The organism is Ornatilinea apprima, from assembly GCF_001306115.1.
In the GTDB taxonomy this organism is placed as follows: Bacteria; Chloroflexota; Anaerolineae; order Anaerolineales; family Anaerolineaceae; genus Ornatilinea; species Ornatilinea apprima.
Genome location: NZ_LGCL01000016.1, coordinates 115,344 through 173,014, shown reverse-complemented (window position 1 = coordinate 173,014; position 57,671 = coordinate 115,344). Strand labels below are relative to the sequence as shown.

Below are 57,671 nucleotides of genomic sequence, written 5' to 3'. Positions count from 1 at the left end.
CGCAGCCCGCCCGCGTGGTCTCGTTGATCCTTTCGGATGTCATCGGCAACCCTTTGGATGTGATCGCCTCCGGGCCTACCGTTCCCGACCCCAGTTCGTTTTCCACCTGCCAGTCCATCCTTGAGAAATATGATCTCGTCGATGCCATTCCTGCTGCCATCCGCTTGCACCTGCAGAAGGGGCTGCGGGGGGAGATCGTAGATACTCCCTTTGAGGGTGACCCGCTCTTTGCGAACGTGTCCAACTGGGTTGTCGGTTCCAATTACAACGCCGCTCAGGCCGCGCTCGCGGAAGCCCGCCAATTGGGTTTTCAAAGCCTGCTGCTGACTACCTATTTGCGCGGCGAAGCCAGCCAGGCTGGGCTTACCCTGGCCAGTCTGCTGCGTCAGATTCACGCCAGCAGAGAGCCGCTCCCCCGCCCCTGCTGCCTGGTCTGCGGCGGAGAAACGACCGTTACCCTCGGCCGTGAGTACGGCAAGGGCGGTCGCAACCTCGAACTGGCGCTCGGGGCCGTGCAAGAGCTGGCCAATCTGCCGCGGGTGGCGCTCATTTCGCTGGCCACCGACGGTGAAGACGGCCCCACCGATGCCGCCGGCGCGGTAGTTACCGGGGGTACGCTGCAAGCCGGGTTGCGGGCAAAACCATCTATCAACGCCGCGCTTTCTTCTCACAACGCATATCCCTACTTCGAGCAAACTGGCGGACTGATCCGCATTGGTTCTACCGGCACCAACGTCAACGACCTTACCTTTTTGTTTGCATGGTAATGAAGCTTTCGGTTGAATAAAAGAAGAGCAGTCCTTTGCAGAACTGCTCTTCCTGTGAAATAAGCATCTTTTTTACCGGGCTGGAACAGAAATCTCCATTTCTTTGCCATCACGCAGGATATTCAAAGTGAACCCAGCATTGGCAGGCAGTTGAGCCAATAGATGACTCAGCTCCTGAATATTTTCCACGTCTTTGCCGTTGACCGCGGTGATCACATCCCCGCCAATCCGAACCCGTTGGCCATCGATCGTGGCAAGAGTGAAACTGCCCTGCAGACCAGCCTTGTCCGCCAGGCTGCCCACCTGCACCTGTTCAACCAGCACACCTTTTTGGTTGGCGTCCAGGTTCATGGCATCATTGACCGCTTTGGTCAGTGTCATCCCAACGATTCCCAGGCGCACGCCGCGCTCTTGTGAGAGTTCTTCCGCCTTTTCTTCTTGCGAAGACGGTCGAGGGGCCAGGGTAACATCAAAGGATTGTTGCTTGCCATCACGCAAAATATCCAGGGTAACCTTTTGACCAACGTTGGTGTTGGTGGCCAGGTAGGCAATCAAATCTTCCATCTTGGAAATCGGCTGACCGTCAATCGCGGTGATCACATCGCCGCCAACCGTAACTTCGACACCATCGATGGTAATTTGCTTTCCGCTGCCGCGCAAACCAGCCTCCTCGGCAGGGCTGTTGGGAAAGACATCGCGCACCAACACACCCCGTTGATCAGACGGCAGATCCATTGCTGAGGATAAGTCGGGGATTAATGTCGTTCCGCTGATACCCAACCATGCGTGGTTGTAAATGCCGTCCTGGATCAACTCCGGCACAACCTTGCTAACGATATTGGAGGGGATGGCAAATCCAATCCCCGCGTTGCTGTTCGTACTCGATTCGATGGCCGCAGTAACGCCAATCACATTTCCCTGAACATCCAAAAGAACGCCCCCCGAGTTGCCTGGATTAATCGGCGCATCCGTCTGAATAATATTGGGAATGGAATAGCTGGTTCCGCTGTTCTGGTTGGCAGGCAGCGAGCGGCCGATTGCGCTGACAATCCCGGTAGTCATTGTTCCTTCCAACCCATACGGATTCCCAATTGCGATTGCCAGCTGCCCGACCTTTACCGTGTCTGAATCAGCAATAGAAACCGGCTGCAGCAAATCAGGATCAGCGTCCACTTTTAGCACCGCCAGGTCGCTGTCGGGGTCAGCACCTACCAACGTAGCTGGTAAAATGGTGCCATCGCTGAAAATGACCTCAATCTCTTCCGCGCTATCGATCACATGGTTATTCGTAACAATATGTCCGTCCTTGTCCCACACAAAACCCGAACCAAGCGCGCTGCGGAACTGCTGCTGAGGTTCGCCATCCGGCATATTGAAGAACGGGAAACCAGGAATTTCAAAGGGCAAAGAATCACTCACTTCAACACTTTGCTTTACCTGGATATTCACCACCGAAGGGTTGACCCTGACATAAACTTGTTCCAGCGTGTTCTGAAAAGTGGTAACGAAATCTCCTTCGGCATTTTCAATCGCGGGCATAGAAACTGCCGGTTCAGATGGTGCTGGCTCTTGGGTTGGGCTGGATTTCGCCAACGGAGCTGCGTCTTCAGCCGTTTTCATAGTGATTTCAAACGGCAGCGACAAAGTCCCACAAGCCGAGAGTGTGATTAAAACAATCACAGAGAAAAGAGATAAAAGTAAGGTGTGTTTCTTCATGCTTACCTCCAAAGATATTGAGATTGAATTGATGGTTCTTTGAATTCAATCCATATCTTAAGCAAGAAAAGCAGAAACGTCCTTACAATAAGACTAAACAAACCTTATGATTACCTTAAGAAAAAAGGGATGCGCTTGTTCTTTTATGCGCTCTGAATGGGAATGCGAAGCATAAAGCAGCTCCCTTGACCCGGCGCGCTGGTCAGCTTAATCTCTCCCCCATGCGCCTGCACAATATCGCGGGCAATGCTTAAGCCCAACCCCATCCCCTCCACAACGCGGCGATTTTGCGCCCCATGGTAAAAAGGCTGGAAGATTTTTTCCTGCTCCTCCGCCGCAATCCCTGGGCCGCTGTCGGCAACTCCAATCTCAAGCCATCCTGAATTGACACTGGTTTCAACCCGAATTGCTCCCCCTGCGGGCGTGAATTTGATCGCGTTGCTTAATAAATTACCTACCGCTTGCGCCATCCGGTCAGGGTCCATCTCAACCGCAGGCAGGTCTGTCGGTACGCTCACCTGCCAACGCACACCCTTTGTGTCAGCTTCCGCCCTCCAGGGAGAAAGGACCGTTGCCAGCCAGTCCGCAATTTCCACAGGCTTGCGTTTTAAGTCCATCCGTCCAAGCGTCTGGTCATGCAAGCCCGCCAGGTCATTCAATAGCATTTGCAACCGTCCAATTTCACTATCCATGCCGGTCAGCAAATCCTTGGCAAGCTCAGCGTCTTTGTCTGCCCCCTTCAAGAGAGCCTGGCTGGCCGAGTGCAAAGCCCCTAATGGGCGGCCCAACTCATGCACCAGGTTCGAAAGCAGTTGCTGGCGCGTTTTTTCCAGATTTTGAAGGCGGTCCACCAGCAAGTTGACCTCTTGTGAAAGGGCTTGCAATTCTTCGGGCCCCTCAACCTCCAGATGAGTTTGCCAATTGCCATTTGCCAACTCGCGAATCGAACGGGAAACACGCTGGATCGGCTTGTTGATAGAAATAGCCAGATAAGAGCCAAACCCCACGCCTGCCAGCACACCCAACAACAGCACTCCCCCCAGGATATAACGCAGCTGGTAAACCTCATCAGTAACTGTAACTACCTGGGTTGTCATGCGAACAACGCCAATCATGCGGTTATTCAAGTCATACACGGGGGCAAACACTTCTGCCAGCGTTCCGCGCTTGAGCTGAATAGTCTGCCCTTGCCTGACTGCTTTCATGTCAGGTAATTCCACCACCTCCCCACTCAAATCGCCAGCCGGCGCCCGGCTGGTAGCCAGCAGATTACCATTGGTTGTAAGAATCGAAAGGCTTCCGCTCAAATAAGGGCTGACGCCGTCTACAAGCGCCTGGGCTGCCTCACCATATTGCCAGAAAACCGGCTGGTTGCGGGTGATTTCCGCCATCAGAGTAGCATCCTTCTCCAGATTCCGGTATACCATAGGGAGCAGCAGGCGTGTCTCCAGCACATATAGCATCGCCACCCCCAGTAAGGGAATGACAAGCAGTGCCGGGAGAATGTGACTAATGATCAGACGGGTATGTAAAGATCGAGCCATACAATTATTGTTCAGCCGCTTTGGGAATCAGCTTATAACCTACCCCCCGCACAGTAAGAATGCGCTGCGGGTGATCAGGATCCTCTTCCAGAGCTTCACGAAGCCAGCGGATGTGCACATAAACCACCTGTGGCTGGCCTTCAAATTCCGCGCCCCACACTTGAGATAACAGGTCTTCCGTCGAAATCACCTTCTCCGGCTGGGATGCCAGCGCCAGCAGCAAATCAAACAAGCGCGGAGATAGATCAACCGGACGATCCGAGCACAGTACGCTATGAGAATCGGGCGAGATTACCAGATCACCAATCGTCAATACGCTAACCTGTTTTTCCGTCGATAAAACTGGCGCGCCCACCCGCCGCAATACCGCTTTAATCCGCGCCAACACCACGTCCACATCAAAAGGCTTGGTTACGTAATCGTCAGCGCCCAGTTCCAGCCCAACCACCTCATCCAACTCTCTGCGCCGGGCAGTGATGAAGATCACCGGCACGTTGTGGCGGGTTTTCAACTCCCGCAGCGCATCCAGCCCATCCATACCTGGCAAGCCAATATCCAGCAGAACCAGGTCAGGACGATTCTGTGTCACCCAAATCAGTGCGTCTTCTGCGCTGGCCGCTGTATGCACCTGGTATCCGGCCTGCTCCAGATGAAAAGCCAGGCTGCGGCGCATCAATGCGTCATCGTCTACAAGTAAAATCTTCCTTGCCACGTCTTTAGTTTACTCCCAACGCCCATTTGGAGGCAACCTGCTGAACACTCCTTCCCATCCCAGATTCAGAATATAATTGTCCTATTACAGAACTTAACAGGAACCCATCATGAGCGACGCAAAACATTCCTCCAGATCTTTCCTATACGCCTTCATCACTATTTTTTCATTGGCCGCGCTGGCTTACCTGCCCAAAGTCCTTGAGCTGGGATTCTACCGCGACGACTGGTACCTGCTCTACACCGGCAACGTGCTGGGAGCGCAGCACTTCACCGATATTTTCATGTCCGATCGGCCTTTTCGCGCCGTGCTCATGCAGCTTGCCTTCCAATGGTTTGGCAACAATATCTTGCTCTACAATCTCGTGGACTATGCCCTGCGTGCATTGGCCGGTGTGGGAGCGTATTGGATAGTCCGCCAATTGTGGCCCAAACAGAATCTGGCCGCTTTATTGATGGGTTCGCTGTATGTGGTTTTCCCTGCCTTTGCCGACCAGCCCAATGCCCTGGACTACCAGGCCCACCATATTGCCATGACGGCCATGGTCTTTTCGATTGGCCTGACCATCTCGGCCATGAAAGACAGCCGCCTGGGCTTTAAGGTGCTTTTTCATCTGCTCAGCGCCGCATTGGCAGTTTTGTGCTACGCCACCATGGAATACTTCATCGGCATGGAAGGCCTGCGCTTCGCGATTATTTTCTACCGTTGCCAGCCCACTGGCCTAAAGAACCTGCTCAAACACGCCTGGAATACGATTCTTTCTGGTCTGCCCATTCTAGCCGCGGCTTCCGGATTCCTCGTCTGGCGCATTTTCTTCTTTCAAAACGTGCGCAACGCCACCCAGATCGACAGTATGTTTTCCAATTATCTGAGCTCACCCGCCCTGCGCCTGGCCAATACCTTTGCCAGCCTGGTAACCGACACCATTAATGTAACCCTCTTGGCCTGGGGGGTGCCTTTCAATAAACTGGCATCCAATTTGCGTCTGCGCGAGTGGATGATCGGGTTCATGCTTTCGTTGGCGGCGGTTGCCATTCTGTCGTACTTTTCTACCCAGGCCATCCGTATGGAAAAAAACAAAAGGGAGAACGATTCCTCTACCCATTGGGCGCAGGATGCTATCCTGATCGGCTTATTCGGCGTTGTGGTCAGCCTGATTCCCATCATTTTCGGTGAGCGCCGCGCGCTGCTGCCCAGCCGCTTCACCTGGCCGGGTTCCTTGAGCGCAGTGCTGATGCTGGTCGGCGTGTTTCAACGGTTTGTTACCCGCCGCCACCAGCGGATGATCCTCGCCTGCGTGCTGGCCTTTCTGGCGGTGATGACCCATTACGCCAACGCCCTGGCCTTTGCCGAAGACTGGAAAACCGCCCGCGAGATGTGGTGGCAGCTCAGCTGGCGCGCCCCGCAGATCCAACCCGGCACAGTGCTGGTCGGTAAGATCAACGGAATGGAGATCCCGGAAGATTATGTGCTGTGGGGACCAGCCAACCTGATTTATGCTCCCACCCCCACGGAAGGCGCGTTGCCCATCTCTGCCGAAGTCTTAAACCTGACCAGCTTCCAGATGATCATCACCGGCCGCGGAGACGATAAAGAAGTCCGCTCCATTCCTCTCAGCCGGGATTTCTCAAAAACACTGGTGCTATCACGCCCTTCTGAGCAGTCCTGCCTGCACACTCTAGACAGCCGTTTCCCCCTCTCCTCGGTGTACGCCGATGAGCGCCTGGTCGCTCTGCTGCCTTACTCACGCATTGACCAGATCGATCCCAACGCGCAACCGCAAACTCCGCCAGCCGCCATTTTCGGCGAAGAGCCGCAGCATACCTGGTGCTACTATTACCAGAAAGCCGACCTTGCCAGCCAGAAGCAAGACTGGGTGGAAGTTACCCGCCTGGGAAATGAAGTGCTTAAACTTGGCTACCGCCCCGATGATTGGGTGGAATGGATGCCATTCGTTCGCGGATTTGCTTACCTGGGCGACTACGAAAAAGTGGAAGAGCTCATCCCCGTGGTAAAAACCAGCACCCAACTGCGCGTGCAAGCCTGCGAGCTCTTTACTCAGGAATTGGAGATCGTTGGCGCCGATCTGCAGGAAGGCCAGGCGTACCTGGTGGACGCTTTCTGCAACCGCTAGCAAGAGAAAATGGCCAACCACGCGATGAAAAAAAACGGGCGTGACAAGCCATTGAGTTTGACATTTTCTCTATATAAATTTTTGATGGATGCCGCCCTGGCATCCATCATTCATTACTTTACCTGGTTTCTGGTGAACTATATCTGTTGGTTAAAGCAACGCGGTGACTGGCGATCAACAAATCTTATCCGGGTTCAAAATATTCTTTGGGTCAAACACATGCTTGATCCCGCGCATTAAGCCGATGGTCGTTTCGCCCAGCGATTCTGCCAGGTAGCTTTTTTTGGCGAAGCCAATGCCGTGTTCGCCCGATACCTGCCCGCCGTATTGCCGCGCGCGCTGGTACAACCGCTCAAACGCCTGGGCCAATATGCTCTGCCAGGTTTTTTCGTCCAGATCATCCCGCAATACATAGATATGCATATTGCCATCCCCTGCATGGCCAAAGCTTCGAATCCGAACTTTCAGCTCATTTTGCAGCTCACGGGTATATTCCACAAAGGCAGCAATGCGGTCTCTCGGCACCACCACATCACATTCATCCATTTCGGTCGTAGACGCCTTGATCGCCTCCAGAAAAGCGCCGCGCGCCGTCCAAATCGCGTCGCGCCGCTCCAGGGTGTCGGCAATAAACGCGTCAATCGCGCCTGCTGCCAGGCAGGTCTCGGCAGCTTCGGTATAAGCGGCCTCAATCGCTTCTTTCTGATTGCCGTCAAAGGTCAGCAGCAAAAAGGCATCCGCTGATTTATCGGGGAACTTCTTCCCTAAATACTCCTCGGCAGCAATGATTACCTGCTTTTCCATAAATTCAATGGAAGTGGGCATGGCTTTCAAGCGTGCCACTTCGGGCACAGCGCGAATAGCCGTGGAAAGGTCTGGAAACGGGACCAGCAAAGAGACCACTCGTGTGGGCAAGGGAATCAATTTCAAGATGGCTTTGGTTACAATCGCCAGGGTGCCCTCAGAACCGATTACTAGATCTTTCAAACTGTAGCCTGAACTGTTCTTGGCGTTTTTGCCATTTAACATCAGAATCGACCCATCCGCCAGAACGACTTCAAGGCCGCGCACATAATCGCGGGTTACGCCATATTTCACCGCGCGCATCCCTCCCGCGTTGGTGTTAATATTGCCGCCAATGGTCGCGCTCTTTTCACCAGGGTCTGCCGGGTAGAAAAGCCCCAATGGTTCAACATATTTGTAAATATCCATCAGCAGCACACCCGGTTCTACCGTCAGGGTCATGGTGGATGGATCAAGCTCCACAATCCGGTTCATGCGGCACAGGCTGAGCATGATCCCGCCGTTCACTGCCACGGACCCGCCCACAAGGCCGGTGCCTTGTCCGCGCGGTGTTACCGGGATGTTCTGTTGGTGGGCGTATCGCATAATGGCAGAGACCTGCTCCGTGTTCGCGGGTTCCACCAGCACCTCGGGAAACACGTGAATACCCGATAGTTCATCGTGGCTGAAGTCTTCATTAATTGCATCGCCCGCCTTCACATATTCACCACCGCAGATTTGCTGAAGAACCGCAACGTCCGCTGAATCAATTTTCTTGTAGACCATTAAGCCACCTCCCTTTGCGCAATTCCATTCTGAAGAGCGGGTAGCTCGCTGAGCAGCCGTGGGATGATTTCGTACACATCTCCAACAAGGCCATAATGAGCGCAATTAAAGATCGGCGCGTGCGGATCGCGGTTGATCGCGATGATTCTTTCAGCGCCCCGCATGCCAGCAGTGAATTGCACCGACCCCGATACTCCGCAGGTAATCAATAATTTTGGCTTTACGGTGCGTCCGCTCAACCCAATCTGCCGGCGCGGATCGACCCAGCCGGCTTCGATGATCGGTCTTGTTCCGGCAACCTGGCCGCCCAGCCGTTCTGCCAGGGTGTTAATCATTTCCATATCCTGCTCTCTCTTCAAACCGCGGCCCGCCACCACAATTACCTCAGCATCTTCCAGATGCTGGACAGCCGGTTTGGGCTTGATTTCCAGAACAGTGATCTTTGAGCGCAATTGTTCGTCATCCACCGGCATTAATGTAACCTTGCCAACAGGGTGTTCAAGACGGCCCGGCGCAGCAAAAATCTTGTACCGCACTGTCGCGAATTGCGGGCGGCTGTTCTGTGTGCGGATATGCGCCATAATATTGCCGCCAAAGGCAGGCCGGATCTGGTCGAGGTCTGTGTTGGGCTGCATATCCAGCTTGGTGCAATCCGCGGTGAGACCCGTCCGAAAGCGCGCGGCTACTCTCGGCGCCAGAGAACGGCCAACAGGGGTGCCGCCCACCAGAATGGCAGAGGGTTTCACCTGCTGAACGAAATCCTCAAAGACGGCCGCGTAAGGTTCAATACGGAAAAATTTCAAAGCCGGATGATCATACACAAAGATTTCGTCAACGCCGTAATCTCGTAAGCTTTCCGCATTCTCGCGTATCGCCGCGCCGGCAAACAAGGCGTACACTGGTTGATCAATCTTGCCTGCCAATTCGCGCGCCTTGCCAATCAATTCCAACGTTACCGGGTGAATATTTCCCTCTTGATGCTCAACGTAAACCGCGATGCCGCGCCATTGACTTTTATCGATCTGAGCCTGATCTTCAGCCACAAACTCAAAGACCCCTTGTGGGCCATTCTTCACGCACAGCTTGCACATCTTGCAGCCCGCGGTAATTTCCAGGCAATCGTTTTCAATGACAATCGCGCCAAACGGGCATAAATGAGTGAGGCTTTGTAAATCCCGCGCCTGTTCTTGATGAATGATAATTTTTGCCAATCACGCCTCCTCAACGAACTTCCAATCGATCAACGATTGGGCTAACTTTTTCGCCAGTTCATCTGGGCTGCCTTCCCAAAATTCATTAGCCTGATCTTTTTCGGGCGGGAATACGCGCACAACTCTGGTCGGAGACCCGGCCAGGCCATAATGCCGCTCATCTGAATCGGGCAGATCATCAAGACGATAAAACACAACTTTTTTCTGGCCGGTTGATCTCTTCAACCGGTATGATGGCAAGCGCGGCTGGTAGATATCTTTTTCCACGGAGATCAGCGCGGGCAAGCTCACCGCAGCGGTCTCCACCGTGCCGGGCAGGTCCGCTGAGACAGTCATGGTTTGTTCATTCAGGTCTTCAATGCGGAAAACATTGGTGATGTGTGGAATATCCAGAAATTCGGCAATTTCTGGGCCCACCTGCGCGGTATCGCCATCGGTGGTTTGTTTTCCGCAGATGATCAGATCTGGCAGTCCAATTTTGAGAACACATTGGGAAAGCGCGTAGGCGGTTGCAAGCACATCCGCGCCTGCCAATCGCCGGTCTGATAGAACATATCCCTCATCCGCGCCCATCATAAAGGCTTCGCGTATGATCTCCTCGGCTTGCGGCGGGCCCATCGTCAGGGCAATAATTTTAGCCTCGCGCGACTGTTTGATCTGCAGCGCGGTCTCAATGGCAAAAAGATCGTAGGGATTCATTTTGGCATCTATCCCACTGCGAATCAAAGAGCCAGTCTTTTCATCAATATTCACTTCTGAAGTGCTGGGAACCTGCTTGATACAGACGATGATATTCATTCATCACCCTATTTAATTCAATATCGATACAATCGACCAATGAGAGATTTCCAAAAACAGAACCGCGATGGCAGATTATGGTCTACGCGAGGGATCAATCAGCCAATCTTGCCTGAGCGCCGGGTGTTGCAAACGCCGTTTTTCCATCAATCATCACCAGTTGAACGCGCAGCGCTTCATCAAAAAACACCAGATCTGCCTGATATCCTGTTTTCACATGCCCGTAGCGATCATCCAAACCCAGAGCTTCCATTGGCGTTGTTGAAGCCATACGCACCGCTTCAGCGCGCGTGCAGCCGCTGAATTCAACCATGTTGCGAACGGCGTCATCCATGCGTAAAATACTGCCCGCAAGCTTTCCGTCGCGCAAGCGCGCGCTATTTTCATCAACTACAACGTCCTGCTCGCCAATCTGATACATGCCTGGAGGCATGCCCAACGCGCCCATGGCATCGCTGACCAGCATTATTCCCCTGGCGCCGCGGCATTTCCAAACCAGTTTGACCATCTCCGGGTGCACATGGATTCCATCCACAATCAATCCCAGCCGATACTCCTCACCGGTTAACATTGCCGCCACCATACCCGGCTCGCGGTGATTCAGCGGCGGCATGGCGTTAAATAAGTGCGTTGCGCAGCTCGCGCCCAGCCTGGCTGCCTGGGCAAGCTGCGGTAGATCGCACTGGCTGTGTCCAATCGAAACCACCACCCCACGCTCCACAAACCATTGGATCGCCTGCATTCCGTGCGGCAGCTCAGGGGCCAGCGTTACCATTTTCACTGCGTCCAGAGGCTGCAGGCGCGCCAATGCCTCTGGAACAGGATCGATCAATAATGAAGGCGGGTGCGCTCCCGGTTTTTCTCGGCTTAAAAAAGGCCCTTCCAGATGCACACCCAACACTCGGGCACCATCCCCTTCTCGCGCGGATTGCAGGATACGGATTTTTTTCGGGTAAGAATCAATTGGTTCAGAGATGAGCGTAGGGAGGAAAGCGGTTACTCCCATTTCCGGCAATCGGATGGCCACATCCCTCACCCGCGCCGGGTCATTTGAAAAATAATACCCATATCCGCCGTTCAACTGCAGGTCAACCAGCCCTGGCGCAGCCCACCACCCTGCCGCATCAACCTGAACAGCGCCTTCGCTGATCGACATACCGCCCATTTCCCCCGCGTAAGCGATGGAATTACCTTCAATGGCCAGTCCACAATGTGATAATTCCTGGCCGTCTTCATAGACATGGATATTCTTGAAAACAAGGTTAGGTGCTTGCATGGTCATCTCGTTGAAAAAAGCTCACCCGCCAGTTTGGTCGTCCACTCATGCCGCTCGTCCCTACAGGTAAATCAGCCTTCCCGCATAATGGTCCCAAATCTTTTGGTTGTGCTCATCACTGTTGTCGAGATTAGCGCTCTTTGTTACCGGCGGAACGATGCCGCGCTGCAGCAGGAGCTCAACAGCCTCACAAATGGCCGCGTTCATCAGCGTCGCGCCCACCACTGTAGAAGTGGCTCCACAGCGTTGATCAAACTGATCCAGCTTCACCACCGCGTCTCCGGGGATGCCGCAGTTGTCAATCACCAGGTCAGCAACATCCATTAAACGATACCCTTTGAGGTGGCGAGATTCAACGCTTTGGCTATGCGCAATACTGGTGAGCGCCACAACCCGCACACCGTTGTCCCGGGCAATTTCAGCCATCTCAATCGCCACCGTATTTCGCCCGGAATTGGAATGCACGATCAGCACATCGCCTGCTTTAACCCCGGCCGATTCAAAAACCAGCTTGGCCAGGCCGGGCAGCCGTTCCAATTGGGTCTCCAGAGTCAGAGGCCGGGTGTTTAAGGTTAACCCTGGCGCTAGAATGGCGTTGACAGGCACCAAACCCCCGGCCCGGTAACACATCTCTTCCGAAATAATTCCGGCATGCCCGGCGCCAAACACATAAATCAGATGGTCGTTGGCGATCGCATCCGCCATCCATTCGCCCAGCCTGCGCACATTCTCCGCCTGAGTTTTCATTGCCTTTTGCAGAATGGGCATGATCTCGTCAAAATACTTGAGTCCGGCCATGTTGATTCCTTTGCAGCCAGCACCAGAAGGGTATTTCTGATGCTGGCTGGCTGTTCGCTTTTCCTAATAACCACTTATGGTCTTATGGAATTTCTTGTATTCGTCATACACCTTCAGGTCATGATCCGGGTCGGTCACCACATTCGGAGAAGCGAAGGTTGGGCGATAAATCCCCTCATCCGATAAGATTTTCGCGGTCTCCGCAATCAAAGCCATCGAGATGGTAATTGCCATCACCGTCGAGGCAGCCGCTACCGGCTCTTCCCAGCCATTCACATAAATGATGGCGTCTTCAGGAGGAGCGCCGTTATCAATGGCAATATGAGCCACATCTGCCAGTTTCTGACCCGATGAATGCTTAGCCGGATTCTTGCGGTAATTCTGCATGGAAGTGACCGCGACCACCGTGGCACCGCATTCTTTTCCGATCATCGCCGCTTCAATCCCAGCCGCGTTCAAGCCGCCATGTGAGAAAACGATCAACGTGTCTTCCGGGGTAATCTCATAAGAGCGGAAAACATTCTTGACATACCCTTCAACGCGTTCCAGCCATAAGAGTTCCGGCGTCCCGCCTGGGCCTAAAACGTTGTTCCAGGTCAGGCGCGGGTCATGGATGGGTTGAATACCAACAAAAGTGCCATAGCGCGGAAAAACATCCAGGCAAGGCAGGGCAGAGTGGCCAGAGCCGTAATAGTACACAACACGCCCGGCCTTGATTGAGTTGGCCATCGCGCGGGCCGCTTTCTTGATTTCAATCATGCTGGTTTGATCAAGATCGCTGATGAGTTTTTGAATTTTCTGAAGGTACGATTCTGCAGACATTTTTCCTCTTTTCTATTGATCAATAATTTGTTTTAGACCATTCATGGTGTCAGATTCGACACCGAAAACCAGTCCCATATTCAACATCATTCAGTTTTGGGGGTACTCACCCATTCCAGATGGGACAGAACAACCCTTATTCTCCTTTGAGCGCGCCAGCCGTCAGCCCGGCGACAATATAACGCTGCAACAAAAAGGCCAGAATCAATGGGGGCAGGCTGCCAATCACGCCGCCGGTCGCCATCAGGCCAAAATCGACGCCAAATTGCGAGCTAAATTCGGTTACCACCACCGTGATCGTTTTGGTGCGCGCGCCGGTAAAAATCAATGCCATAAAAAACTCGTTCCAGGAAGACAAGAAGGTGAACGCAGACACGGCCACCAGCCCCGGACCCGAGAGGGGCAAAATTACGCGCATCAACGCGCTCAATCGCGAACAACCGTCGATCATGGCCGCTTCTTCCAGGCTTTCTGGAATCGACAAAAAGTAGCTGTGCATGATCCAGATCACCGTTGGAAGCATGAAGCCGGCATACAACACAATCAGTCCGGTCCAGGTATCGGCCAGGCTTCTTAGCAGAAGGTATAGCGGAATGATAATGACGATCACGGGAACCATCTGCGCGCTGAGGATTCCGACCAGAACACGCGGCTTTCCCGGGATCGGCAAGCGCGCCAGGGCGTAAGCTGCCATTGTCCCAGCCACAACACACACCGCAGTAGTGGATATGCTGACAATTAAACTGCTCAGCATTCCACGCAGAAACTTCTCGGTGGCAGCCGGAATGGCGGCGCCGCTTTGGCTGCCGAAGATCAGCGACCGGTAGCGCGCCAGCGTTGGATTGTTTGGAATCCAATGCGGAGGTTTAGCGGAAAGCTCCACCTGAGGTGAAATGGAAGAGATCACCATCCAGATAAATGGAGTCACAACCGCGAAAACCAACATGAAGACAAAAAAGTACGTGATCACTCTCTCAAGTTGTTTTCGGTGGGAACCACTCCGACCTCTGAAATCGCGGGGAGAAGCTGATCCAATTTGTTTGAAGAAATCTCCTGATATGGCCATATTGATCATTTCTCCCGTGTGAGTGCCCGTTGGTAAAGAACCACAACCAGCATAACGACAATGGTCATAATATAGGCTGCCGCGGCGCCTCTACCCAGGTCCAGCGAAACAAAGGATTTCATGTATGTGTAGAAACCGATGACATTCGTTCCATTGGAGGGACCGCCTGCCGTCAGGGTGTAAATCAAATCAAAACTCTTCAAAGCCCAAATGGTTCGTAAGGATAACGCTACAAACAAGGTCGGCCTGATCATTGGGATCGTTATTTGAAACAATTTTTGCAAAGCGTTCGCGCCATCCACTTCGGCCGCCTCATAAAGGTCCTGGGGAATGGTCTGCAAAGCAGCCAGGAAAAGCAGCATAATGAATGGTGTTTCTTTCCAAACATCCGCCAGGATGACCATCAACAATGCCAGAGTTGGGCTTCCCAACCAGACCACGTACTGATCAATAATTTTCAATGAGTACAACATACCATTCAAAGCGCCGTAGCTGGGATTCAAAATCCACTTCCACATAATGCCATTCACGACCGGCGGAATGGCCCAGGGCAACAGCGCCAGCATGCGCACAAAATTTTTCCCCACAAAATCCTTATTTAATAGCAGAGCCAGGAGCAGACCCAACACAATTTCGAGTGTAACCGCGCCAACCACAAATAGTGCGGTCACCCGTGCACATTGCCAAAAAATCGGATCTTTAAGCACATGCAAATAATTCTCAAATCCGATAAATGGATGGCCCAACTGCGGTTTGGTCAGATCCCATTTAAGCAGGCTAATCCATAAGGAACGCACTAATGGATACACCGTGACCCCAGCCATGATGAGAGCAGCGGGAGCGACCAGAAAGATCACAAGGAGGCGTTCCTCGCGTTGCCGCCTGCTGATATGTTTAAGTAGTGCCATTAACACAACTCCTGAAAGCGGGTTGCTGGTAAGGGTTAGCCTGTATGGAGGCTAAAGCCTCCATACAGGCGTACAGCATCAAGTACTATTGTTCGCGGATGCGGTTCGTCTCCGCGACAAGCCAGCTAATGGCATCTTCAGGCGATTTGCGATTTGCCATCACATCTTGCACCGCGGTAGCAGCCGAGCGCCGCCATTCCTCGAACCAGCCAAACTGTGGCGGAAATTCGCCGTAGGTCAATTGCTGCGCCAGCACATCAAAACCGCGCCACGCTGCCGCAATATCGGCATCTTCATACAGCGAAAGACGGGTGGGAAGGTTCGCGCCATTAATCGCGTGGTGCTTCTGCGCTTCTTCACTGGTCAAAAATACCAGGAATTCTTTGGCAACCTCTTTATTTTCAGAGGTTTTTAGCAGACCAAGGCCACCCGCATACAGATATCCAGCGCTGCGCACATCACCGTTGCCAGGGATCAGCATCAGATTGGCATCATCCATGACAGTGGAAAGATCGGCATTGTAAGCGGCTTGTGTCACCGACCAGGTCGAATTCAACATGAAGGCGATTTTGCCGGTGCCAAACGCAATCAAGGTTTCGTAGTCATCCAAAGCAATTCCAGCAGGATCAAACAGGCCTTCATCAATACCGGTTTTGATCATCTGTAAGCTTTTCACAGCCGCGTCATTGTCAGCAAAGATCGGGGCGCCTTCCTCATCAAAGAACTCGCTGCCGTTGGAGAGCACCATCGTGCCCCAGTTGTAGTAGAAATTGCCCGGATATTTTGCGCTGGGTGAGAAGCAGAATTCCGCCGCGCCGGTTTCTTTGATCTTTCGGCAAGCAGCCATGAAGTCATCCCAGGTAACAATCGAAGCCGGGTCGACACCCGCAGCTTCCAGCACGGCCGCGTTGTAAGCCATATGGGCACCGCCAGCGTACCAGGGCATCGCGATCAGGTCGCCGTCAATGGTGTACATATCCACTACCGATTCGAGCCATTCACCGCGATTAGCATCGGTAATCAGATCATTGATCGGCTCAAACCAACCGCCCGACGAGAATTCCACCACATTGGCTGAGGGGATGAAGATGATGTCATATCCGCCGCCGCCCGTCGCAAGGGTGGTGATGGTTTTATCATGGATCTCCGCCCAACTGGCAAAATCCACAACCACTTTATTGCCCGTCATTTCCTCGAATTTTGCTGCGTAGGTGGCAACGTTTTCACCTTCATCCGGGCGGATCAACGCGCGGATGGTAACAGGCGTTTCAGCGGGAGCAGCCGGTTCAGCGGGGGCGGTTGCCTCAGCGGGAGCAGCTTCTGCAGCCGTTGTTGGGGCTGCTGCTTCGGCAGCCGGTTCCGCAGCCGGAGGCTGCTGGCAACCTGCCAACAACATCGCAAGTACGATTACAATAGTTGAGACGAAATAAATCGAGCGCTTCATAAGTTTTTATCTCCTCTATCAAACCTTTTCTCAATCCAATTCGAGTTTTCTCAAGAACCTTCAGCCTGCGAGTAAAATACTTGTGATCCTCCTTTCATTACCCTTCTGCTCCGTTTCTTAATAAGACGCTATAGGCAGCCCCCACTAAACCCGCTTTCGCGCCTAAAGTTGAGAGAACCAGTTGCACAGATTTCCCGGCGATCGGTTGAGCCCAACTCTGAACCACTTGACGAATGCGCGGCAGCAACACACCACAATTACTGCCAACGCCACCACCCAGAATCACAACTTGCGGATCGACTAAACTGACAACGTTCGCAATGCCAATTCCAATTTCATCGGCAATTTGTTCGCAAAACTGTTGAGCCGCCGGATCTCCTTTTCCTGCAATCTCAAATACCTGCTGGGCTGTCAAACGATCCGGGGGCGAGACACTCGCCATCATCGAATTGGGGTGTTCTGCGGCAAATTGTTGCGCGCGCATAGAAATCGCAGGGCCGGCAATTCTTGCCTCCCAGAAACCAATCGAGCTTTCTCGCTGGCTCTGCATGCCGGCATTCAGCGTCAAGCCAAACCAGCCGGCTGCGCCTGCCAGGCGGTTCATCCCGCGGTATAACTTTCCATCCAACACCATTCCGCCGCCCAAACCAGTCCCAATGATGATGCTGACCATCGACTGATACGCTTTGCCAGCACCAATCCACCATTCTCCCAAGACAGCCGTATGTCCATCGTACTCAACGCAAACAGGGACTTTGAAGTGATCAATGAGCGCGCCTCTGAGATCGACGTTGCGCCAACCCGCTAAATTCGGACCCCAAATCACAAAATCGGTCTCTGGCTCCAGAACTGCCGGGATGCCGATCCCAATTCCCTGCACCTGATCAATGCCAATTCTGGTTTCGAACAGGACCTCTTCAATTAATCGTATGATTTGGGCAAAGCCATGCTGTGGGCCGTCCTGACAGGTTGGCGCCTGCTTCTGAAAATGAAGATAGCCTGAGGAATCCACCAATCCAACGGCTGTTTTCGTCCCGCCGATATCCACACCAACAAGGAAAGTTTGAGAAGTAGGTTTCATTGTCGCTTAAAAATGGATCAAACCAGCAGGCCGAGCCGCTGCCGGCCCATGTACAGGGAAATGGACTTGCCGTTATAAACGGTTCGCACCACTTCGACCATATCAAACGACTCTGTGAAGGTAACACCATCCACAACCAAAACGGGTTCATCCAGGCCAATTCCCAACAGATCCGCCTCTTCGGGTGTCGGGTTGCTGGCGCGAACTTCCGCTTCCGTCCAGGCCGGATGGATGAAATACCGGTCGCGTAAAACGCTGAAGAGAGAGCGGTTCTCAAGGTCTTCATTTTCCAAGCCCGGGCAGATACGGGAAGGCAAGTGCGTATATTGAATCGCGATCGGTTCCCCATCCGCAAGACGCAATCGCACCAGATGTAAAACCAACTCATCCGGGCCCATCTTCAATTTTTGGCGGCACTTTTCGTCCACCGGCACCAATTCTTGCTTGATCACCTTCGAACCCGGTTGATATCCACGCGAGCGGATATCCTCCGTGAAGGAGCTAAAACCCTGGATACCGTGCATTTTTGATTCAGCGACAAACGTTCCCCGCCCTTGTTCGCGGTATATCAATCCGCTTTTCAGCAAGGACTCAATCGCCTGGCGAGACGTGATGCGGCTCACATTGAGGCTTTCGGACAATTCCCTCTCAGAAGGGATTTTGTCGCCCGGCTTCAGCACGCCTGACTGAATTTGGCGGATTAACTGCCGCGCCAGCTGCAGATATAACGGGGTATGGCTGCCCTTATCCAGCGTATTTAATTCCATCATCACTCCGCAGGGTTCAGGATTAAATTCTATCTATCAATATATTGTTATGTTGTTATAACCATTTTATATATGATCCAAAGGTTTTGTCAATAGGTTTTTTTTAGAATTTACGCTTTATTCTTTCTGTTAGCTGAGACGATTTGTGATCCATAGCGTTGGACCCAACACAAAAAACAACGCCCATTTCTGGACGTTGTTAATCCATAAACAATGAGAATTGAAATCTAGCCAACCATTTTTTGCAAGTTTACGCTTCGATCCAACTGGTGCTGCCAGCGTTCATCAATCGCCGCGCTGATAATTGGGCGCCTCACGCGTGATGGTTACATCGTGCGGGTGACTTTCGATCAGCCCCGCGCCGGTGATACGCAGCAGGCGGGTTTTAGTGCGCAGCTCTTCCAGGTTTTTTGCTCCCGCGTAGCCCATCCCCGAGCGCAGACCGCCTACCAGCTGGTAAACAAAATCGGACAATGCGCCTTTGAACGCCACCATGCCTTCTACCCCTTCGGGCACCAGTTTTTTCGCGCCGCCCTGCCCGCTGCCGTAGCGGTCTCGGCCATAGCCCTGCATGGCACCCATGCTGCCCATGCCGCGGTAGGTTTTATACTTACGGCCTTCATACAGCACCGATTCACCCGGCGCTTCTTCCAACCCCGCCAGCAGGCTGCCCAGCATCACCGTGTCCGCGCCCGCGACAAGGGCTTTAACAATATCACCGCTGTATTTCACCCCACCGTCGGCAATCACGGGAATGCCGCGCGGGCGCGCCGCCTTAGCGACACGATAAACGGCTGTCAACTGGGGCATGCCCGCCCCAGAAATCACCCGTGTGGTGCAGATGGAGCCTGCCCCCACCCCCACTTTAATCGCGCTGGCGCCGGCATCCATCAACGCGATCGCGCCTTCTTCGGTTACCACATTGCCGGCGATAATGGGCAAATCGGGCAGCATGGCGTGGATGCGCTGGATGGACTTGACCACGCCCGCCGAATGGCCGTGGGCGGTATCGATCACCACCACATCCAGGCCTTTGGCTACCATCAAGGATATCCGTTCTTCAACATCCGCTCCCACGCCAACCGCCGCGCCGACCATCAATCGCCCGCGCGCGTCGGTGGCCGCGTTGGGATATTTCAGCTTCTTCTGAATATCCTTGACGGTGATCAAGCCTGCCAGGCGGCCACCTTCATCCACCAGAGGCAATTTTTCGATGCGATGTTTCTGTAGAATTGCTTTCGCCTGCTCCAGCGTAGTGCCAATCGGAGCGGTAACCAGCCGCCCGCTGGTCATAAACTCACTGACCGGTTTATAGTAATCTTCGGGTTCGGCAAAACGGATGTCGCGGTTCGTCAGGATTCCCACCAATTTACGCGATTCGGGATCGACAATCGGTATGCCGCTGATATGAAAGCGCGCCATAATATCTTCGGCGTCCTGCAGACTGGCCGTGGGAGAGAGCGTGATTGGGTCACTGATCATCCCTGACTCCGAGCGTTTTACGGTTTCCACCTCTTTGGCCTGCGCGTCTGGCGACAAATTACGGTGAATGATGCCTATTCCGCCTTCGCGCGCCAAGGCAATCGCCAAGCGCGCCTCGGTGACGGTATCCATCGCCGCGGAGAGCAGCGGAATATTCAGGCGGATAGTCGGCACCAATAGAGCAGAAACATCCGTTTCGCTGGGCAAAATTTCGCTGTAGCCCGGCTGGATCAACACGTCGTCAAACGTCAGCGCGTCTGCCCCTTCAAAAAGTTCTTCATTCATCAATTCAATTTCTCCAAACCATCATTCAAAGGATTAATGTCTGAAATGCCGTACGCCGGTGAAAACCATCGCAATACCCAGCCGGTCGGCTGCTTCAATCGACTCTAAATCGCGAATCGACCCGCCTGGCTGGATGATCGCGGTAATACCCGCCCGGCTGGCTTCTTCAATCGAATCAGCGAAGGGGAAGAAGGCATCTGAGGCCATGACGGCCCCGCGTGCCTTGTCTCCCGCGCGCTGCGCGGCGATGCGCACGCAATCCACCCGGTTTGGCTGTCCGCCGCCAATGCCCACCGTGGCTTCGCCCTGGCAAAACACAATCGCGTTCGACTTCACATGCTGGCAGGCTTTCCAGGCAAAACGCAGCGATTGCCATTCCTCCTGGCCTGGCTCGCGCTTGGTCGCCACTTTCCACTCCGTCTCCGCCGGGTCGCCAAAGTCCACCGATTGCTTGAGAATCCCGCGCGTGATCGAGCGCAGTTCATAATCCGGTTCAATACGCAGGTCAGGCATTTTCAGCAAGCGCAGGTTTTTCTTCTTTTCAAAAATTTCCCGCGCGCCGCCCGAAAAACTGGGCGCAATGACGCACTCCACAAAAATCTGGCTGATCTGCTCAGCAGTTTCCTCATCCACCTCGCGGTTGCAGGCCACCACCCCGCCAAAAGCCGAAACCGGGTCACTCTCCAGAGCGGCCAGGTAGGCATCCACCAAGTGTTCGGCGCTGGCAATTCCGCAGGGAGACAGATGCTTCACAATGCACACGCTTGGCCGGGTATAACTGACCGCCGCCCGCCAGGCCGCGTCCAGGTCCAGCAGGTTATTATACGAAAGCTCTTTGCCCTGCAAAACCTCACCACCCAGCGGGCCCTGACCCGCTTCAAACCCATACACCGCGGCGTGCTGGTGCGGATTTTCACCGTAGCGCAGGGTTTGCAGCGGGTAAAGGGTTAAGCTCTCTACGGGTTCTCCGCTCAGGTAGGCGGCGATGGCCTGATCGTAGGCAGCCGTCAAGCAAAAACCTTTCACCGCCAATTGACGGCGAAACTGTTCGCCGGCATTTCCACTCTTCAGTTCTTCTAGTACAGCCGGGTAATCTTTTGGATCGCAAACCAGCATCACGCGCTCATGATTTTTCGCCGCGGCGCGGATCAGCGCTACCCCGCCAATGTCGATATTCTCAATTGCTTCCGCCAGGGTAACGCCCGGCCGCGCAATGGTCGCCTGAAAGGGATACAGATTCACCACCACCAAATCAATATTGCCCCACCCCAGAGCGTCCAGCTGTGCCTGGTCCTCAGGAAGGTCGCGCGCCAGAATTCCACCATGAATGGCGGGATGGAGTGTTTTCACCCGCCCGCCCAAAATTTCTGGCGAACCGGTGTAATCCGACACTTCTTGAACTGCCAGACCGGCCTGTTTAAGCAGCCGGGCTGTTCCGCCTGAGGCCAGCAGTTCCCATCCAGATGCGGCCAGGGTGCGCGCGAACGCTTCCACCCCAGACTTGTCGTAAACCGAAAGGATAGCTTTTGGCATTGATAACTCCTTTTTCGTCAAAGGATCGCTGATCGTTTCTTCTGCAAGCCAAACTCAAAAAAGCCGCCCATCACTGCTTCCCCCAAGATGAGACGCTCCTGTTGACTGGCGTTTTTAATTTGTCTGAACAGGGTCTTGTAATGATCTTACTGCATTATACCGTTATCGCGAAGGAAATTCTCCTTCAATTTTCTCCAACATAAAAAAACCCGGAAGAGTGAACTTTCGGGTTTTTGTCTGCGATCTTTTATCGGGCTACTCAATTTTATGAACTACATAGTAACCAGCCGTGTGATACATCACCTTTGCGATTGCGCCCATCACACAGCCGCGCAGCCCCAATGGGGACTGCACCAGGTTGACGCCCATGGGCAGTAGATCGCCCAAGCGTTCTTTGACCGGTTCGATTAATAAATCCGCAAAGGCGGCAATGCCCCCCGCGAAAATGACAACTTCAGGGTCTGTAATCGAGATCACGCTGGAAACAGCCAGCGCCAGGTAATCCAGCGCGTTCTGATAAATGGGCATGGCCCACTCTTCTTCGCGCCGTACTGCGCGGAAAAACTCTTTAATCGTGATAGCATTGAGAGATTCTTCCGGCAATTGCCCCTTCAACACTTCTCTGGCCTGGTTGGAAAGGCCAATTCCCGACATGACCGTTTCGAGAGAACCCAGCTTGCCGCGTTTCTTATATAAAAACTCGCGGCCGGGCAGCATATTGGCAATCTCGCCCGCGAACTCATGCGCCCCGCGGTACACCGCGCCGTCGATCACCATTGCCGAGCCGATGCCGCCACCAGAGGCCAGCACGAAGAAATTCTTGCGCCCTTTTCCCGCGCCGAACCACAACTCACCCATCGCTGCCAGGTTGATATCATTTTCAACCATAATCGGCAGATCGTATCGCTCGCTAAGTTTCTGCTTCAGCGGGAAATTTTCCCAATTCAAAGATGCGGAGTAAATCACCACGCCGGTTGAGTGCAGCGTGGGGCCCGGAGCGCCGACCCCGATCCCCAACACCTTGCGGCCTTCTAATGCCGGGTGGTGCAGCAAGGTGTCGATTAATTCAAACATGCGCTCCAGATATTTTTCCTGCGGGATGGTGGCAAAGGGGATATCCAACTCCGCCAGTAGATTGCCGCCGATATCGGCAATCGCCCCAAACATGGTTCCACCGCCCAGGTCTATGCCAATCACTGCGTTTCCTTGCGCGTTGAATTCCAGCAAAGGCCGCCGCCGCCCTCCCGACCATTCTGTTTCTTCTGTGTTGCGCACAAATCCCAGATCAACTAATTCGTCCACAATGCGCATAACTGTGGGCAGACTGATTCCCAATTTTTGGGAGATATACGTGCGCGACGTGGGAGACTCACTGCGAATGATCTCTAAAATCGCGGATTGGTTAATGGATCGCATGCCGGAGGAAGTGATGATTTGGTGCACTGGCTTTCGCTCTTTCTATCGTCTGGTAGCTGGAATAAGGGAAAATCGGTTTTTCTCTTCAATAATCCCCAACTCAGATTCGCGCATAAGATTATACCAAGTTGTTCCCGAAGAAATCTCTTTCCAACATATCACACAGGCAATGGTAGAGAGCGATATGCTCTTCTTGCACCAGATCGGTTCGCTGTGCGGGGGCGTGAATGGCAATATCGCAAAAATCGGAAAGGCGGCTTTCCCTTGTTCCGGTTAAAACAATGGTGGCCGCTCCCCGCGTTTTTGCCACAACCGCCGCATAGTAGACGTTGCTGGCCTTCCCACTGGTGCTGATACCCAACAGCACGTCTCCGGGGCGGGCCAAAGCAATCAGCTCTTGCGCATCTCCCAGACCGCGGGCAGAAAAGTCATTGTCCACCGCGCTGCCCAACACCAGATTCGCGCCCAACACAACCGCGGGCAGCCCGCCTTCCAGATTCTCAGCCAGAAACTGGCCGTCTGGATTGCTGGCTAATTGTTGTTTCAGCCGTTCAGAAAGCGGGCGCGGGCGGCCAAACGATTTCAACAACTCGCCGGAGATGTGCATCGCGTCTGACATGCTGCCCCCGTTGCCGCACAAATACAGCGTTCCGCCCCGCTCAAAACTTTCCGCGATGGTCAGGTAGGCTTTGCACAAGCCGGGGACGGCTTCTTGCAGATGCGGGCGGCGCTGCAGCAACTCTCGCACCGCGTCTGCCGCCAGCAGTGAACGCCGTCGGACGGGCTCCAGCACGGCTTCCACCTCGCCCGCGGCAATAGACTGGCTGACTGCTTCGGGCAAGGGTTGGGTTTCAAGCCGCTGGCAAACCGCGTGATGCAGGTTTGGAACGGTCTGGCTGTGGTCGCCCTGGATATGAAAACCGTGCCCTTTCAGAGAAGTTGGCCGGTTGACCACATTCTTCCGTGGGCGGTAATAATATTCCGGGTTGTCCTTGGGGACCGAAGCATGGTAGTCGCCTCTCAGCGGCATCAGGTCGAAGTTCGCGGTGGTCAACCCCTGAACCGAGTACCCCAGGTTGCGGGTGATCGATACGGCTTTTAAGAAGACTTCTGGGCCGGTGACCGCTGAACCGAAGTTAAGCAAAACGCCATTTTCCAGATTCGCCACCGAAGCGCAGAACACCTTAAAGTCCTGGCCGGTCGCTGCCCCCAAAATGCCAAAATCGCAGTCCGGGTGCTGGTGAATGATGTCTGCCCCCACTGTAACATGCACGGTCATTGGGATGCCCAGTTTATACGCCTGGTACTGCACGCTGTATTGTCGGTAAGGGAATGCCTGCTCGTCTATATAGCGCCCCACCGCTTCACCGTAGCCCAGGCCGTCTTTGACGCCCTGGCGCAGCGCGCGGTGAATGGCCGCCCCGGTCTCCTGCGCCATTCCAAAGGTGCCGTCTTCAATACTGGTGGCTACGTCCTCGCTGGTTTCGCCAATCATGGCCAGCTCCAAATCATGGATGGAGACAGAGCCATTCCCGGCGACATGGGTAACCACACCGCGGCGCATTAAATCGATCAATAGCGGACCCAAACCGCATTTAATCACATGCCCGCCCATCATCCAGATGACCGGGCGTCCATTCCGGCGCGCTTCCAGCACTCGCTCAACCACCTGGTCAAACTCAGGGTGGGAAAAGGGCGGACAGGCATGCTCAGGCAAAATCAGATCACTCAACTTGACCAGATTCTGTCGCTCCCGGATGGGATATGTCTTTACTTTTCTTAAATCAATCGCTGGATACGGCAATTTGAATTCTCCCAATCAGCGCTCATACAATCTTTTCAAACGGAATTATCCCTTTAGGGACCCAGCCATCAAACCGCGGATGAAGTAACGGCTCAAGAAGACGTAAATCAACATCGTCGGCAGAGCCGCAATTAACGAACCGGCCATTTGCACATTCCACTCTACAATATACGAACCGGCCAGGTTATTCAAAGCCACGGTAACCGGCTGTACGTTGGGGTTGGAGGTGACAATCACGCCAAACAGGAAGTCATTCCAGATCGAAGTGAACTGCCAGATCAGAACCACCACAAAGCCCGGCATGGAAATGGGGAACAAAATATGGCGGTAGATACCCAGCAGACTGGCGCCATCTACCATTCCCGCTTCCACCAACTCAGTGGGAATCTCGGTGTAATAATTGCGGAAAATCAGGGTGGCAATCGGAACGCCGTAGATCACATGAACCATGATCAGGCCGCCAATCGTACCATAAGCCGGTATGAATCCAGCCAGCCAGCCTGGCAGCCAGGAGAGACTTCCCGCGATTTTCCAGCTATTAATAAACCCGATTATTGGCCCGGTAAATTGAGTGAGCCATTGTAAAACACGCACCAGCGGAATCAACACGCTTTGGTAAGGGATGAACATTCCAAAAAGCAGCATGGAAAAGAGAACATCAGACCCTTTGAACTTCCATTTGGAGAAGATATACCCATTGATGGAGCCAATAAACGCAGAGAGAAGCGCGGCTGGCACTGTCAGCCAGATGCTGTTTAAGAAATTCCCTTGCAACCCGCGAAAACCCTGCGAAACGCTGCCCGCCCAAGCACGGCCAAAAGACTCGAGGCTGAATGAGGTAGGCATCTTCCACATCGAAGCCAGCCCAACATCTTGATAAGACTTTATGCCGGTGATTAACAGCATATAGATGGGCATGAGGAAAAATGCCGCCATGACCACCAACAAGAGATAAATAGCCAGGCGGTTGAACACAAAAGAACTTTTTTTCTGGTTCATCGAACCACCTCTTTCCGGTAACTGCTTACCAGATAAGGTACGACCAGCACCGCAACCATTATCAACAAGACCATTGCGATGGAGGAACCTTGCGCGAAGCGGTTGCCACGGAAAGTAGTATCAAACATGAACAGGGCAGGCACATCTGTGGAGAAGCCGGTTCCAGGGCCGGTCATCGAAACCACCAGGTCGTAGATCTTTAGCGACATATGCCCAAGAATGATCACCGCGCTCAGGGTAATCGGCCGCAGCAACGGAATGATGATATAGCGGTAAACGTCAAACTCATTCGCGCCATCCACCCGGGCGGCTTCTTTCAATTCATCCGGAATGCCGCGCATACCCGCCAGGTAGAGTGCCATCACATAACCGGCCATCTGCCAGGTCGCGGCGATGACCACCGCGCGGATGCCAATATTGGGGTCGGTATACCACCCGTTCTTCAAAAAGCCCAATCCAAGGTTATCAAACAATAAGTTCACGCCTAACGGGCCGGTGCTTTCGGTGCCCGGAGATAGCAGCCATCGCCATACCACGCCGGTAACAATGTAAGACAATGCCATCGGAAACAGATAAATGTTTCTGAAAATGGACTCACCCTTCACTTTTTGTTCAAGCAAAAAAGCCAGGAAAAAGCCCAGCAGAATGGTCGCGATCAAGAACAACACAGTAAACGTGAATGTGTTGCGCATATCAATGATGAAGCGCTGATTTTCAAACAGCTTTATGTAGTTTTCAAATCCAATGAAGGTGAAATCCGGCTTCAATTTCTTCCAATTGGAGAAGGAAGCGTAGCCAGTAAAACCAATAAACCCGTAAATGAAGATAAACATCACCACAATGGTGGGTAAAACCAGAGCGATGGAAGTCGCGCGATCTTTTCTTGAGTATCTCATTCACATACTCCATAAATGGGAAGGCAGCTCCATAAAGGAGCTGCCTTTTTGTTCAATTTCTAGCTATTGACACACTTCCGCATCGACACAAAGGCCTTGCAGAGCTGCCTGGGTACCAGCAACGTCACCGCTGGAAACGAACAGGGTGATGGTGTCTTTGAAATCAGTCGCCCAGCTTTCGATCGAGGCCGCGCCATGCACAACACTCGGCACAATCGCGTTAGTCGCCCAATCTTCCGCGGCAGAAGTCAGGTATTCGTAGGTCTCAGGAACAACCTTGAAGGCTTCCGGATCGCAGTCGGTGCGGGCGCAGATCGAACCCTTCTTGGGGTTGAACGCTTCCTGGCCTTCTTTAGAACCGCAAACCTCCAGCCAATGCCGTGCTTCCGCTTCGTTTGGAGCGCCCTGCGGCAAAGCAAAGGAGTCGGAGAGACCCACAAAGATGCCACCGCTGCCCGGGGTAGCAGCCCAACCGAAATCACTGTAACCCTTGCTCGCGAACCATCCGGCAGCCCAGTCGCCCATGATCATCATGGCCGCCTGGTTGGACAACATGTACTCGCCAGCGCCATCCCAGGTCAGAGCCGCATGGTCTTCGTTCACATAGGTCATCATGCGCTGGAAGTATTCCAACGCTTCGGTGACGCGCGGGTCCGTCCAGGGAACTTCGCCGGTCCATATACCGCGATAGTCATCCGCGCCCAATGTCGCCGCCAGCATGCCTTCGAAGACGTGCGCAGCTTCCCAACCGTCTTTGGTGCCCATGGTCACGGGGATGATGCCAGCCGCTTTGAGGGTGTCGCAAGCCGCGAAGAACTCATCGATGGTGGTGGGAACTTCCAGACCGTTCTCTTCAAACACGGTCTTGTTGTACCACAACACATTCGAGCGGTGGATATTGACGGGCATCGACCAGTAATGGCCTTCGTATTCCAGCATCTTCAACAGGTCCGCCGGGAAAACACTCGGGTCGAACATGTCGTCGATCGGCTGCAGGTAGGTGGTCGGTTCATATTTTTCCACTTCCAGACCAGCATGCACCTGGAAGGAATCAGGCGGATCTCCACCCTGCAAGCGGGTAGCCAAAACGGCTTTCGCGTTGGTTCCAGCGCCGCCAGCAACAGTCGCATTGATGATTTCCACTTCGGGATACTTGGCGCTGTAGACCTCAAACATCGCGTTGAGACCCTCGGCCTCACCACCAGCAGTCCACCATGAGAAGATCTCAAGTTTACTTGCTTCTGCAGCGGGCGCCTCAGCGGGCTGTTCGGTGGCAGCCGGGACGGCCGTCGGTTGTTCCGCGGCCGGTTGCTCAGCGGCCGGTTGCTCAGCGGCTGGCTGTTCGGCAGGGGCTGCCGGCGCAGCAGGCTGGCAGGCCACCAGCAGCATGGAGGCGGCCAGTACGAGGGCCATGGTTAGATACCAAAACTTAGACTTAGACATCTTTCTCCTTCCTCACGCATAACAACTTGTTCGTTTTAGAGATGATTCTTGGTTCATTGACCTGCTTCAATATCGTTTTCTCAAAGGTTGATTCGATTACTCTTTTCTGACGGTGAAGACCCTCCTTTCCCGTTTTGTTTCTATCCCCGCACGCGATCAAATCGCACACGGTACTCTATTAATCTAGCATGCAAATCAATAAAATACAAGATGTTAATAATATTTACTTGTTGTTAATAAGTGTTTCTATACTATAATAAGTATATCGATTTATTTAATCCTACTACTCGAGGTTCTTTCATGACTCCTACTTACCCCGTACTCCCCGGATCGCAAATTGAAATCATCCAACCGGCCATCCAGCGTGGAAACATCCGCCATGCTCTTTTCGATTTTGACGGTACCATCTCTCTGATTCGCGAAGGCTGGCAGGCTGTCATGCAGCCCATGATGGTTGAAATCTTAATGCAGACACCTCGCCATGAGGAGCGAGATCAGATTGAAGCGCTCGTTAAAGAGTTTGTTACCCGGCTTACGGGCAAGCAAACCGTCTACCAGATGATTCAACTGGCCGAAGAAATTGAGAAAAGAGGCGGCCAGGCCAAAGACCCGCTTGTTTATAAACACCAGTATCATGCGCTGCTGATGGAGCACATTCAACACCGCCTGGAGCAACTGAAAGCCGGGCAAGCAAACCCCGTGGATATGGTTGTTCCTGGCAGTTTTGAAATTCTAAAAAGCCTGCGGGAGCGCGGTGTTGCCTGTTACCTGGCTTCTGGAACCGATGAGGTGTTTGTTCTGGAAGAAGCCGAGCTTTTGGGTGTTACCCCCTACTTCAAAGGGGTTTACGGAGCCCAGGATGACTACAAAAACTTCTCCAAAAAAATGGTCATTGATCGCATCATCCAGGAAAACCATCTGGGCGGCAGCGAACTGGTTGCTTTTGGTGACGGCTATGTAGAAATTGAAGATACAAAATCGGTGGGCGGGATCAGTGTGGGTGTGGCCAGCAACGAAGCAACCCGCGCAGGCATCGACGAATGGAAGCGTTCGCGGTTAATTGCCGCCGGCGCGGATGTCATTGTCCCCGATTTCGGTGAGCATGAGCAGCTCGTTCGATACTTATTTATGGAGGAATAGACCATGCCTTTTCCACAGTTTGACCGCAGCCGATTAAAGCTGAAACCCCTTTCTGAACGAATTCACGACCTGACGCTGGACGTGATGATGCAGCCCACAGACCCTGCGCCTTCCTTTGAAAACCCCGATCTGCCCACCATCGCGGACCGCATTCTACGCGCCCGCGAGGCCGGTTCGGCGATCATCGTGATGATGGGCGCCCACGTCCTGCGCAAAGGCAATGCCCTCTTGTTGATCGACATGATGAAGCGCGGGCTGATTTCCCACATCGCGCTCAACGGCGCGGGGGTGATCCACGATTTTGAGTTTGCCCTCATTGGCGCCACCACCGAAAGCGTGCCGCGCTATATTTCTGAAGGCCAGTTCGGGCTTTGGACGGAAACCGGCTACATTAACGATGCCATGGTTGCCGGCCAGCGAGATCAGCTGGGCCTGGGTGAAGCCGCCGGCCGGATGATCGAAGAAGGCAACTTTCCTTACAAAGAGTACAGCATCCTGGCCGCGGCTTACAAACTGCAGGTGCCGATCACGGTGCATGTGGGCATCGGGCAGGACATTATCCATGAGCATCCCAATTTGAACGGCGCCGCCCTTGGAGATACCTCTTACCGCGATTTTCTGATTTTTGCGGAATCGGTTCGCCGCCTGGAAGGTGGTGTGCTGCTGAATATTGGCACCTCGGTGATGGGGCCGGAAGTGTATTTGAAGGCCCTTTCGATGGCACGCAATGTCGCCAAACAGGAAGGCAAGTCGGTTTGCCATTTCACCACTGCCGTATTTGACCTGATCGACCTGGGCCCCAACTACCACAACGAAGCACCCAAAACCAATGCCGCTTATTACTTCCGGCCCTATAAAACCATTTTGGTCCGCACCGTGCAAGACGGCGGAGAGAGCTTTTACATTCAGGGCGATCACCGTGTTACGGTTCCCAGCCTTTACCACCAGCTGATCAGCAAACTGGAGGAAAAATAGACCATGAGTGGATGGATGGATGAGGCCCGCCTGACCCAAATATTAGACCGGTTTACCAGCGTTAACTTGCTGGTGTTGGGTGACTATTTTCTGGACTGTTACCTGACCATGGACCGTAATTTGAGCGAAATCTCGCTGGAAACCAATCTGGAAGCCTATCAGGTGATTGAGATGCGGAAATATCCGGGGGCTGCCGGCACGGTTGCCGGCAACCTGCGCTCACTGGAAGTCAACGTAACTGCGTTGGGCATATGCGGCGACGACGGCAACGGATATGATCTGCGGAAAAAACTGGCGGCGATTCAAATCAACCCGGAAACACTGCTGCACTGCCCGAATCGATTCACGCCCACCTATAACAAGCCCATGATGCGCGAACCCGACGGTCACGAGCATGAGCTGAACCGCATGGACGTTAAAAACCGGCTGCCCCTGCCTGAAGAGGTGGAACAGCAGATCATTACAAAACTGCGTGAGCTGCTCCCCCAGGTAGATGGCGTGCTGGTGGTTGACCAGGTGAAAGAAAGGAACTGCGGCGTCATCACTGACCGGGTGCGGGAAGAGATCCAATCCCTGGCCCGCTCCCATCCGCAGAAGCTCTTTATGGTCGATTCGCGTGATTTTGCTGGCTTATACACGGATGTGATCATCAAGACCAACCTTTCCGAAGCGGTCAAAGCCGCGAATTATCCTGCGGATATGCCGCTTACCAGCGAACAAATCAAGGCGTGCTGCCGCATCATTTATAGCAGAACGCACCGCCCCATTGTCATCACCCGCGGTGAGCGCGGCGCGATAATCTACCAGGGCGACCCCGAATCGCTAAGCGAGATTCCCACCTATCAGGTCAGCGGTCCCATCGACATCGTCGGCGCGGGCGACAGCGTTTCTGCCAGCACCGGCGCGGCTTTATGCGCGGGCGCCAGCCTGGAAGAAGCCGTTTTCATCGGCAACCTCACTGCTTCGCTCATCATCCAACAAATTGGGGTAACCGGCACCACCACCCGCGCCCGCATTTTGGAGCGCTATCACGAGTTTATCGGTCAAAAAGTTTAATGGTAGACAGGAATCCATCTGGCCAGGCTTTCTTATGGAAAAAATTGCTTACATCACTTCAGGCACGCCGGTAAACAGCACACTGCTGCTAGCCGCTCTGTTGGATTTAGAGCTGCAACAGGCCGAAATCCAAACAGCCATCGACCAATACCATTTTTCCATCCCTTTACAAGTACAAAAAAAGCCTGGCCACGATGGAAACCTGCGGGGCAAAATTCTGCAGTTCAGGTTTCCGCGCCACGCCGAACCGCCCCAAATTCCACTCGCCGCCGTCATTGAGAAGGTCAGCCAGCAAGCAGACCAATCATCCGTTTTGGAGATTCTGACCACACTGGTCGAAACCGGCGCGCAGGTGCATCACACACCAACCGCGCAATTTATCCAGCAGAACAGCCTGCCGTTCCAAACCCTCGCGGAAGTGATCGGGTTCACCCACGGGCTGCGCAGTCTGGGGATTGAGAAACTCTTTTGCGGAGCTTTACCCTTGCCGGTCAGCGCTTCTGCCAATCCTGCAGCCGCCTGGTATGAATCCGCTGCGCTATCACAAGAAATCTTGCGCCAGAACCAATGCCTGGTTACCCCCGTGGATCAGGATACTGGCTGGGTTACGCCCAGCGCGGCGGCTCTTTTGGTTCATCTGGCTGTTTTTGAGCGTCCCGCGTTTCGCCTCCAATCCATCGGCACAGGCATGGAAGATCAAGCAGCGAAAGGCGCGCTGCAAATTCTGGTTGGCGAACGGCAAGCGCCCGCGAAACCCGGCAATATTCTCATTGAAACCAACATCGACGATATGTCTCCGCAAATTTTGGCCGATGTAACCGTCCGGCTGATGGAAGCAGGCGCGCTGGATGTGTACCGCATTCCCATTCAGATGAAAAAGAACCGCGCCGGCACGCGCCTGGCGGTGGTCGCACGCCCGCAAGACGAGGAGCGCCTGGCCGAAATGATTCTGCGCGAGACCAGCACGATTGGTTTGCAAACCCGCCCCATTGAGCACAAGTACCGCGCTAAAATTGAGGTGAAAGAATTCAAAACACCCTACGGCATCGTGCCGGTCAAGCTAAAATATAGTCAGGGAAAGGTCATTCAGGCCTCCCCCGAATACGAAACCTGCTCGGCGTTGGCCCGCCAGCATCAGATTCCCACCCTGCAGGTGTACCAGGCCGCCCTGGCAGCCTGCAACCCCTGGGCAGAAGAAACCGAGACCAGCCATCAGGCCTGATCTCCACAATTGATTGTGAGTTGACATGATTCCTCATACATCCAAAAAACACGCTCTCGCTCTCGATTTTGGCGGCACCAAGCTCGCCGCGGGTGTTGTCAACATCGAAACTGGCGAAATTTCTGCCCTGGTGCGCAAATCGACCCCCGCCGAGCAAGGCGCTCAGGCCACATTGCAAACCATGCTGGCTGCCGGGCAAGAGGCAGTCAAGCGATCGGGGTTGGAAAGCCAAATCCTGCGGGTGGGCGTCAGCTTTGGCGGCCCGGTAAGCAAAGACCGCACCACCGTTTTGCACTCTCACCACGTTGCCGACTGGGACGGTATCCGCTTGACCGATCAAATCAGCCAGGTGTTCGGTATACCTGCCTATATGGATAACGACGCCAACGCGGCCGCCCTGGGGGAATGGCATTTTGGCGCGGGCAAAGGCGCGGAGAACATGGTTTACATTCAGGTCAGTACCGGCGTCGGTGCGGGGTTGATCCTCAATGGTCAGCTTTTTCGCGGCAGCGCCCTGGCGGGGGAGTTCGGGCATATCATCGTCCAGCCAGGCGGACCACGGTGCGCCTGCGGGCGGTTTGGCTGCGTGGAAAGTCTCTGCTCGGGATGGGCGCTGGCCCGCGATGGCAAAGCCGCTCTGCGAGAAGCTCCCCTCCACAGTCCGCTGCGCGAGTTATGCGCCGGGGACCTCGACCAGATCAGCGCTAAAACCGTTATCGAGGCTTGCCGCCGGGGAGACGCGCAAGCCGAAGCCATTTTGCAACGCGCTTTTACCGGTCTGGCCATCGGCATCGCGAATGTGGTTTCCCTGTTTGACCCCGACACCCTCGTTCTGGGCGGCGGCGTTACCCGCGCTCAAGATGTGCTGTTGCGCTTCCTTGAGCCCGCTCTGCAAGAATATCTGCATCCCCTCTCGAAAGGCCGGTTTGTGTTGAAATTCTCTGAACTCAACGGGATGGAGACTTTGCTCGGCGCGGCCTTGCTGGCTTAATCCATTGATTCTTAAGATAAAAGCCTCTCCAGGCATGGCCACCGGAAGAGGCTTTCTTTGTGGTGAATGTTGGAATTCAATCCAGCAGATTGTGAATACGCCGTGCCAGCTCGCGGGCGCGCTGCGGCGCGCTGCCCACATACGCGGAGACATCAAACAGCGATTCCATTTCTGCGTCCGTCAGCATCTGCTGGAAGAGTGCGTCTTCCTTAATGCGCTCGAGCAGCGGGTTGGCCGCCCCCTGCTGAACGGCCTGCCAGGCCGCCAGAGCGTGCTCGCGCAGGCGCTCATGCATCGCCTGCCGGTCAGCGCCTTTTTTCACCGCGGCCATCATCAGCCGCTCGGTAGCCGCGAAGGGCGCGTACGCATCCAGATTCTTCTGGATGCTTTCCTCACGGATATTCAGCCCCTTAACCACCCGCAGCGCGGTGCGCAGCAGTTCATCGGTGATTAAGAACGCTTCGGGCAGCATGCTGCGCCGGTTAGCGCTGTCATCCAGGGTGCGCTCCAGTAGAGAGTGCGCGGCGTTGCCCCAGGCCACCTGCGGCATCACCGCCAGCGCGCGCGCCAGGGAATCCATTTTCTCAGCGTTAATCGGGTTGCGCTTAAACGGCATGGCCGATGAGCCTACCTGCTTTTTTGCGAATGGCTCACTCAGCTCCCCAATCGGCGGCGATTGCAGCAGCCGTAAATCAAACGCCAGCTTATACACCGACCCGCCCAACCCGGCCAGCGCGCTGATCACTTCATAATCCTGCTTGCGCGGGTAGGTCTGCGTGGCAACCGGATAGAACGGCAGGTCCAGCAGCTGGCTGAGACGCGCTTCAAAGGCTTCCAACGCATCCAGCCCGATCAAGTCGGCGTATGCCGCCGCGGTTCCCACCGCGCCTTTGAATCCCTTGCCGCGCAGTTGAGCGTACTGTGTGGATAGCCGCAGCCAGTCTTCAAGCAGGTCTTGCGCGTAACTAGCCAGGCGGTACCCCAGCGTGCTGGGCTCGGCCGGCTGAATGTGGGTGAAGGCAATCACCGGCAGGTCGGCAGTCTGCTCGATCTTTTCGGCAAACGCCAGCAGCAGCTCTTTCAGGCGTCCCAAAACACAATCCAGAGCTTCGCGCATACGCAGCGCATCGGCGTTATCTTCAATGTCCATCGAGGTCGCGCCCATGTGCAAAATCCCACCGCCCGTGGGACATTGTTCCGCAAAGGTTTTCAGTTCCGCCATCAAATCATGGTGAATTTCGGCTTCAATGTCCAGAGCGCGGGGAACATCGATGTCCGAGACGTGCGCCTCGATATCGGCCAGCTGCTCGGCGCTCACCAGGCCAAACCCCTGCTGAGTTTTCGCCAACGCCACCCAGATGCGCCGCCAGAGCAGCCGCTTGTGATGTTCGCTCCAAATGCCGCGCATTTCGGGGCTGGCATACCGCCAGGTGAACGGAGATTGATAGAGGTCATAATCGGGCATAATTCTTATCCTTCCTGCAATCAGGAGAGACTTAATTCATACTTCGCTCGATCATCTGTGAAAGCAAACCAACGCCATCCGGTTCGATCACTTCATCCGCGGCATCCAGCACAAACGGCAGGCTGCCTTTGGGCGCGAAAGAGCGCTTCGCCACCCGGAAGGTCTCCACATCGTTTCCGCCATCACCAGCCGCGAAAATAGGCAAATGCGAAACGTTCATGGACTCAGCCAGAGCCGTCAGCGCCCGGCCTTTATTGACCCCCGGAGGAGTGAATTCGTAAATAAACGGCGTGCCATACGCCTTTTCCACTGGCAGTTCTTTCACGGAGTTCACAAACGAATGCAGCACATCCGGTTCGCCGCAGAAACACATCACCTTAAAGAACTCAAAGCTCTCCGGCATGGGGTCCAGCGTGTAGTGCAGATCGTAACGATTCAGGCATCCCAGGCCAAATTCATTCGGCCACAGTAAATAGCTGTTGTCGTGCCCCTGCATTAAGAACGAGATATGCTGGTTTTTTTCAATAACGCTTCTGATTTGCTGCTTCTCAGCAGCGGTAAACAAGAATTCCACCACCATTTCTTCCTGCGGCGCAAACGCCACCGCCCCATTCATGGTAATTAGCGGCAGCGGAAGTTTTTGACCAACAAAAAGCTGGTTCTGGTGAAAAAGCCGTTTCACCGATTCATACGAACGGCCCGTAGCGGGAACGAACAGGTAATCGCGGTTGTTTTGCAGAATTTCCATATCCGGTTTGCGGATTCGCTCGCGTTCATCCAGTAAAGTACCGTCTAAATCAAAACAGATAATCGCTTTATACATTCAAACTTTCTCCAACGGAAGTTAGGGGTCTCATAATTACGAGAATTATACCCTGTGCCCGCGCCCACCATCAGCGCAGATTGGCGGCCAGCCCGCCCCAAATAAATGAAAGAGCTGTCCCCCGTTCATAACTGGTCAGCTCTTTCCCATTGTTGGATTGTATAAACTCTATGCCGCGCCTGGTTAGCAGCTCTCAAGCCGTTTGATGGACTCTGCCACCGTTTTCGACATCGTTTCCAATTCTTGGAGCCGCCCGTTCAGCGATTCCTTGCTGGCGCCGTGGTCAACCGCCTCCACAAACTGGCGCAGCTTCTCGTGGAATTGGCGGTGAGGCGATTCAATCTGCTTGAATTCTGGCATGGTTCCAAACATGGCTGTTCCACGGGCGTAATACCACTTGCCCAATGCGCAGTCGTGGTGCCCAGGAACTTCTTCTGTGTGAATGACTTCCAAACCGTTCATCAGTTTGCGCGCCCGATCAACCCATTTGAAATGGGCGCGAATATACGTTTCACATGCAGCCAGTGAATCTTCCTTGCTCTCCGCATGCAGCTTGAATTGAAAGACAACCTCTTGCAGCTGCTGGGCCAATTCTGCCAGCTGCTGGGCCGAAGCGGTAACTTCTTCCACCTGTGCGGTCATTTCTTCCGCGGAAGCTGAAACCTCTTCCACCGCCGCCGAATTCTCCTCCGAGACAGAAGCAATGTTTTCGATCGCCTGGGTTACTTCACCGGATGAAGCCGCCATTTCTTCCGTCGCCGCGGTGTTTTCCTCAACCACAGCCGAGACCGCATCCATCGACGCCACCAGTTCATTGGCCGAAGCAACCATCTGGCTGGCAGAGCTGGCGGCCTGTTCGGCCTGGTAGCTAACGGCTCCAGCGGCTTTCAGAATCTCATCGAGGGCCTCGCCGGCCTGGTTGGCGAGCTGCACGCCCTGCTCAACTTCATGCGCGCCTTGCTCCATGGCCGTTACCGCGTCATCCACCGTAGTTTGAATTCCCTTAATCAAGCTGCCAATTTCTTTGGTGGCAGCAGCGGCCCGTTCGGCCAGCTTGCGAACTTCATCAGCGACCACCGCGAAGCCCTTACCGGCTTCTCCAGCCCGCGCGGCTTCAATCGCCGCGTTTAAGGCCAGCAAGTTGGTTTGAGAGGCAATATCTTCAATCGTTGTAACAATTTGCCCCACCTGTTCAGAGCGAGCGCCCATTTCCTCCACCTTTTTGGCAGAGGAGTCAACGGCTTCTTTAATGGATTGCATGCCAGCCAGAGTTCGCTCTACGGTTTGGGTGCCTTTTTTCGCGGCGTCAGCTGCAACTTTCGCTTCTTCCACAACCACCTGGGCGTTGCCAGCCACCTGCTGCAAAGCCGTGGAGATTTCTCCCGTAATCGAGGCGGCCCTGGCAACCGCGGTAGCCTGCTCCTGAGCGCCGTTAGCCACACCATCAATGGCCCGGGACATTTGTTCAATCGAGGTCGCGGTCTTGTTCACCGAAGTGGACTGCTGGTTTGTGCCGCTGGCCACTTGTTGAATCGTGATCGCAATCTGGTTAGTCGCCTGAGAGGCCTGGTCTGCTGTGGAAGCCAGTGTATCGGATGAATAGGTGATCTGCCTGACGCTTTCAGCAACCTGGCTGACTGCCTCGCGCAGGCTTTCAGCCATGTGTTGAAAGGCGCTGCCCAACTCGTCTTTCTCCGATTTCGGCAGAACATTCACCGTCAGATCGTTTTGCGCGATCGCCTGGGCTGTTTGTCCCATTTCCTGTAAGTAATGGGTCAGCAGGTCAAAGGCCCGACCAATCTCACCAATCTCATCCTTGCGCAAGCGCACTTTATCTTTTCTTTTCGCGTCATAGTCCCTGAGCGTATCGCCAGCGGAAAGCTTTTGAGCCTGCTCAGTAACTATCGACAACGGTGATGTGATGCTGCGCGAATAGAGCCAGCCCACAACTGCAATCAGAACAGCCAGAGCCAGAGATGCAAAAAACACCAAACTTCGAATGAAGAGAATTTCCTTCAGCGCCTCTTCCCGGTTCTGCTCAATGATCAAACCCCAACCCGCCGCTGTGATCGGCGCGTACGCGCCAACAACTTCCTGCCCGATATAATCGACGTACTCAGAGGAGCCTGTTTCACCGGCGAGCGCCTGCCGAGACCCGTCAGTATCCACCACCAGTTCCATTTCCGCGGTGGTCTCAATCAACCCAGCGGCTAATAATTCTTCTTTGAAACGGGATGCAGTCAGCATGGTCCCGTCGCGGCCAATCAGGTATGCTTCGCCGGTCTTGCCCCTATAAGCGCTTTCCAGCAGGTTGTTAAAAGATGCCAGGGAAACTGTGCCGGTCTGGACACCGATGACCTTTCCTTTATCCACAATAGGCGCGGCTAAAACATATACCACTTGCTGGCTGGCTTTGGAGACCAGCGGCTCGGAAATATTGACCTCGCCCTGCATGGCCTTGGTGAAATACTCCCGCTCCGCCACATTGATGACACTGCCATCCGTTCGGTAAACAGTTTCGCCATTGGGAGAGTAGACGGCCAGGTTCTCGTAATTACCCCATTGCTCAAAATACTGATCCAAAGAATCAGCAATTTGTTCAACCTCCATCGTTCGCACCCGGGCCGTTCCCGCCACCGTAACCATATCATCCTGGCGCTCTCTGATCCACTGATCAATATATTGGCTTTGAGATATGGCTGTTTGCTCAAATTCAGTCTGGATGCCTTCCAGCAAAATGGTGCTGCTTTGCTGGTAAAACAAGCCCGCCATTAGGATAAGTGGAATCACCGAAATGGCAAGCATAAGCACGGTCAATCGAAAAGAAAGCGAATTGACCCTCGAATTCATGGTTTTCCCCAATGTACCCTCCCACATTATCTGCAGATCGCAGAAATTAAAATCAAACCAGCTCAAAGGCTTCATCTTTCAGCAACACATCAAAACAATATAATCCTTGAATGCGTGCTTAAAAATGCTGCCCTTTTACTGAATCTGCGTTCAATCTTGTTTATACCCGGTGGAATGATTCTGACGGGCAAAAAAACAGTATGAATTTCATAAAAATAATGTGAATTAATGGTAATAAAATATTTACCAAATATTTACACAGCAAATACTGATAAAGAGAAACAGAGGTTCACTCTTCTTCATCACATCTGAATCAACTGTGCTGGTTTGGGGCTTCTATCGGCTATCAGCCAGGTCTCTGAAATCGTCTCCCCCATGGATTGATTTCAGGGCCATCCCATGGCCTGGCGATTTGATAGTTCACAGGCAAAGTTTTCCCTACCGGACGCTAGGCACCACCTTATGGGATTTCATAAGGGCCTGGACTTTGATATTTTTCTGTCCCCCTACACTTGACGGCCTATGGAGTGGCATCCGGATAGTAAATGCCGTGATACGCATCTAAAATTTTTCTGACCACCGGCCCTGCCACCGCCGCGCCTTCCCCGCCGTTATATACAAAGGCCACTACAAGGATTTCAGGATCATGATAAGGTGCGTAGGCCGCGTACCAGGCGTGTGTGGGCCAGTTTCCAAACGTGCAGCGATTCTGCTCCTGGGCCAGGTTATCGCAATATTCAGCGGTGCCCGTTTTGCCAGCAGAAGGCATTTTCGTGTTTCCAACCAGCGGATCTTTCGCTGTGCCCTCGGTCACCACCATCCGCATACCTTCTTTAGCCATCTCAATCACCCACGGTTCAACAGTTCGATATTCACCTGTCGGGAAATTATTCTGATCGTAAACCTGGATGAGCGGGTCTTTGGTAATATCCCATTTCACCCGGGGCTCAAACGGCTGGATGACATTGCCTTGTTCATCCACAACTTCATACACCAGAGTCGGCTGCATTAATACACCATCATTGGCCAGGGTGGAAAACGACATTGCCACCTGGATAACCGTTGCTAAAACATAGCCCTGACCCACTCCAGCAATATAGGTATCACCGCTGGACCAGTTTTCGCCCACATTGACTCGCTTCCAATTTGGGTCGGGGATTAAACCGCTCGATTCTCCGGGCAGTTCAATGCCGGATCGAGCGCCGTACCCAAGCGCGCGCGCGTATTCTCCCAAGCGCCAGATACCCAATCCTTCTGGCACTTCGTTTTGATAGCCGCCGGTAACCTTGTAGAAGAACACATTACAAGACTCAGCCACGCCGTGCAAAAAGTCTAAATCGTTATGCCCCTCACGATTCCAACACACAAAATCGCGTGTCGTACCGGTTTCATTGGCCAGAAACTTCTGCACCACACTGATTTTTCCCGGGCAGTCAACTGTATCCGTAGGAGAGATGATACCCTCGTTTAAGATCCCGATTGCCGAAGCCATCTTGAACACCGATCCGGGCGGATGCTCAGCTGAGACTGCATGGTTAAAAAGGGGTCGATGGGCATCTTTGGTCAGTTGTTCATAATAATACGATGGGATGACCCGCGCCATGCGATTATTCTCAAAGGTCGGGTAAGATACCAGGGCAAGCACTTCCCCGGTTTTAGGGTTCAATGCCACCACCGCTCCATTGGAAGACCGTGTGGTATTCAGATACGTGTTCCAGAACCGCATTTCACCTTCCAGGGTGGCTTTGGCAGCGGCCTGAAGCCGGGTGTCAATCGTCAATTTGACACTGGAACCCGGAATAGGATCGATGGGTGTTTCAAGATCTCTTAAGATTTTGCCGGCAACATCAACTTCTACAACACGCTGCCCGTTGGTTCCACCCAATATTTCCTGCAATGACCACTCAACACCCGCATAACCAACTTTGTCCCGGTTCGCGACAAAACCAAGCGATTCGTAATACTCTTGTTCCACAGCCGGTATCGGCCCCAAAAAGCCGATCACCTCTGAGGTTAACTCGCCAGTGGGGTAATCTCGAATGGACACCACCTCAACATCCACACCCGGCCAATCGGCGCTCTTTCCGACGATCACCCTTGCCGTGGTCTCATCAATGTTGCACTTGATCTGAATTGGAGAATAGGGCGAGTTGGTATCGCCAATCTCAACGATTTGCTGAATGCCTAAAGGAGTTACACACGGAGAGAAATTCTTTGCCGTTGTCTCATCCAGCGTGCCCATTGAGATTGGAACGTCAATCACCTCAGACAGCTCTCGATAGATGTTTTGCAGCCCCCCGTCGGAGGTGGGCAAAAGTGCCGGTGTGATGATCACATTATATGAAGCCACATTCCTTGCCAGCACAAAGCCATTTCGATCATAAATCAACCCCCGGCTGGTAGGAACGCTAATATTCCGGGTACGGTTTTCTTCCGCCCGGTCCAAGAAACTTTCACCATTGGTGATCATCAAATCGAATAATCGAAAAACAAAGATCGCAAAAACAACCGCGATAAGGATGTATACCACTCGCATTCGCCAGTCCTGAATGCGGCTAGGCTTTACATATTGAGAGTTAAAATCCATTTTTTTCTTTTTTGAATGTACTGATATTTCGTATCCGAATTATAGCATAAACCACGCAACCTCCAAATTCTTCTGTGTAACCTCAAGCAATTTCCCTATTCTCGCAAGCGACTCGGTCTGCTAAAATCTTTATGTCTTACAATCTTTTTCATACAATCATTTCATGTACTTACTACCCACCAAACTCACCCCGCCACAATTACGCAGCGGTTACGTCCACCGCCAGCGTTTGATCGACCTTTTCCATGAAAACTTTCTCCCCCATCGAAAGCTGGCCCTGGTTTCTGCGCCAGCAGGGTATGGAAAAACCACACTGGTGATCGATTGGCTGCACAATCAGCCGCATCCATTCGCCTGGATTGGCCTGGACAGTTCCGAAAACGACCCGGTCAGTTTTTTGGCTTATTTTGCGCAGGCATTCAAAACCCTGGCCCCCGCTTGCAGCAGCGCAATTGAGGGAATCCTTCAACTGCCGCAGCTGCCGCCAATGGAGGTTATCGCTGGCCTGCTGGTGAAAGAGCTTTCGGTATTTCGGCAGCCGGTTATTGTAATTCTGGACGATTATCACGTCATCCAGAATCCCGCTATTCACCAACTTGTTCAATTGCTCATCGCGCACACCCCAGAGACGGTTCACCTGGTGATAACCACCCGCGAAGATCCGCCCCTGGCACTGCCGCGCTTGCGGGTGCGAGACCAACTCACCGAAATTCGCGCCCGTGAACTGCGCTTTTCCCTTGAAGAAGCCGCGGACTTTTTTCAGACCTCTCTTTCCATTCCACTAAAACCGGAGTGGATCGAGTCACTCGACCGGCGGACCGAAGGCTGGGCAGCCGGCCTGCAGCTGGCAGCCTTATCATTGGCGAACTGCCCCAATATTGAAAGTTTTATTGCCAGTTTCTCCGGCAGCCACCGCTATCTCATTGATTACCTGATCGATGAGGTGTTCCTTACCCTGCCAGCCGCTACTCTGGCCTTCCTTAAACAAACGTGCGTTCTCAAACGCTTCAATGCCAGCCTGTGCGATTTCCTCACCGGGCAGTCCAACGCCGCGGCAATGCTCCATACGCTGGAACAAAGCAACCTCTTCATCATCGCGTTGGACGAAGAGCGCGCCTGGTACCGCTATCACCCTCTCTTTGCCGATTTTCTGATCTCGGAGACCGAAGCACCAGAGCGCCAGCGGCTTCACGCACGCGCCGCGCAATGGCATGAACTGCAGGCAGACCTGCCCTCGGCAATTGACCACACCCTGGCTGCTACTGATTATGTTTCAACTTTAAGCTTGATCAACCGACTCGCCCCGGAACTGTTCCGTCAGGGGAGAATTGCCAGCCTGATGCACTGGATTGATCAAATTCCGGAATCGCACATCCATTCCAACACGCAGACCAGCATTTATCGCGCCTGGGCCTGGTTCCTGACCGGACAATCTGGCCGCGCGCGGACCGCCATCCAACAACTCAGCCTGGCAAAGAACCCACTCTCCACAAGCGAACAAGGCAGCCTGATGGCTCTGCAAGCTCTGCTGGCAGATTTCAGCCACGACGAAAATACGCTTGTGCTGGCTCGCAACGCGCTCGACCATCTGGGTCAGGAGGCATCCTTCTTCCGCTTCTCGGCATTATTCCCCCTGGGCCATGCCCTGCACCAGATCGGCGACACGGAACTTTCAAACCAGGTTTTCCGCGAAACGATTTCCCTCGCCGAAGAGACCTCGCAGCCCTTCATGAAACTTCTGGCCATCCTGAACCTGGCCTATAATCTCAACGAACAAGGCCAGCGACCGCAGGCAGCCGCTCTCTGCCAGAATTGGCAGGATTTCTTCCAGGAAGGCGCAAACACACCCCTTTTGATTGCCGAGCTGTTGCAAACCCCGCTGGGCATTTTCCATTACGAAGGCGGGGACCTGCAAAAAGCCGCCCCCCTTTTAGAAAAAGGGATCGGCGTTTGCGAGCAGTTGGGGTTGGGCGCTGTTCTGGGAGGAGACGGCGAGCATACCCTGGCACTGATTCGCTTCTTTTTGGGTGATCAGGAAGGCGCGCTGGCGTCTCTTCAAAACGCCATCCGCCTCAGCAGCCACCTGCCCCGCGTTCATTTCCTGGCACGAAATGTACACTGCTTCCTGTTGATGAAAGCCGGTCGGTTGACAGAAGCCGCGCTGTGGATTGAGTCACCTGACTTTCTAAAAGCGCAGCTTCCTTCCCCCAATGGTGAGCTCAGGCTGCTGAACCAGGCGCGCTATTTTCTCCTCACTCATCAATTTGAACCAGCCCAGGCGCTGCTTAACGAACTCCAGGAATTTTTAGAATCTCACCAGCGCGGGCGCCGGTTGATATCCTGTCTGATCTTACAATCTGAACTCCAGGCTCAGATAGACAATTCCGCTCAGGCAAATGAGGCACTGCTTTCGGCTGTCCGCCTCGCCGCAAAAGGCGGCTATATCAGCCCCTTCCTTGAAGATTTTTCGGCTGATTTGATCTTCCGGCTGCAGCACCTCCAGTCCGCCAATCCCGAGTGGATCGCGGCCATCCTCCAAACCCTTTCAGACACCGGCCTGGCAGGCGCGCCCGCAGACGTATCCGCTGTAGAGGTAGCGGCCAGCCTGACTGCCGAAGGCGAAGTTGAAGTCTTTGAATCGCTGAGTGAAAGAGAAGTTGAGATTCTGCAATTGATCGCCCGCGGTCTTTCCAACCAGCAAATCGCCGACCGGCTCTACATATCCGTAGGCACCGTGAAATGGCACGCCAACCATATTTTTAACAAATTGGGGGTCAAGAACCGCATCCAGGCGGTAGCCGCGGCTCAAGAACTGGGGCTCATCTAGCAAACCTGATTTCTCTTCTTCCAACACCCCTTTTGGGGTGTCTTTTTGTTAACCTAACTTTGGATAGGCCACAGCCCTACCCCTTCTCCGGTATAAAAGGGACAGTTAACTTGAACTTTTACGATTGGAGAAAAAATGAATAACACCGTGAAAATTATCTTGTTTATCCTGGCCGGCCTGATGGTTGTTTGCCTGGCCGGAATGCTGTTGGCAGGGCCGGTTGTGAAATCGATCATCCAGAAAAACGCCATGTCCATCGGCTTGAGCGCCGATAACGCCCAGGCGATTGCCAGTCAAATGGTGCAATTTGAAGCCCCCGCCGATTTTGGCGAGCCTTACGCTTTTGAAATGCTCGGCTACTCGCTGATCACCTTCACGGGTAGCGACGGGCACAGTCATATCTACTTCATGCAAGTCCCTGAAGACTCCGGCCTGACCGAAGAGGAACTGCTCTCTCAGGCGCAAAAAATGAGCGGCAGCACGATTGGCACCGAATTTGACAACGCCCAGCCTATGGACGTGGTCATCATGGGTCAGACGGTAACAATGTTGATCATTGATGGGATTAATTCCGCCAACCAACCTTACCGCCAGGCAGTTGGTATCTTCACCGGTCAAGACGGTCCTATTCTGGTGGTGTTCGAACGCCCGCTTGATCTATGGGATGAGAGCGAATTGCTGGACTTCCTTTCCAGCATCCACCAAAGTTCTTAAACCCAACAAGGATTTGCATTATGGTCAACACAAACGAACATCATTTAGTCTACGCCATCCTCTTGAGTGGTGAGGTCAATCCGAACCGTTTTCAGGACCTGGAGCCTATCACGATTGAGCTCACCGCGGACGGTAACACCCGTCTGATCAAAAGCATCAAAGATCAGGCTGAACTGTTCGGTGTTCTCAACCGTGTGCGCGATCTGGGCGTGAGGCTTCTCAGAGTTGAGATCAGCCAATAAACGCGAAGGACGATTCATCAGAAATGGCGGCCAAAGCCGCCATTTCTGGTTACTGCATTCAAAACAACTTTTCAGGCAAATTAAGAATGTTTGTAAACATCCCAGCCTTTATAGGTCTCAAAGGCCTCTGCTAAAATTTCTGAACTTAACGCGGGTGTGATGGCAGCATGGTGTTCAAAACCGTTTTTGCAAACGTACTTCATCAAATCCTGCAGGCCAGGAATCTGCACCACAGCCCGGCTGCCAAAGGTATCCAATGGATCATCGGTGAAAGCGCCGTCGCCCACATAAGCCCGGATGATCCCGTAAGAGTCGTCGGTGGAGACCCGCGCGAAGCTCATCGGCCCAGCCGCGACATTCCCGTTAATCGCGCCGTAGGTGTTCTCTTGCCCCAGGGTGGTGGCAAGAATATTGGCGTATTCCATGCGGGCTTCTTCATAGAAGGATTTAGCCCAGTTGCCGCAGTGGAACAGCACGCATTTGTCCGGGTCTTTCTTGTAGTTGTTGTTCCAGTCCACCAGGGCAGCCGGTTTTCCGGTCGCCAATTGGAGCGAATACATGGACAAGACACCCGTTACATCTACTTCGCAGGCCGAGGGCATCAGCGATTCGCTCATCATGCTCATCAGCGTGCAAACATTAATGCCAAAGTTCTTCTGCACCGAATTCCAGCACTGCAAAGCGGTGGCTTGCACGTCAAATTCTTTCATCCAGCTATCCAGCGCCGCGCCGAATTTCGCCATGCGAACCACCGCGTCGGAAGGCACACCGTTGGCGGGCAAATAGGCACGGATATCGTCCAGTTTGGCCTTCACCGGCGCATCCGAGTCCTTCATCCGCCCGGCTTCGCCCATGATTTCCGACAAGTCGGCAGTAATAACGGTGATCCCTGCTTCTTGCAGCAGCTTTTCGCTGTAGCGCACCGTGTTGAAGGCTTGCGGCCGCGCGCCCACCGAGCCCAGGCGGACGTTTTCCAATTTTCGCACCACTTTACAAACCCGGCTGAAGCGGTAAAGGTCTTTCTTGAAAGAATCTTCAGAGGGGTGAACGGTGTGAAGATCGGTCAGTGTGTACGCGTACCCATATTGCCGCAAATTGTTGCAAACAGAAATCTTGCCGCAGTAGGCGTCACGGCGGTTGGCAACGTCGAATAATTCCGTGTCATCCGGGTAAGCCTGCACCATGATCGGCACGCGCAGGCCCGATAATTTGATGGCATCCGCGATTCCTTTTTCATCACCAAAGTTGGGCAGCACTACCAAAATACCATCGATCCGGTCGCGGTTGGCGGCGAATAATTCTGCGCAGGCCTTGGAATGCTGGTAATTCTCCACCGATCCAAACACCGTCTCTTTCTCATCCAAAATCACGGCGTCAAGGTTCAGCTCCTCGAATACCGCCGCAATATCTTTCCGGGCGGTAGAGACAAGATGAGAGGGAAAGAAATCCCGATTGCCAAAAATGACACCCAATGTAATCTTTTCCATTTTTAATCTCCTATACCTTGAAAGTAACTCCGGCAACTAGAATAACATTCGCGAAAGGTGTGCATTCTCCCGTTCGCACGATGCCTTTTGAGGCTTTTACTTTTTCTTTGAAGTCTACATGCGGAATGAGTTCGATGGGCGTATCGCCAAGCAGCTTTTTCAAACCCGCGAGTACTGTGGGGTTCTTCTGCACAATATCTTCCGACAGGTACGCTTTTTCCACCTGCAATTCCGCCAGAACCGTTTCCACGGTCTCTAAAAAACCAGGAACGCCGGGACGCAGCGCCAGATCGATGCGCCTGAGTTCGTAGGTCGGCAGCCCTGAGTCGCAAATGGTGAGCGTATCGGTGTGGCCCATTTCCGACACCAGCGCGGAAATGGGCGCGTTGATTAACATTCCTTTTTTCATGATTCACTCCCGTTCGATAACTGATTGATCAACTTTTGTTCGTGCTCCTGCCATAAATGAATGAGTTCATCATCAAAGATATCTTCATCGCCTCTGGATAGCAAGCCAAGCTCAATTACACGTGAGACCACGTGGCTTGTCCACTCATCTAGAGTATAAGACCATTTGAACTCAGGGAAATCTCGCAGGAATCGATCCGCGGAAAAAGCCACATTGTAGCGGGTGAGCGCCGGTAACAGGCACTCAGCAACGGCGGGGTGCTTAATTTTGAGGATGGTTTCGGATGGAATATGAACCATCTCAGGTGTTACGGATAAGGCGTCTGAAAAAAGACGGATGTATTTTTCATGGGTAATGGCGTAAGGGTGGCCGCAAGTGTATGATTTGCCCATCGCCTTCGATTCACCCACCAGCGCGGCGATCATTTCGCCTGTGTTGTACGCCGAACTCACATGCATAAGAGTGCTGCCATCGCCCGGGACCATGACCGGCCGGCCCTGTTGGATTCTACGCAGCATGTGATACCCCAAGTCGCGCGACATAAACGATAAGATAAACTCCGGCCCAAAAGAATAGGCGGGCCGGGCAATGGTTAAGGGGAAATCGGCCGTGGAATGGCCTTTCCAGAATATCTCCTCGCATTTGCGCTTATTCTCGGCGTAAGGAGATTGTGTAGAGGGATGCCAGGCGTCGTCCTCGCGGAACGGCAGGCGCGATAATGGATAGCCGTACACATCCACGGTGCTGATAAAGATGTACTGTCCTACATTTCCACGGCTTTCGCGATAGGCATTTTCAGCCTGTTCGGGTTCAAAGCACACAAAATCGATCACCACATCGGGATGAAACTGAGAAATAGAATCAGACAGCATGCCCTTCTGATTGCGGTTGCCAAACATCTTTGTTACCCCGGCGGGCAGCCGGTCAAACTTGGAGCCTTGCGCCAGGACACCCACCTGATAACCACGCGCAAGCAGATAATCGATACTGCTGGAGGATAACGTGCCCGGACCACCGATAATTAACGCTCGATTACTCATTTCTCTCTCCCGCAACAGAATGCAAAGAACCAATCAGGTTTGATGATGATCTATTTTGATGCTGCGCAGATGGTGAAGTTTAGCCATCTGCGCAGCCATGTCTCTGCTTACAACAGGTTATTGAATTGCTTTATCCCATGTCAAACAGGATAATGATATTGCTTCCAACAAGATGATTGGCACGGTCCTGCATTGTCGTTGGGGGCAAATTGAGAGGTCATGCAAGCGCGCTCGGCCACCGGCTGCAACGAGGCCGCTTTCACCTCACCCTGCATAATGGACTGAATCGCGCCGTCGCTGCCGTTTAAACCAACCACAACCATGTTCATAGGATCGCTTGCGGAGTTGATGTGATTGTAATTCGTAATTACGGAGTGCCTAGCTTTGCATGGGCAAGCCGCAAACCTGGTTCCATACTGCAAGGATCCTGTAGAGGTGACGGATAGTGTTAGAACCATCCGCCACCTCCTTTGTTACATTTCAACCAAATGCAACAGTACGATTAGAAATCCACTTTGACTACGGGCAGCTGGTTTTGCCGTTGGGAGCGAAACCCGTATACTGACAGGCGTTTTCAGGGGTTAACAGAACCATATCGATGGTCTGCTTCTCAGGTTTGCCAGTGCTGCCGGTCTTGATAAAAGCATCCGCCTGGATAACAGCCTGAGTAGCAAGTTCTGCCACTGGCTGGAGCGCCCCAGCGTCGATTTCGCCCTTCAGGATGGACTCATTGACATCATCAGAGCCATCGAAACCAACCACGATTACATCAGTACGACCAGCAGCAATCAGCGCTGCCTGTGCGCCCAACGCCATCGTGTCATTACCACAGATAACACCCTTGACCTCAGGATGCGCCTGCAGCAGGCTTTCCATCACGCTGTAGCCCTCAGTCTGGCTCCAGTTGGCGGTTTGTTGCGCAAGCATGGTCATGCCTGGGATTTGATCGAGCACATCATGGTAACCCTGGGAGCGAACATGGGCATTGGTGTCGGTGTCCTTACCGGTCAGCTCAATGTATCCGCCCTCTTCACCCATCAACTGGGCAAAGTACTCGGCCAGAATGGTCGCGCCCTGGTAGTTGTTGGAAACGATCTGAGCCACCGCAACACCTTCTTTGGTGATCTCTCGGTCGATCAGGAAGGTCGGAATGCCCGCATCCTTGGCTTTTTGCACCGCGGCAACAGTCGCATCCGCGCCAGCATTATCCAGAATGATCGCCGCAGCACCCTTGCCAATGCAGGTCTCAATCAGTTCCATCTGCTTGTTGGCATCGTCATCATGAACCAGCTTGAGCGCTTCATAACCCATTTCTTCCGCTTTCTTGGCCGCAATTTCCTGCTGGGTGCCAAAGAAAGGATTCTCCACGGGCGGCACAATGATGCACATCAATTTCTTGCCTTCTGCTGCCGCAGGGGCAGCGGCTTCTTCTGGTGCAGGGGCAGCAGGCTGGCAGGCGCTCAGCAACATACCCACAATCGCAAGCAAACTCAGAATAACAACGAACTTTTTGTTAGACATAGACTTCTCCTCTATATGTGTGAGAGTAAGAGACTTGGGACCAATTGACTTACGACTCAGAAAAGCAAGAATGTTTTTTCGATAGAAACTCCTTTCGATAAGACTTTCTCAGACTTTTTTCAGGCCATCATTTCAGCTCTTGTTGTTTTTGAAGTGCAATTCGCTCCTGCATTCGTGCCTGGGCTTGGTCGATAATCACCGCCAAAACAATTACCGCCCCCTTAATCACCTTTTGCCAGAAAGATGAGACACCCATCATTACCAGCCCATCTCCCAATACGCCGATCACGAAGGCGCCAATCAACGAACCGCCAATGCTTCCGCGCCCACCAGCCAGCGATGTGCCGCCCAGAACCACTGCGGCAATGGCATTCATCTCAAACGCTTCACCCGTGGCGGGGTGTGCTGCAACCAATTGCGAAGCAATGATCAACCCAACCATTGCTGAGCAGAACCCGCTAATACTATAAACAATCACCTTCGTGCGGTTGATGCGCACACCCGATAGCTCAGCAGCGCGTTCGTTTCCACCGATCGAATAAACATGACGACCGAATGGCAAACGTGTGGTTACAATGTAAGCAACCACAGCAAAAATAATCATCATCCAAATCGAATAATTTATTCCCAGAAAATTGCCCGAACCAAGAAGTTCAAAGCCGGTATTTCCATATTCTGGTCTTCCGACAAGATTGGGAAATGTATACCCATTATTCCGCAGACCAGCAATTCCGCGTGCGACGTACATCGTCCCCAGTGTGGCAATGAAGGGCGCCACATTAAAACGGGTGATGATTAACCCGCTGATAGCACCCATCAGCGTGCCCACTGCCAGCGAAATCAGAATGATCGTCCAAGTATGAGGGTAAACGATGATGCCCAGTTGAGGAATCCGCAGCCCTTCGTTGATGAGGCCACCCGCGATCATTGCGGTCATGCCGACTATGGAACCAACTGATAGATCAATCCCGCCCGTCAAAATAATAAAAGTCATTCCTGTTGCCAGTAACGCATTGATGGCCACGTGCTTTGACATAATCACAATGTTGTCACCACTCAAGAACTGTGGCGAAAGCAAAGTGAAGACCACCAGTACCAGGATGAGTGCGATAAATGCCCTGCCCCGCAACAGGAACTGTTGAATATCTGTCTTTGTAATGCCACGTGATTTCTTTACCAAAACTGAGTCCATTTTATTTCCCTGTTCCATTACGGTTGCCTCCGTTTGATGGGCCGTGACCAATAGCAGAAGCCGCGACCAATTTTTCTTCTGTAGCCTCTTGATGGGTAAATTCGCCCGTTATTGCGCCCTTTGACATCACCATGATCCGATCAGACATCGCAAGGATTTCTTTTAATTCTGATGAGATGAAAATTACCGCGTATTTTTGCGCCGCCAGGCGGCTCATAATCTCAAATATCTCAGATTTGGCTCCCACATCGATACCGCGTGTCGGTTCATCAAGCAGCAGCACTTTGGGGTGAGTTAGTAAGCCTTTCGCAACGACTACCTTTTGCTGATTGCCGCCGCTTAAAGAAGTTATCGGCTGCTGCACACTCGCCACACGGATGGATAATTCTGCAACCTGCTGTTGGGAGACCGCCTTTTCCTTCTTACGCGCCAAGAAGGTTCCCTGGAGATATTTCTTCAAGCTAGCCAGTAGCATGTTGTCCATCACCGAAAGTGTCTGCACCAGCCCATAACGCTGTCGGTCTTCGGGCACCAGCACAAATCCATCCTCAATGCGCTCCGCCACATTATGAGAACTGACAGGTTCCCCATTTAGCCAGATTTTGCCAGTAGCCTGTGGACGCGCTCCCGCCAGGCAGTCCACCAGGTCAGAACGCCCGGCGCCCATCAGGCCATAAAAACCTAAAATCTCGCCTTCGCGCAGTTCAAAAGAAACATGGTCGAGCACATATCCACCTCCGAGACGCGGCAGAGTCAGGTCTTCGACTTTGAGAAGTACCTCACCCAATTTGCGCTCGGCGCGAGTAAAAAATGCCGCCGGGTTGCGTCCGACCATCTTTTCGATCAACCAGGAAACGTTAACCTTCTCTGCCTCAGCTTCAGCCACTTTATGACCGTCGCGTAAAACAGTGATGTAATCACCAATTTGAAGCAGCTCTTCAAGTTTGTGCGAGATGTAAATAATGGCTACCCCATGTGACTTTAATTCTCGGATAATCCGAAACAGAACTTCCACCTCAGCCGCGCTCAAGGCAGAGGTCGGTTCATCCATAATCAGGATGCGCACATCTTGGGCAAGGGCTTTGGCAATCTCAACGATTTGCTGCTGCCCAATGCGCAAGTCGCCAACCAGTTCATTTGGGTCGATATTCTGCTCAAGGCGCTTGATCAATTGCTGGGCTTGTTGTTTTTCCAATTTTTGATTAATCAAACCGTTGTGAACGAGTTCACAAGCCAGATAGATGTTGTCTGTGACACTCAAATTGGCGCACAGGTTTAGCTCCTGGTAAATAATCCCAATTCCCAGACGGGTCGCATCCAGCGGAGAATGCAAATGGATTTCCTGGTTATCGAGCAGGATTCTTCCGCTTGTTGGCCGTTCCACTCCGGCCAAGATTTTCATCAGCGTCGACTTCCCAGCCCCGTTTTCACCAATTACAACATTCACCTTGCCTTTACGCACCTGGAAAGAAACATCATCCAGCGCCACCGTCCCAGGAAAAACTTTGGTGATATTTTCAGCGATTAAAACAATCTCTTCTGTCTCCGAAATCGGTTCAACTTCAAGAACAGGGGACTCTTCGAGCATAATCATTCTCCCAACTCGATTTCAACCGGCACAATCCGAATATCTTTCAGCTCTATTTGTATAAGATTAAAGGTGCGGATATTAAAAGCGCCCTGAAAGGAAATCTTTTTACCCATCAAGCTATTTTTATCCAGGTTGCCAAGCACATCTGAAAGAATGCGCTTGTTGATCTCAGACCCAACCTTTCCATATTCAGTTTGTTCCTTGAAATCTCCAAAGTTGATAAAGCCAACGGCATCACGAACCGAGGTTTCATCACTGGGAATACGCGTACCAATGTAAAGAAGAACCTTAATTGGGCCGTCGTAGCCATCCAGTTTGACTTCCACCGTCCCCAAACTAGTGTCAGTGTTGACATTCACTATCGTGCCAGTCCCCTTCACCATGTAAACATGCGCTTCTCCGACTGTGATGAGGCCATATTGGTTCGCAACTTTGATTAAGTCCTCTTTCGGTGCGGTCCCTTGTTGGTTTGGCTGCAATTCATCCAGGATTTTGACGAGCTCGACAGCCTTTTCGTCGAAGGCTGGCAGGATTTCGGTGGACCATATGCCATCCACATAGGACACCGGGTCAAATGCTTCACTTTGGACAGCTTTTTCCTCGTCCTCTATTTTGACCACTGTGAACCCATAGCGCCCCACCAGTGCCAGGAAGATGAGTACCACCAACGCAAAGATGATTTTTACTGTTTTTTGTGTCATGCCTTCTTCCTTATTTGGATTGATATAAAACTTGTTGCACGGCTGTTTTCCATCCGTCTTGTAATTTTTTCACCTGGGCAGCATCCATCTGGGGCATATATTCCGTGTAGTGAATGGGAAGGTTCTTGAGCTCTTCCAAAGAAGCATACAGTCCCAGTCCCAATCCTCCCGCCAGAACTGCGCCAAAAGCGGAAAGCTCTTGCAGTTGAGATACCCGCACCGTCATGCCGGACAGATCGGCAACAAACTGCATCAGGTAGCGGTTACGCACTGCGCCGCCATCTGCGTAGATATACTGCAGGTGAATGCCTGCCTCAGAAGACATCAGTTCCAAAGCGTCATTAATAATGTAGGCAATGGAATCTAGTGCGGCGCGCACTACTTCGGCTTTGCCGGTTGAGGGAGACATACCCACAATGGCCGCGCGCGCGTCGGGACGCCAATACGGCGCGCTCAATCCCACAAAGGCCGGCACCAGGTAAACTCCGCCGGTGTCCGGTACAGACAGCGCCAGGGCTTCGGTCTCTTCGGTGCTGCGAATCAGTTCGAGCTTGTCCCGCAGCCAGGCAATCGTCGCGCCGGTGAAATTGGTGATTCCTTCAAAGGCGTAGGTCGGCTGTCCATCCATCACCCAGGCCACAGCCGTTACCAGGCCCTGCTTGCCCAATTGCGGCCGATGCCCAATGTTCAGCAGGAGAGAGGATCCCGTGCCAAAGGTAGCTTTGGCTTCACCCGGCGCAAAACAGCGCTGGGCGAACAAAGCCGCCTGCGAATCGCCCATCACGCCGGAAATGGGCAGCGGTTTTTCCAGCAGGCCCTCAAAGGTTGTTTCTCCAAAGCGGTCGCGGCTCTCGCGGATTTCGGGGGCAACCGCTGCCTGTATGCCAAAAAGCTCAAACAATTGGAAGTTCCACGCCAGGGTGTGAAGATCGTATAACAACGTGCGAGAAGCGTTGGTATGGTCGGTGGCGTACACCTGTCCGTTGGTCAGCCGGTAGAGAACGTAGGTGTCAATCGTGCCAAACAAGGCTTCGCCGGATTGAAGTTTTTGTTGAATGTCCGCGTGATTGTCCAGAATCCAGCGCAATTTGGAGGCGGGGAAGTAGGTATCAATTTTTAAGCCGGTTCTCTCGCTGACATAGGCGTCTTTACCTTCTTGCACAAACTGCTTGCACAGCGGTTCACCGCGCCGGCAGAGCCAGACAATCGCGTTGTGCAGCGGTTTTCCGGTCGCGCGGTCAAACACCACCACTGTCTCGCGCTGGTTGGTCAGGCTGAAGCCCGCCAGATCTGACCAACGCTCCGGGTGGCGCTCCAAAAGCCGCCGCACCACTTGAATCAGATTCTGGTAGATTTCTTCGGCGTTGTGTTCAACCCATCCCGGTTGGGGATAGATCTGTTCATGGTCCATCGATTCCTTGTCAATCAACTCGCCTTGCGGAGTGAATAACATGGCTTTGGTTGCCGAGGTGCTTTGATCTACGACCAGAATGATGGGATTCATGCAATTTGTTCCTTTTCAACCAGCATGTTCATCGCCAACTGTGAAAGCCCTTCCGCGGAAATGCCGTAATGATTGAAGATCTCCCCCTGGCTTCCGCTGACAGTGGGCTCATCTGGAATGGCAACGATATGGAACGGTTTATGGTAACCGACCTGAAGCAGATAAGATGCGCAAGCCGAGCCCAACCCGCCGTGGATGCTGTGTTCTTCAACGGTAATCACTGCCCGGCAGCGATCTGCATAGGTTTTCAGCAGATCGGTATCCAACGGTTTGACGGTGTGCATTGAAATCACCGTACTCATAATTCCGTGGAGTTCTAATTCCTCAGCCGCCTGGAAAGCAGGCAGAACTGCTTCGCCAGTCGCCACAAAGAGAACATCATCACCTTCCCGCAGAACGCGGCCTTTGCCAATTTCAAAATCACCGGGGTTGTGCGGCAGCGCGGGCATAGATTTTTTGCCAAAGCGCAGGTAGACCGGCTTGTTCTGTTCGTACGCTGCCCGAACTGCTTCGCGGGTCTCGTAATTATCGGCCGGAACCACGATGGTGATATTGTTGATTGCCTGCAAAACCGCCAGGTCATGCAGCGAATGGTGCGTTGTGCCCAGCGCACCGTAGCTTACCCCCGCGCTGATCCCCACCAGGCGCACCGGCTGGTCGGAATAAGCAACGTCATTCTTGATTTGCTCCAGCGAGCGGGCCGTCAGGAAGCAGGCCGGAGACACCGCAAAGGTTTTCTTACCCGCCGCGGCCAAACCCGCCGCCACCCCAACCAGATTCTGTTCAGCGATACCAATTTCAACCATTTGCGCTGGCAGCTTCTTGCCAAAGCCGGTCAGTTTTCCTGATCCGCGCGAGTCGCTGGTAACCACAACCAGGTCACGGTCTTGCACGCCAGTCTCCAGCAGAATGTCCGCGAATACCTCTAAATTTGCTTTTCCAGATGACAATACAGCACTCATATTAACCTACCTGCGTTTCCAATGCCGCGTCCAGCTCGCGCAGCGCGATCAACATTTCTTCGTCTGTCGGCACATGATGATGCCAATCTGCCTTATGTTCCATAAAACTGATCCCTTTACCCTTTACCGTACTCGCCAGGATCAGGCTGGGCTTGCCTGGCTCAAACGGCAGCTGAGAGAACATATTCAACAGCGCCGGGATATCGTTGCCATCCACGGTTTTAACCGCGTAGCCAAAGGCTTCAAACTTCTGCCCCAACGGCTCAAGGGCCATCACTTCTTCCGTCTTGCCAGTGATTTGCAGTCCATTGCGGTCGACAATTACCACCAGATTGTCCAGCTTGTAATGGGCGGCGCTCATCGAGGCTTCCCACAGCGACCCTTCGGTCAGCTCACCGTCTCCCATCAAGGTGAAGACGCGATACGCGCGTTCATCCATTTTCGCCGCCAGCGCCAGTCCCACCGCCACGGAAAGACCGTGCCCCAGCGCGCCGGTGTTTTGTTCCACGCCAGGGATTTTGCGCGTTGGGTGCCCGATAAAATCGGACTGGTATTGGCAGATTGTATCCAGCGCCGAATCCGGGAAAAACCCTTTATCCGATAAAACCACATACAACGCTTCTACGGAGTGTCCCTTGCTTTGAATAAAGCGGTCACGGTCAGGTGACTGCATGTTATCAGGCGATATATTCATCACATGGTTGTACAGCACATTGAGAATATCCAGGCAGGAAAGGTCGCCGCCCGTGTGCCCCGCGTTGGCGGTTTTGATGGCTTTCAGGGTGCGCTTCCTGTATTGGATTGATTTTTGAATCAGGGTTTTTACGTCCATCGTTACTCATGCCTCTAAAAACGTCATTCTAAAAATTTCTGTATAATTATTCATAACTGAATGCTTATTAATAATAATTTGTTAATATATACATATCAACAAAAAATGTATAATTATTCAAACATCTATATTTATACAGGGAGCATCGCATGGCTAGAGTGGATGAACTACGGGTAATCAGCCGCATTGCGCGCATGTACTATGAATTGGGGATCAAGCAGTCAGAAATCTCCCGGCAGTTGGGTATATCCCAGGCCACCGTATCCCGCTTTCTGGAACGCGCCAAAGATGAAGGCATTGTGCGCATCTCGGTTACCATTCCGGCTGGCGTGAATTCCGAGCTGGAAGAAACCCTTATTCATCAATACAAACTGCGGGATGCCATCATCGTTGACTGTTACAGTGACACCGACGAATCGATCATCAACCGCGATATCGGCGCCGCGGCTGCGTACTACCTGGAAACGGCCATCAACCATAACGAAGTTATCGGTATTTCTTCCTGGAGCTCGGCCTTATTAGCCCTGGTCGATGCCTTTCACTCCATCCAAAAAAGAAACAACATCCGTGTCATTCAGATTTTGGGCGGGGTGGGCAACCCCACCGCTGAAGCGCACGCCAACCGTCTTACCTCGCGCCTGGCCGGTCTGGTGAGTGGTGAAGCCGTCTTTCTGCCCGTGCCGGGCATTTTGGGTTCCGGCAATTCACTCAAAGTGCTGGAGCAGGATCCGTATGTGCAGAAAGCCATCCAAATGTTCGATGAAGTTACCCTGGCACTGGTGGGCATTGGCGCGCTGCAGCCCTCAAATTTATTAAAAGCATCCGGTAACATCTTTACCGATGAAGAACTGGCGCTGCTTTCCAGTAAAGGCGCGGTGGGTGACGCGCTGCTGCGCTTTTTTGATATCAACGGCAAAGCTGTGCAAACCGAATTAAGCAACCGTGTTTTTTCCATGAAGCTCGAACAGCTTCAAAAAGTGGAACGAGCCATTGGCGTGGCCGGCGGTGTTCGCAAACGCGCCGCTATTCTGGGCGCCTTGCGCGGCAGATATATCAACATCCTTATCAC

At 53.2% G+C, this 57,671-nt stretch carries 47 protein-coding genes (2 of these 47 cut by a window edge); 11 read left to right on the top strand and 36 right to left on the bottom strand.

Annotated features, from left to right (window positions below; translation table 11 throughout):
• Positions 1-767, top strand: the 3' portion of a protein-coding gene (locus ADN00_RS05870; protein WP_075062030.1) for a glycerate kinase type-2 family protein. 610 nt of this gene lie to the left of the window's left edge; only the last 767 of its 1,377 coding nucleotides appear in the window; the start codon falls outside the window, past its left edge; the stop codon is at positions 765-767.
• A gap of 72 nt (positions 768-839) precedes the next feature.
• Here ADN00_RS05870 and ADN00_RS05865 read toward each other — a convergent pair whose 3' ends face one another.
• From ADN00_RS05865 to ADN00_RS05855, 3 genes are all read right to left on the bottom strand, one after another.
• Complete coding sequence (locus ADN00_RS05865) at positions 840-2,483, bottom strand: trypsin-like peptidase domain-containing protein (RefSeq protein ID WP_075062029.1); 1,644 nt, start codon at positions 2,481-2,483, stop codon at positions 840-842.
• 143 nt (positions 2,484-2,626) lie between these two features.
• Entirely contained in the window at positions 2,627-4,027 is a 1,401-nt protein-coding gene (locus ADN00_RS05860; RefSeq protein WP_082389921.1) for a HAMP domain-containing sensor histidine kinase, read from the bottom strand.
• A 4-nt stretch (positions 4,028-4,031) separates the two neighbouring features.
• Positions 4,032-4,739, bottom strand: a complete 708-nt coding sequence (locus tag ADN00_RS05855; protein ID WP_075062027.1) for a response regulator transcription factor — start codon at positions 4,737-4,739, stop codon at positions 4,032-4,034.
• Positions 4,740-4,848: 109 nt separating this feature from the next.
• Between ADN00_RS05855 and ADN00_RS05850 the strand changes: the two genes are divergently transcribed.
• A complete protein-coding gene (locus ADN00_RS05850) occupies positions 4,849-6,873 on the top strand; it encodes a hypothetical protein (protein ID WP_075062026.1) in 2,025 nt (674 codons plus the stop codon).
• A 174-nt stretch (positions 6,874-7,047) separates the two neighbouring features.
• On the opposite strand, the gene ADN00_RS05845 is transcribed toward ADN00_RS05850, so the two are convergent.
• From ADN00_RS05845 to ADN00_RS05760, 18 genes are all read right to left on the bottom strand, one after another.
• Positions 7,048-8,442, bottom strand: coding sequence for an FAD-binding oxidoreductase (locus ADN00_RS05845; protein WP_075062025.1), 1,395 nt, complete (start codon positions 8,440-8,442; stop codon positions 7,048-7,050).
• A complete protein-coding gene (locus tag ADN00_RS05840) occupies positions 8,442-9,653 on the bottom strand; it encodes an electron transfer flavoprotein subunit alpha/FixB family protein (protein ID WP_075062024.1) in 1,212 nt (403 codons plus the stop codon). Before ADN00_RS05840 ends, ADN00_RS05845 begins: the two co-directional genes overlap by 1 nt.
• Positions 9,654-10,451: an electron transfer flavoprotein subunit beta/FixA family protein gene (locus tag ADN00_RS05835; protein WP_075062023.1), complete on the bottom strand. Its 798-nt coding sequence runs from the start codon at positions 10,449-10,451 to the stop codon at positions 9,654-9,656.
• A gap of 94 nt (positions 10,452-10,545) precedes the next feature.
• Positions 10,546-11,727 (bottom strand): N-acetylglucosamine-6-phosphate deacetylase, encoded by a 1,182-nt coding sequence (gene nagA, locus ADN00_RS05830; protein ID WP_075062022.1) that lies wholly within the window; start codon positions 11,725-11,727, stop codon positions 10,546-10,548.
• Positions 11,728-11,787: 60 nt separating this feature from the next.
• Positions 11,788-12,525: an SIS domain-containing protein gene (locus ADN00_RS05825; RefSeq protein WP_075062021.1), complete on the bottom strand. Its 738-nt coding sequence runs from the start codon at positions 12,523-12,525 to the stop codon at positions 11,788-11,790.
• A gap of 63 nt (positions 12,526-12,588) precedes the next feature.
• A complete protein-coding gene (locus ADN00_RS05820) occupies positions 12,589-13,347 on the bottom strand; it encodes a sugar isomerase domain-containing protein (RefSeq protein WP_075062020.1) in 759 nt (252 codons plus the stop codon).
• Between the two features lie 136 nt (positions 13,348-13,483).
• Positions 13,484-14,317, bottom strand: coding sequence for a carbohydrate ABC transporter permease (locus ADN00_RS05815; RefSeq protein WP_160317471.1), 834 nt, complete (start codon positions 14,315-14,317; stop codon positions 13,484-13,486).
• 101 nt (positions 14,318-14,418) lie between these two features.
• Complete coding sequence (locus ADN00_RS05810; RefSeq protein WP_075062019.1) at positions 14,419-15,321, bottom strand: carbohydrate ABC transporter permease; 903 nt, start codon at positions 15,319-15,321, stop codon at positions 14,419-14,421.
• An 85-nt stretch (positions 15,322-15,406) separates the two neighbouring features.
• The gene (locus tag ADN00_RS05805) at positions 15,407-16,765 is read right to left on the bottom strand and encodes an ABC transporter substrate-binding protein (RefSeq protein WP_075062018.1); all 1,359 of its coding nucleotides are present in this window, start codon (positions 16,763-16,765) and stop codon (positions 15,407-15,409) included.
• A 97-nt stretch (positions 16,766-16,862) separates the two neighbouring features.
• Entirely contained in the window at positions 16,863-17,846 is a 984-nt protein-coding gene (locus ADN00_RS05800; protein ID WP_082389917.1) for an ROK family protein, read from the bottom strand.
• A 17-nt stretch (positions 17,847-17,863) separates the two neighbouring features.
• Complete coding sequence (locus ADN00_RS05795; RefSeq protein ID WP_075062016.1) at positions 17,864-18,613, bottom strand: GntR family transcriptional regulator; 750 nt, start codon at positions 18,611-18,613, stop codon at positions 17,864-17,866.
• Between the two features lie 285 nt (positions 18,614-18,898).
• Entirely contained in the window at positions 18,899-20,380 is a 1,482-nt protein-coding gene (guaB, locus tag ADN00_RS05790; RefSeq protein ID WP_075062015.1) for an IMP dehydrogenase, read from the bottom strand.
• 33 nt (positions 20,381-20,413) lie between these two features.
• Positions 20,414-21,913, bottom strand: a complete 1,500-nt coding sequence (gene purH, locus ADN00_RS05785) for a bifunctional phosphoribosylaminoimidazolecarboxamide formyltransferase/IMP cyclohydrolase (RefSeq protein WP_075062014.1) — start codon at positions 21,911-21,913, stop codon at positions 20,414-20,416.
• Positions 21,914-22,168: 255 nt separating this feature from the next.
• Entirely contained in the window at positions 22,169-23,356 is a 1,188-nt protein-coding gene (locus tag ADN00_RS05780) for an ROK family transcriptional regulator (protein ID WP_075062013.1), read from the bottom strand.
• Between the two features lie 91 nt (positions 23,357-23,447).
• Entirely contained in the window at positions 23,448-25,148 is a 1,701-nt protein-coding gene (locus tag ADN00_RS05775; RefSeq protein WP_075062012.1) for a D-sedoheptulose-7-phosphate isomerase, read from the bottom strand.
• Between the two features lie 30 nt (positions 25,149-25,178).
• Positions 25,179-26,132: a carbohydrate ABC transporter permease gene (locus ADN00_RS05770; protein ID WP_075062011.1), complete on the bottom strand. Its 954-nt coding sequence runs from the start codon at positions 26,130-26,132 to the stop codon at positions 25,179-25,181.
• A complete protein-coding gene (locus ADN00_RS05765; RefSeq protein ID WP_075062010.1) occupies positions 26,129-27,028 on the bottom strand; it encodes a carbohydrate ABC transporter permease in 900 nt (299 codons plus the stop codon). Before ADN00_RS05765 ends, ADN00_RS05770 begins: the two co-directional genes overlap by 4 nt.
• Before the next feature lie 63 nt (positions 27,029-27,091).
• Positions 27,092-28,471 carry an ABC transporter substrate-binding protein gene (locus tag ADN00_RS05760; protein ID WP_075062009.1) on the bottom strand — a complete coding sequence of 460 codons (1,380 nt, stop codon included), beginning with the start codon at positions 28,469-28,471 and terminating at the stop codon, positions 27,092-27,094.
• A 300-nt stretch (positions 28,472-28,771) separates the two neighbouring features.
• On the opposite strand from ADN00_RS05760, the gene ADN00_RS05755 reads away from it, so the two are divergent.
• The 5 genes from ADN00_RS05755 to ADN00_RS05735 are packed head-to-tail and all read left to right on the top strand — an operon-like array spanning position 28,772 to position 33,855.
• Positions 28,772-29,611, top strand: a complete 840-nt coding sequence (locus ADN00_RS05755; protein WP_075062008.1) for an HAD family hydrolase — start codon at positions 28,772-28,774, stop codon at positions 29,609-29,611.
• Between the two features lie 3 nt (positions 29,612-29,614).
• Positions 29,615-30,586, top strand: a complete 972-nt coding sequence (locus tag ADN00_RS05750) for a hypothetical protein (protein WP_075062007.1) — start codon at positions 29,615-29,617, stop codon at positions 30,584-30,586.
• A 3-nt stretch (positions 30,587-30,589) separates the two neighbouring features.
• A complete protein-coding gene (locus tag ADN00_RS05745) occupies positions 30,590-31,642 on the top strand; it encodes a PfkB family carbohydrate kinase (protein WP_082389915.1) in 1,053 nt (350 codons plus the stop codon).
• Positions 31,643-31,676: 34 nt separating this feature from the next.
• Positions 31,677-32,864 (top strand): nickel pincer cofactor biosynthesis protein LarC2, encoded by a 1,188-nt coding sequence (larC2, locus tag ADN00_RS05740; protein WP_075062006.1) that lies wholly within the window; start codon positions 31,677-31,679, stop codon positions 32,862-32,864.
• 25 nt (positions 32,865-32,889) lie between these two features.
• Positions 32,890-33,855, top strand: coding sequence for an ROK family protein (locus ADN00_RS05735; protein WP_075062005.1), 966 nt, complete (start codon positions 32,890-32,892; stop codon positions 33,853-33,855).
• A gap of 76 nt (positions 33,856-33,931) precedes the next feature.
• Here ADN00_RS05735 and purB read toward each other — a convergent pair whose 3' ends face one another.
• From purB to mrdA, 4 genes are all read right to left on the bottom strand, one after another.
• Positions 33,932-35,320: an adenylosuccinate lyase gene (gene purB / locus ADN00_RS05730; protein ID WP_075062004.1), complete on the bottom strand. Its 1,389-nt coding sequence runs from the start codon at positions 35,318-35,320 to the stop codon at positions 33,932-33,934.
• A 31-nt stretch (positions 35,321-35,351) separates the two neighbouring features.
• On the bottom strand, positions 35,352-36,143 hold the full coding sequence (locus tag ADN00_RS05725; RefSeq protein ID WP_075062003.1) for an HAD hydrolase family protein: 792 nt from the start codon (positions 36,141-36,143) through the stop codon (positions 35,352-35,354).
• Positions 36,144-36,326: 183 nt separating this feature from the next.
• Positions 36,327-38,993, bottom strand: coding sequence for a methyl-accepting chemotaxis protein (locus ADN00_RS05720; RefSeq protein WP_160317469.1), 2,667 nt, complete (start codon positions 38,991-38,993; stop codon positions 36,327-36,329).
• A gap of 520 nt (positions 38,994-39,513) precedes the next feature.
• On the bottom strand, positions 39,514-41,529 hold the full coding sequence (gene mrdA / locus ADN00_RS05715; RefSeq protein ID WP_160317468.1) for a penicillin-binding protein 2: 2,016 nt from the start codon (positions 41,527-41,529) through the stop codon (positions 39,514-39,516).
• Positions 41,530-41,743: 214 nt separating this feature from the next.
• Here mrdA and ADN00_RS05710 point away from each other — a divergent pair, with 214 nt between their 5' ends.
• From ADN00_RS05710 to ADN00_RS05700, 3 genes are all read left to right on the top strand, one after another.
• Positions 41,744-44,407 (top strand): LuxR C-terminal-related transcriptional regulator, encoded by a 2,664-nt coding sequence (locus ADN00_RS05710; RefSeq protein WP_075062000.1) that lies wholly within the window; start codon positions 41,744-41,746, stop codon positions 44,405-44,407.
• Between the two features lie 135 nt (positions 44,408-44,542).
• On the top strand, positions 44,543-45,121 hold the full coding sequence (locus tag ADN00_RS05705; RefSeq protein ID WP_075061999.1) for a hypothetical protein: 579 nt from the start codon (positions 44,543-44,545) through the stop codon (positions 45,119-45,121).
• Positions 45,122-45,141: 20 nt separating this feature from the next.
• Entirely contained in the window at positions 45,142-45,363 is a 222-nt protein-coding gene (locus tag ADN00_RS05700; protein ID WP_075061998.1) for a hypothetical protein, read from the top strand.
• An 80-nt stretch (positions 45,364-45,443) separates the two neighbouring features.
• Here the strand turns inward: ADN00_RS05700 and ADN00_RS05695 are convergent, their stop codons facing one another.
• The 11 genes from ADN00_RS05695 to ADN00_RS05645 form a co-directional block, all read right to left on the bottom strand.
• Positions 45,444-46,850: an L-fucose/L-arabinose isomerase family protein gene (locus ADN00_RS05695; RefSeq protein ID WP_075061997.1), complete on the bottom strand. Its 1,407-nt coding sequence runs from the start codon at positions 46,848-46,850 to the stop codon at positions 45,444-45,446.
• Between the two features lie 10 nt (positions 46,851-46,860).
• A complete protein-coding gene (rbsD, locus tag ADN00_RS05690; protein ID WP_075061996.1) occupies positions 46,861-47,259 on the bottom strand; it encodes a D-ribose pyranase in 399 nt (132 codons plus the stop codon).
• The gene (locus ADN00_RS05685) at positions 47,256-48,299 is read right to left on the bottom strand and encodes an NAD-dependent epimerase/dehydratase family protein (RefSeq protein ID WP_075061995.1); all 1,044 of its coding nucleotides are present in this window, start codon (positions 48,297-48,299) and stop codon (positions 47,256-47,258) included. The genes rbsD and ADN00_RS05685 overlap by 4 nt, the downstream gene beginning before the upstream one ends.
• A gap of 140 nt (positions 48,300-48,439) precedes the next feature.
• Positions 48,440-48,628 (bottom strand): hypothetical protein, encoded by a 189-nt coding sequence (locus ADN00_RS05680; protein ID WP_075061994.1) that lies wholly within the window; start codon positions 48,626-48,628, stop codon positions 48,440-48,442.
• A 190-nt stretch (positions 48,629-48,818) separates the two neighbouring features.
• Complete coding sequence (locus ADN00_RS05675) at positions 48,819-49,769, bottom strand: D-ribose ABC transporter substrate-binding protein (RefSeq protein WP_075062167.1); 951 nt, start codon at positions 49,767-49,769, stop codon at positions 48,819-48,821.
• Positions 49,770-49,947: 178 nt separating this feature from the next.
• Positions 49,948-51,012, bottom strand: coding sequence for an ABC transporter permease (locus tag ADN00_RS05670; protein ID WP_075062166.1), 1,065 nt, complete (start codon positions 51,010-51,012; stop codon positions 49,948-49,950).
• Position 51,013: 1 nt separating this feature from the next.
• On the bottom strand, positions 51,014-52,600 hold the full coding sequence (locus ADN00_RS05665) for a sugar ABC transporter ATP-binding protein (RefSeq protein WP_075061993.1): 1,587 nt from the start codon (positions 52,598-52,600) through the stop codon (positions 51,014-51,016).
• Between the two features lie 2 nt (positions 52,601-52,602).
• A complete protein-coding gene (locus tag ADN00_RS05660; protein WP_075061992.1) occupies positions 52,603-53,304 on the bottom strand; it encodes a DUF2291 family protein in 702 nt (233 codons plus the stop codon).
• 10 nt (positions 53,305-53,314) lie between these two features.
• Positions 53,315-54,808 carry an FGGY family carbohydrate kinase gene (locus tag ADN00_RS05655; protein ID WP_075061991.1) on the bottom strand — a complete coding sequence of 498 codons (1,494 nt, stop codon included), beginning with the start codon at positions 54,806-54,808 and terminating at the stop codon, positions 53,315-53,317.
• A complete protein-coding gene (locus tag ADN00_RS05650) occupies positions 54,805-55,770 on the bottom strand; it encodes a transketolase family protein (protein ID WP_075061990.1) in 966 nt (321 codons plus the stop codon). The genes ADN00_RS05655 and ADN00_RS05650 overlap by 4 nt, the downstream gene beginning before the upstream one ends.
• A gap of 1 nt (position 55,771) precedes the next feature.
• Complete coding sequence (locus ADN00_RS05645) at positions 55,772-56,602, bottom strand: transketolase (protein ID WP_075061989.1); 831 nt, start codon at positions 56,600-56,602, stop codon at positions 55,772-55,774.
• Positions 56,603-56,751: 149 nt separating this feature from the next.
• Between ADN00_RS05645 and ADN00_RS05640 the strand changes: the two genes are divergently transcribed.
• Positions 56,752-57,671, top strand: the 5' portion of a protein-coding gene (locus ADN00_RS05640; protein WP_075061988.1) for a sugar-binding transcriptional regulator. Its footprint extends 49 nt past the window's final position; 920 of the gene's 969 nt are visible here — the first part of the coding sequence; its start codon is at positions 56,752-56,754; its stop codon lies beyond the right edge, outside the window.

What these genes read in the sequence shown, in the direction of transcription:
- ADN00_RS05865 (WP_075062029.1), bottom strand. Translation starts at nt 2,483, where the DNA reads ATGAAGAAACACACCTTACTTTTATCTCTTTTCTCTGTGATTGTTTTA.
- ADN00_RS05860 (WP_082389921.1), bottom strand. Translation starts at nt 4,027, where the DNA reads ATGGCTCGATCTTTACATACCCGTCTGATCATTAGTCACATTCTCCCG.
- ADN00_RS05850 (WP_075062026.1), top strand. Translation starts at nt 4,849, where the DNA reads ATGAGCGACGCAAAACATTCCTCCAGATCTTTCCTATACGCCTTCATC.
- ADN00_RS05845 (WP_075062025.1), bottom strand. Translation starts at nt 8,442, where the DNA reads ATGGTCTACAAGAAAATTGATTCAGCGGACGTTGCGGTTCTTCAGCAA.
- ADN00_RS05835 (WP_075062023.1), bottom strand. Translation starts at nt 10,451, where the DNA reads ATGAATATCATCGTCTGTATCAAGCAGGTTCCCAGCACTTCAGAAGTG.
- nagA (WP_075062022.1), bottom strand. Translation starts at nt 11,727, where the DNA reads ATGCAAGCACCTAACCTTGTTTTCAAGAATATCCATGTCTATGAAGAC.
- ADN00_RS05825 (WP_075062021.1), bottom strand. Translation starts at nt 12,525, where the DNA reads ATGGCCGGACTCAAGTATTTTGACGAGATCATGCCCATTCTGCAAAAG.
- ADN00_RS05820 (WP_075062020.1), bottom strand. Translation starts at nt 13,347, where the DNA reads ATGTCTGCAGAATCGTACCTTCAGAAAATTCAAAAACTCATCAGCGAT.
- ADN00_RS05810 (WP_075062019.1), bottom strand. Translation starts at nt 15,321, where the DNA reads ATGGCACTACTTAAACATATCAGCAGGCGGCAACGCGAGGAACGCCTC.
- ADN00_RS05805 (WP_075062018.1), bottom strand. Translation starts at nt 16,765, where the DNA reads ATGAAGCGCTCGATTTATTTCGTCTCAACTATTGTAATCGTACTTGCG.
- ADN00_RS05800 (WP_082389917.1), bottom strand. Translation starts at nt 17,846, where the DNA reads ATGAAACCTACTTCTCAAACTTTCCTTGTTGGTGTGGATATCGGCGGG.
- ADN00_RS05795 (WP_075062016.1), bottom strand. Translation starts at nt 18,613, where the DNA reads ATGGAATTAAATACGCTGGATAAGGGCAGCCATACCCCGTTATATCTG.
- guaB (WP_075062015.1), bottom strand. Translation starts at nt 20,380, where the DNA reads ATGAATGAAGAACTTTTTGAAGGGGCAGACGCGCTGACGTTTGACGAC.
- purH (WP_075062014.1), bottom strand. Translation starts at nt 21,913, where the DNA reads ATGCCAAAAGCTATCCTTTCGGTTTACGACAAGTCTGGGGTGGAAGCG.
- ADN00_RS05770 (WP_075062011.1), bottom strand. Translation starts at nt 26,132, where the DNA reads ATGAACCAGAAAAAAAGTTCTTTTGTGTTCAACCGCCTGGCTATTTAT.
- ADN00_RS05765 (WP_075062010.1), bottom strand. Translation starts at nt 27,028, where the DNA reads ATGAGATACTCAAGAAAAGATCGCGCGACTTCCATCGCTCTGGTTTTA.
- ADN00_RS05760 (WP_075062009.1), bottom strand. Translation starts at nt 28,471, where the DNA reads ATGTCTAAGTCTAAGTTTTGGTATCTAACCATGGCCCTCGTACTGGCC.
- ADN00_RS05755 (WP_075062008.1), top strand. Translation starts at nt 28,772, where the DNA reads ATGACTCCTACTTACCCCGTACTCCCCGGATCGCAAATTGAAATCATC.
- ADN00_RS05750 (WP_075062007.1), top strand. Translation starts at nt 29,615, where the DNA reads ATGCCTTTTCCACAGTTTGACCGCAGCCGATTAAAGCTGAAACCCCTT.
- ADN00_RS05745 (WP_082389915.1), top strand. Translation starts at nt 30,590, where the DNA reads ATGAGTGGATGGATGGATGAGGCCCGCCTGACCCAAATATTAGACCGG.
- larC2 (WP_075062006.1), top strand. Translation starts at nt 31,677, where the DNA reads ATGGAAAAAATTGCTTACATCACTTCAGGCACGCCGGTAAACAGCACA.
- ADN00_RS05735 (WP_075062005.1), top strand. Translation starts at nt 32,890, where the DNA reads ATGATTCCTCATACATCCAAAAAACACGCTCTCGCTCTCGATTTTGGC.
- purB (WP_075062004.1), bottom strand. Translation starts at nt 35,320, where the DNA reads ATGCCCGATTATGACCTCTATCAATCTCCGTTCACCTGGCGGTATGCC.
- ADN00_RS05725 (WP_075062003.1), bottom strand. Translation starts at nt 36,143, where the DNA reads ATGTATAAAGCGATTATCTGTTTTGATTTAGACGGTACTTTACTGGAT.
- ADN00_RS05720 (WP_160317469.1), bottom strand. Translation starts at nt 38,993, where the DNA reads ATGAATTCGAGGGTCAATTCGCTTTCTTTTCGATTGACCGTGCTTATG.
- mrdA (WP_160317468.1), bottom strand. Translation starts at nt 41,529, where the DNA reads ATGCGAGTGGTATACATCCTTATCGCGGTTGTTTTTGCGATCTTTGTT.
- ADN00_RS05710 (WP_075062000.1), top strand. Translation starts at nt 41,744, where the DNA reads ATGTACTTACTACCCACCAAACTCACCCCGCCACAATTACGCAGCGGT.
- ADN00_RS05705 (WP_075061999.1), top strand. Translation starts at nt 44,543, where the DNA reads ATGAATAACACCGTGAAAATTATCTTGTTTATCCTGGCCGGCCTGATG.
- ADN00_RS05700 (WP_075061998.1), top strand. Translation starts at nt 45,142, where the DNA reads ATGGTCAACACAAACGAACATCATTTAGTCTACGCCATCCTCTTGAGT.
- ADN00_RS05695 (WP_075061997.1), bottom strand. Translation starts at nt 46,850, where the DNA reads ATGGAAAAGATTACATTGGGTGTCATTTTTGGCAATCGGGATTTCTTT.
- rbsD (WP_075061996.1), bottom strand. Translation starts at nt 47,259, where the DNA reads ATGAAAAAAGGAATGTTAATCAACGCGCCCATTTCCGCGCTGGTGTCG.
- ADN00_RS05685 (WP_075061995.1), bottom strand. Translation starts at nt 48,299, where the DNA reads ATGAGTAATCGAGCGTTAATTATCGGTGGTCCGGGCACGTTATCCTCC.
- ADN00_RS05680 (WP_075061994.1), bottom strand. Translation starts at nt 48,628, where the DNA reads ATGAACATGGTTGTGGTTGGTTTAAACGGCAGCGACGGCGCGATTCAG.
- ADN00_RS05675 (WP_075062167.1), bottom strand. Translation starts at nt 49,769, where the DNA reads ATGTTGCTGAGCGCCTGCCAGCCTGCTGCCCCTGCACCAGAAGAAGCC.
- ADN00_RS05670 (WP_075062166.1), bottom strand. Translation starts at nt 51,012, where the DNA reads ATGGACTCAGTTTTGGTAAAGAAATCACGTGGCATTACAAAGACAGAT.
- ADN00_RS05665 (WP_075061993.1), bottom strand. Translation starts at nt 52,600, where the DNA reads ATGCTCGAAGAGTCCCCTGTTCTTGAAGTTGAACCGATTTCGGAGACA.
- ADN00_RS05660 (WP_075061992.1), bottom strand. Translation starts at nt 53,304, where the DNA reads ATGACACAAAAAACAGTAAAAATCATCTTTGCGTTGGTGGTACTCATC.
- ADN00_RS05655 (WP_075061991.1), bottom strand. Translation starts at nt 54,808, where the DNA reads ATGAATCCCATCATTCTGGTCGTAGATCAAAGCACCTCGGCAACCAAA.
- ADN00_RS05650 (WP_075061990.1), bottom strand. Translation starts at nt 55,770, where the DNA reads ATGAGTGCTGTATTGTCATCTGGAAAAGCAAATTTAGAGGTATTCGCG.
- ADN00_RS05645 (WP_075061989.1), bottom strand. Translation starts at nt 56,602, where the DNA reads ATGGACGTAAAAACCCTGATTCAAAAATCAATCCAATACAGGAAGCGC.